Raw genomic sequence first — 53,680 nt, forward strand, 5'->3', positions numbered from 1 at the left:
ATAACTGGCAATCCAGGTGGTCCCATCACCCTGGCAAAAATCAGGTCACACTGGTCCCATCCTCATGGCAGGCGACACTTCCGCGACGAGTTCAGATGATCTGAAAACCCGTTCTGAGCTGCTGCAATACGCTATGTTTGCGTTTGCTGAAGCCTCGTGAAAGAACTGGGGGTCAAGTGGTCGCAGGTTCAAATCCTGTCAGCCCGACCAGATTTTTCGCAGGTCAGAGCTTCACCGGCGGACCACGACCGTCGATGGCGCGGCACTCCCTAGGGTAAGTAGCGCAACAGGTAGCGCTCGAAAGATTTTCGTGGACAGAAACTGGCGTGTACCCCAAGTGCGATCTTCCTGTCGAAAGCTCCCAGTTACGACGCGTTTCGTACAGCAACCGGTACAGCAACGCGGCGAGATTCGGCTGCGTTCGCGACCGTTCGCCGGTGCCTGGAAATTGGCGTGAACAGCTTGAAGAGGACGTTGGCGGACAGCAGCGGACACGCCCGTGGAGTCGTGGAATCAGACACTGCCAGCCAGACCAAATTTCGCAGGCGGAGGCGGTTTGGGAGTTTCCCGAATCGCCTTTCTTGGTTTCCGACGCCCCGGCGGTTAGCCAACCGCGATAGGTAACCTGCACGGGCGGCGGTCCTTGTTCCTCCTGTAGAAGTGTGCCTTTGATGTTAGCGTCAATTTGCTCAGGAAAGCAGTTTCGGACGCTGCCTTCAGACACTCCGGGAAATGAGGAGACTTCGTTGCGTCAAGGGTCGTTGTTCGTGCTTGGAGGAGTTTTCAGTGCAGGGGCGCTGTCCCTCAGCGTTTTAGCGCCTGTCTCGTTGCCTACGGCAGGTGCCTACACCGACGCCGAGAACCGCTATATCCAACAGGTGCAAGCCGCCGGAGTCGTCGGCGATCCGGCCAAGCTGGTCGAAACGGCGAACGCGGTCTGCCGACACACCGCCGAGGGCAGATCAGTGGATGAAATGGCGAACGCACTTGCCCAGGGTTCAACCAATGTCAACGGACCCGAAGCCATCACTATCGACCAGGCGTACGGCATGGTCAGGACTGCGCAGAACACTGTTTGTGCCCCGCAAGGCGAGACGTCCGCTGTTGATTGCACGAAGCTGAAGGCGGCTTACGATTCGCTCGGGCCGGTCATCGACACCGGGGATGCGGTCGCGAGGTTGAACAAGCTTCCGGGACTCAGTCAGGTGACCGGAACATCGCTCGCCTTATGCGCGATCGATGCCGTTCCCGCAGCAATCAACAACCCCACCCGAGAGAATCAGCAGCGGGTCGCCGACGGCACGTGCGGTTTCATCAGCAACTTCACGAGCGGCCTCATCGACCTGTGCGGTACACCCGTCGGGTCGCATTAGGTCGATTCGGCCCAAATCCTCTCCGCCCGAGAATCGTTGGCCGCTGAACTACCGCAACCCCTCCACCGGAGGCAGTTGTGCCGCCGGAGGTGTGGCGCAGGCGAGCGGTGTTTCGGCGTACCACGTCGCGTCGGTCGGCGCGGCCCTGCCTTCCTCACCCTTCGTGTGGCCGCCCTCGCTGGTGCGGCCCCAGAAGTTCCACTGGTTGTGTGGATTGTTCTCCCACCGGATCGTGAACTGGATGGTGTTGCCGACGACGCGGCCCGACACAACCTCGCCGGTAACCCGGCCGCCGTCGTCGAACCTGACCTCGGCGGGGCCCGACGCGTATTCGCCGTTGGAGTTGAACGACACCGTCCATCCGTTGCTGCCCCGGACCCGGTACTCCCCGTTGAACACGTACTTGTCACAGGGCTGGGGCGGCAGGAGCGGCTCGGCCTGGGCGACGGGCATAACGGGAAGAAAGCCGACGGCGGCGCCGGTTGCCGTTGCGACGGCCAGCGATTGGGACCGGGTCCTCGCGGCACAGTGAAACATCGGAACCTCCGTCGGTCGGTCTATTAAGTTAGCCGTGCTAGAGCGTTATTACGCTACAGCTGCGCCGACACTGCGTCGGGGATTTAACTATTTTGTCAATCCTTACCCGCGGGATAGGAAACTCTTCCTCGCCGTCGGCCCGAGTCTGGCTTCCAGGCGATTACGCGGGGCCCGCCAAACCTGGAGCATTTCCTCTCAACAGCTTCACCACATCCACTCCGAGAGGACCCGCCATGACGAAGTCGACCACCGACAAGCTGACCCGCATCAAGTACGCCGCAGTGCTCCTCGGGGCCGTCGGTGCGTTTGCCCTCGCCCCGGCCACCGCTCACGCGGTGGACAACGAGCCCGCCCCGGGTGGCGACAAGGGCTGTCATTACACCGACGCCGACGGCTACGACATCCCGATCGACGACGGTCAGGACGTCTTCGTCGACGGCAAGATCGTCAGCTGCCGCGGCGGCCAGGTCATCGTCACCAACCCGCCGAATCGCACTGGCGGGCTGCGCCCCTCGGTGCTGACCGGCGGCAAGCTGCCCGTGTTCAAGACAGCGCCCTGACAGCTCCCTGATCTCGACACCGCGATCGGCCCGTCACCCGACAAGGGTGGCGGGCCGACACCATGCTTCCTACCCTGCCGCGAAGTCGGGGCAGAGGTTCGTCGTCGCGGCGCTGACGAACAGAGTCCCCTGGCCGGGCTGCAGTTGGAAGTTGTTCTCCGCGTTGGTCATCTCATCGAGAACCGAAACGCCGCCGCGGAGCTCGTCGCACACCTGGTAGCCCGCGGCGACGGTGTCGGCCTGATTCGCGCTCGGTATCGATACGTTCAGCGTGGACAGTTCGTCGAGGAACGTGTCGCGGGGTTCGGCGGAGGCTGCGGGGGCGGCGGCCAGCGCGGCCACGGTCAGCGCAACAGCGGCGGGCCCGAGTGCCCGGTAGGTTCGTGACATCTGCCTGTCCCTTCGAGGCTGGCGGACGCGCCTGTCCGCGCGACACCAGCAACGTAAGGCCGCGACGGGCGCACAAGATATCCGGTGATTCCCTATTTATCCGGTCCTCGCGTAGTCCTACTCATCCGCGGTCGCCAACCGGCGGGCATCCTGAACGCATGCCGCTTCCCTCGTCTGTGCCCGACGCCGGCACCGTAGCCGCGAACACCAAGCCCGACCGCGACCGCGCCGTCGACGTCGCACGGCTCGCGGCGCTGGTCGTCGTGATGTTCGGGCACTGCGCCCTGCTGCTCGCCACGATCGACTCGACCGGCGTGCGCATCGGCAACCTGCTCGGCGCGGTGCCCGCCCTGGCGCCCATCACATGGGTCGTGCAGGTGATGCCGTTGTTCTTCCTAGCCGGCGGCGCTGCCGGCGCCTACGGCTGGCACGGAGCCTCATGGGGGACATGGCTGGTCGTGCGGGCGCAACGGCTGTGCCGTCCGGTGTTCTGGTATCTCGGGTTCTGGGTCGTCGCCCTCGCGGTGGCGGCCGCCATCCTCGGCGCTGACTCCGCGGCCGACATCGGCCGCGAATCCGTTGCGCTGCTGTGGTTTCTGGGTGTCTATCTGGTGGCGCTCGCGTTCGTTCCGGTGCTGACACGCATGCGGACGGGGCGCTCGCTGGCAGCGGTGGTGGCGCTGCTGTTGCTGGCGTCGGCCGGCCTCGACGGCGTTCGCCTCGCGACCGGTACGCCGATGTCGGCGGTGCTGAACTTCCTGATCGTCTGGCTGATCCCGGTCGCGATCGGTGTCGGCTATGCGCGCGGGCTGGTGCGCATGCCCTACGCCGTCGCGGCCGCCGCCGCCGCGTTCACCGCCCAGGTCCTGCTCGACGCGTTCGGCCCCTACGAGACCCCGCTCGTCGTCACAGGGACCGAACACTTCTCGAACGTCTCCCCGCCCACCCTGCTGTTGGCCCTGCACTGCACATGGGTGTCCGGTGCGTTCGTGGCCGCCGCCGGCCCGATCCGGCGCTGGGCGCAGCGGCCTCGGGTGTGGCACGTCGTCGCGGTCGGAAACGGGGGAGCGATGACGCTCTACCTGTGGCACATCCCAGCCATCGCGGTCGCCACACTGTTACTGCACGCGGTCGGTCTCGACGCGTATAACGTTGCCGCGCCGGGCTTTTGGGCGCGCCTCGGGCTGCGGGCGGCCGTCTTCGCGGTCGTCATGGCGGTGATGTTCGTCGCGCTGTCACCGCTCGAGCACCGCAGGCTGCCATGGTGGGACAACCCGGTCCACGCGACCGGCGCCAGGTCCACCCTCGCGGGGATCCTGGTCTGCCTCTCCGGGATCGCGCTGGTGCTGCTGGCGAAGAACGGCCTTGCCGGCGTCGACGGTTACACGATGCTCGGCGGCTTCACCCTCGCGGCGGTTGCCGCGCGGATGTGCGCTACAGGCGCTCGACGACAAACCTCGCCGCATCGCTCATCATCCCGTTGACCGGGTACAGCGCATGCGCCATGGTCGGGGGACCGCCGGGGGTGCCGTCGCAGATGGTGTCGCCTGGCGCGCACAACTCGATCGTCTTTCCCGCATAGGCCGGACCGATCACGATCGGCGGCGCTCCGTACTGCTGCATCCAGGCATCCGACGGCTTGCCGAAAAGCGCGACGGCCGCGACGTGGTCGGCGATTTCCACCGGCAGCGGCGAGGGGACCAGCTCGGGCGGCACGCCCGGCGGGATCTCAGCCGAGGTCACGAAACCGGCCACCGCGGCGCCCTGCGAATAGCCGCCCAGCACCACGCGGGTGTCGGGACAGTTGGCCGCGGTCGCCTCCAAATGCGCGCCGGCATCCCTGATGCCCTCGACGACGGTGAACGCGAACGCCATCAGGTCGCCGAAATCGCTGCTCGCGGGATAGTTGACGGGATAGACGTCGACGGACTTGCCCGCCGCTTGCGACCGGACCGCGTCGACGAACGTCTGGCCGACCCCTCCGACGCCGGGCGGCTCGGCGGTGCCGCGGGCGAAGATGATCTCGACGTCCGGGCACGGCTGGGCCGACGCCGATTGAACCGGCACCCCCAGCAACGCCGCGCCAACCGCCGCGATCGCGACACCCGCGATTCTGCTGATCTTCATGCCGCCCCCTCCCGTACCGACAAATTCGGCGTAGCTAGTTCAATCGGCTCCCATTATCCGGCTCGCGGCAAATGCGGCTGCCTCGCTGACCATCCCCGTTTGCACATAGGCACCGTGGGCGCGCATATCCCATCCGTTCTGGAAACAGATCGGATCGTTGGGCACGCACATCTCGATCGTCTTCGCCGTGTAGAGCGGTCCGATCGACGGCAGCGGTCCGGGAGACAGGCTGTCCGCGAACGAACTTCGCGGACCGCCGAAAACGGCTGCCGCAGCGACATTGTCGGCGACGTCGGGCGGCATCGAGGAGGTCGCCAGATCGACGACCGCCGCGCCCTGCGAGTACCCGCCGAGCACCATCTTGGTGTTCGGACAGTTGGCCGCCATTGCCTGCACGTGTGCGGCGAGGTCGGCGCTGCCTGCCGGTGCGCTCCTGGAGAAGTCGTTGCTGGCGGGGTAGTTGACGGCGTACACGCCGACCGAACGTCCACCGACCTGAGACCGCAGCGAGTCGACGAACGCTTGTCCGATGCCGCCGACGCCGGGCGGCTCGGTGGTGCCTCGAGCGAACACGACTTCGGCGTCGGGGCAGGGAGCGGCCGCGACTTCCGGCACGACAATCAACGACGAAACAACGGCGGCGGCGCTGGCCCCCAACGCGGCAACGCGGCGCCGACGCGGGCAGTGGCGATCTTGAGGCTCATGCTCTTATGTCGCCTCACGGCATCAGTTCGTGACAGGTTCGCTCTTGCTACGGTCCGCGACCGTCGCGGCGCCGGTCGCTGATGAACCGACGTACCCTGCCGGGCAAGTGCCGGTCACGTCCGCGGCCGCCGGACACCATCAGCACCCCGATCGCCACAACGGCGAGCAGAACTGTTAGACCGGCTAATGCGGTGAGCACTGTCGATACCGCCATGAGCGTGGGGTACCCGCCGACCGTGCGATCAGAGCAACATTTGTGCGCCAACTCACGGAATGTCGCGCCGCGCGTGACCCGGCCCGTCGCGTCGAAAAGGTCGCGAAGAAACCGACAACCACGAGAACTCAAGTAAGTCGAGGCGGCGCCCCGGTAATCTAACCGTCGACGTCGGGGACCGTAAGCGGAGGGGATGACAGATGAAGCTGATGGCAGCACTGGCCTTGGCCTGCGGGGTGGCCGCCTCACCGATGATGGTCGCAGGCACCGCGTCGGCGCTGCCCGCCACATGCGACGGCGTCGACTGCGTCCCGTATCTGGACCGCAACATCAACCCCGCCGACTACTGCTCGTTCTCGAGCCGTCATCCCTTCGGCCTGGACGCAGCGGGCAACACGTATGCATGCGCCGCCACCAATCAATGGGTGTCGGTTCCGCCACTGGTCGGCGTTCGGACGCTGCGGGCACCGTGCGACGACCAGGTGCCGGGATCGGCGCAGTCGCCTGGCGGGCAACCGCTGATCTGCCAGGGTCAGGCGTGGAGCACCAACTTCACGGTGCTCTACTACAGCTGAGTTACCGCTGTCGGCCGGTCACCAGTGGGCCGGATAATCCCAGATCGCCGGGTCGCTCGGATAGTCGGCGCACACGTCGGTGGTGTGCGCGGCGACGCCCTTGTTGTTGAAGAACAGCTTGGCGTGGTTCGGCCACGCGCCTGTCAGCGGATCGCCCAGGCTGGTGACCAGTTCCTCGGAGTACTGCCTGCGTCCGGCGTAGTCCATCGAGAAGAACCAGTGCATCTTGTCCTGGGTCGCCCGCTGCACGTCGGGGTTGTGGTTGTGGTAGTCGATCATGTACCGCTCGAAGTACACCGGGTCGGTGTCGCGGGCCGCGGCCATGATCTGCTCTGCCGAGCACGGCGTGCGCAAAATCCGGTTCGGAATCGGGTAGTCGTCGGTGGCGTCGGCCGCCGCCACAGCCGGAATGGACACGGCGGCAACGCTTATCGCGGCCGCCACCAGGCTCGCTTTACCCAACATCTTCGACTCCCTCGATCGCTATTGCTCTGCGGGCAACGCCGGTCCGGCCGGTGCAGCTGCCGGCGCCGCCTCCGGCGGCTGTGCGACGTTCTGCAGGAGAGGCAGCTGATCGGGGCAGTAGGTGCGCATCGCCGCCCCGAGGAACTGCCAGGCCTGCGCCGTGGTGCTCTCCCGGTCCAACTGCTTGAGGATCCACTCGCTGGACTTGTAGACGTCGGCATCGGTGTGCATGTGCAGCCGCTTGCAGGCGAGCTTGCCGATCCAGGCGTTGTAGTCCTTCTGCCCGTAGATGCCGTACGTGTGCAGTTCGTTGTAGAAGTCCGTGTCCGGGTCGGCGAGGGCCGGCGCCGCCAGTCCCAGGCCAGGCACCGTCACCGCGCAGACCGCCGCGACGGTCGAAATCAGCCGTTTCCCCCTCATGCGCACCTACCTTATCCGAATTGCTCGTCGGCCCCATGGGGCAATCGTTGCTTCTGGGCTTTTTGTTACCCATGGGACGTCGTTATCTGCTACCGAGTGGGTCCCCTTAACTTAGCCCATATAACTTGTTCTGGCACAACCCGGCCGGCGGGCAATTCGCTCGAAGGGCACCGCGAGCACGCGATTCCGCCGAATTCTGCGCTTCGTGGCCGTAATCTGCGGCTTGGGACGGGGATGGGGCGCAGGAGGGGTGCGATGGCCGTCGTCATTTCGGGGTTGGGGGCCGGACTTCGCCGGCTGATGCTCACAGCGTTCGCCGCGGCGTTGCTGCCGTGCGGCATCGGGCTTGTCGGACCGGTGCCTCACGCCGCAGCGTTCTCGTCGGTGCCGGTCGAACAACTCAGCGTGCCGTCGGCGGCCATGGGCCGCGACATCCGCGTCGAGTTCTCCGACGGCGGCGAGGGCGCACCCGCGCTGTATCTGCTCGACAGCATGGAGGCCGGCGACGACTTCAACGGCTGGGACATCAACACCGCCGCCTTCGACTGGTACAAGAACTCGGGCATCTCGGTGGTGATGCCGGTCGGTGGCAAGTCGAGTTTCTACAGCGACTGGTATGCGCCCGCCGCGGGCAACGGCGGCACCCACACCTATAAATGGGAGACGTTCCTTACCCAGGAACTGCCCGCCTACCTTGCCGCGAACAAGAACGTGCGCTCGACGGGCAACGCGATCGTGGGGTTCTCGATGGGCGGGTCGTCCGCGCTGGTGCTGGCCGCCTACCACCCGCAGCAGTTCATCTACGCCGGCTCCCTGTCCGGCTTCCTCAACCTGTCGAAGGAGCCCACGCAGGTGGGTGTCGCCATGATGTGGAACGGCGGGTTCAGCCCGGAGGCCATGTGGGGTGCGCCCGGCGACCCGGCGTGGGCGCGCAACGATCCCACGGTGCAGGCGCCCCGGCTGGCCGCCAACGGCACCCGGCTCTGGGTGTACTGCGGCAACGGCACGGCAACCGACCCGGCGTTGGCCAGCCCCGACGCACCGATCGCCGGACTCGGTTTCCTCGAGAGCTTCGCGATCGACTCGAACAAGGGATTCGCCGACGCCTACATCAAGGCGGGCGGCAACAACGCCGTCTTCAACTTCCCCGACGGCATCCACAGCTGGGGCTACGCGGGCCAACAACTGCAGCAGATGAAGCCCGACATGCAGCGCGTGCTGGGCGCCACGCCTACCGTCTGATCACGACAAGCGTTCTCGCAGTTCGCGTTTGAGCACCTTGCCGTAGCTGTTCTTCGGCAGCTCGTCGACGAACTCGTAGCGCTTGGGTCGTTTGAAGCGGGCGATGCGGTCCAGCAGGTGCGCGTCCAGTTCCTCGGGCGTGACGTCGCCGGCGATGAACGCCACCACGACCTCGCCCCACTCGTCGTCCCTGGCGCCGACGACGCCGGCCTCCACCACGGCCGGGTGTTCGAGCAGTGCCTCTTCCACCTCGCGGGGATAGATGTTGGAGCCGCCGCTGATCACCACGTCCTTCGACCGGTCGCGCAGCGTCAGGAAGCCACGCTCGTCGAACGAGCCCATGTCACCGGTGTGCAGCCAGCCGTTCTGCAGCGTGGCGGCGGTGGCCTCCGGATTCTTCCAGTACCCGGACATGACAACGTCGCCGCGGCAGACGATTTCACCGATCTCGCCGATCGCGGCCGCGCCGCCGTCGGCGCGCACCACCGCGACGTCGACCCCGGAGCGGGCATAGCCGACCGACCCGAGAACCGCGTCGTCGGCGTCGAGATGATCGGCGCGACGCAGTCCGGTGATCGTCATCGGCGCCTCGCCCTGCCCGTACAACTGAACGAAGATCGGCCCGAACGCCGCCAGAGCCTTCTTCAGGCTGTCCACATACATCGGCCCGCCGCCGTAGACCACGGTGCGCAGGTTGCGGGGGCAGGACCGGCCGGTCTGCACCAGCCGCGCGACCATCGTCGGCGCGAGGAACGCGCTGCAGCCGGGGTGGTGCTCGCACAGGTCGAGGAACTCTTCGGGGTCGAATGCGCACGACGCGGGGATCACCTGCCGCGCCCCGCGCAGCACATACGGCGGGATGTACAACCCAGACCCGTGCGACATCGGGGCGCCGTGCACCAGGCTGCAGTTTTGGTCGGGGGCATCGAAATCGGCGAGGTGCGCGACCGTCATCGCCATCAAATTGCGGTACGACAGCATGGCGCCCTTGGACCGGCCGGTGGTTCCGCTGGTGTAGAACAGCCAGGCCAACTCGGCGGGATCGGTGCAGGGCACCGCTGCGGGCTCGGCCGTGAACCGCGCGTGGTAGCCGTCGCTGTCCAGGACGACAAGCGGCACATCGGTGGCAGGGCCGAGGTCGGCGGCGATCATCGGTGAGGCGAAAACCAGTGCGGCGTCGGCATCTTCGAGGATCTGCTGCATCTCGCGGGGATGCAGCTTGTAGTTGAGCGGCAGGTAGACGCATTCGGCCGCCCACACGCCGAACATCAGCTCGACGATCTCCGGGCGGTTCTCGCTGGCCACCGCCACCCGTGCGCCAGGCCCCAGCGCACGCAACGAACCCGCCAGGCACAGCGCGCGCTCCCGCAGCTCGCCCCAGGTATGGGTCTGGCGTTCACCGTGATACACCGCGCCGCGGTCGCCGAAGCGGGCGGCCGCCTGATCGAGCAGGGCGAACAGATTCACTGCTTGTCCACCCATTCGCTGTTCAACGCGAAGTCCGACAGGTACTTCGTCGAACTCCAGCCGCCGTCGACGACGATGGTCTGGCCGTTGATGAAGGCGGCGCCGTCCGAGCACAAGAACGCGACAGTGCTGGCGATGTCGTCGACCTCGCCGAGGCGGGGATACGGCGTCATCTCGGTGTTGATCTTGCGGAACCGGGAGTCCTCCAGGCGCTGCGCGACCATCGGCGTCAACGTCACGCCCGGCGCCACGGCGTTGCACCGGATTCCCTGCGGGCCGTACTGACAGGCGATGTGCATGGTCAGCGACGTCAGCCCGCCCTTCGCCGCCGAGTAGGCGCCGCCGCGCAACCCTCCGACGACCGCGAACGTCGACGTGATGTTGATGATCGCCGAGCCGGGCTGCATGTGCGGTATCACGTCGCGGGCCAACCGGAACGGGGCGCGCAACATCAGGCCGAGGAAGTAGTCCAGCGACTCGTCGTCGGTTTCGTGCAACGGCTTGGGGCTGCCGACGCCGGCGTTGTTGATAAGAAAATCGATCTTGCCCCAGCGTGTTACGGCCAGATCGACGATGCGTGCCGGGGCGTCGTCGGCGGTCAGATCGACCGCGATCGTGGCGACCCGGTCGGCGTCGCCGATCGCGGCTTCCAGTTCGGCGAGCCGGTTCTCGTCTCGGCCCGCACCGACTACAGCCATGCCCGTCTCCGCGAGCTTGGTCGCGCAACCGAATCCGATGCCGCTGCTCGCGCCCGTAACGATCGCTACCTGCATCACCCATCCGCCTTCGTCAGTGCCGCCAAGATCTGATGTTTCACGACTTTGCCTGCATCGTTCTTCGGCAGGCTGTCGGCGATGACAACCTGTTCGGGTGCCTTGAATTTCGCCACGCCGTGCTCGGCGAGAAAAGCGCGCAGATCGTCGACGCCTGGCCCCGGCGCCGCCTTGGGAACGATGACCGCGCAGGCCCGTTCGCCGGTCCGCTCGTCGGGAAGCCCGACGATGGCGATCTCGACGATGTCCGGATGTCCGGCGAGGATGTCCTCGATCTCCTTCGGCGCGATGTTCTCGCCGCTGCGGATGATGATGTCCTTGGCCCTGCCGGTGACGACGAGATGGTCTTTGTCCACCCACTGCGCCAGATCGCCGGTGCGGAAATAGCCTTCGTCGTCGAAGCAGCCCTGTTCGTCCTCGGGGTGCCGGTAGCCGATCAGCATCTGAGGTCCGCGGGCGCAGATCTCACCGGATCCCGGTGGTGCGGCCTCGTGCGGGATCAGCTTGACGTCGGCGATGCCGGGCCGCCCGTCGGTGTCGGCCGCGCGGTCGGGATCGGTGGGGGAGCCGACGGTGGTGACGGGCACTTCCGTCGACCCGTACACCCTGGTGACCACGGCGCGCTCGAAATACGCTGCCGCCCTGCGGATCAACGACGGCGGAACGGACGCGCCACCGCAGATGAACACCTTGAGGTCGGGCAGTCGGGTATCGGCGCGTTCGGCCGCACCGAGCAGGCCCTCGAGAAACGGCGTCGCGCCCGCCATGTGGGTGCACCGCTCGGCCGACATCAGCGTCACCGCCGCGTCGGGATCCCAGCGTTCCATCAGCACGGCGGTGGTGCCCAGCAGCAGCGGGCACTCGAACGCGTAGATGGAACCGCCGATGTGGGCGATGGGCGAGGGCACCACGAACTTGTCACCGGGCTCGATGAACCAGTGGTCACGTAGCTGGCGGATCAGCGCGTGGATCGAATTATGGCTGTGTAGAACGCCTTTCGGCCGACCTGTGGTGCCCGAGGTGTAGAGGATCATCCGCACGTCGTCGGGATCGAGCGTCGGGAACTCATGATCGGCCGTCTGCGGTTCGAGCAGCACGTCATAGGCGGTGTGCGGACCCGGCTCTCCTCGCACGACGACGACCTCGGGCGGCGAGTCCAGCTGCGCGGCGACGCGCTCGAGCATGGCGCGGTAATCGTGGCCACGGAACCCGCTGGGCACGAAGATCATCCGGCTGTCGACGTCGTCGAGGATGTAGCGCAGTTCGCGGTCGCGCAGCGAGGGCAGTATCGGGTTGACCGCGACGCCTGCGAACGTCGCCGCCAGGTAGACCACCGCGGCCTCGTACCAGTTCGGCAGCATGAACGACAGCACGCCGCCGGACGGGATGCGCGCGAGGATCGCCTGGGCCATCGTCTGCGCCTGCGCACACAGCGTTTCGCAGTCCAGCCGGACCTCGCCGTCGATCAGCGCGACGCGTCGCGGCGTTTCGCGTGCGGCCTCGAGGAGCCAGCCGGCCAGCGTCGGCATGGCGCTAACCCCTGACCCGCCGCATGGTCATCGAGTGGCGAAACCGCGACCCCGGATGGGTGTTGACCGTCACCTGCGCGACCTCGCCGTCCGACGTTCGGTAGGTGCGCTGCACCTCCAGCGCAGGCGATGCCGGGTCGACCCGCAGCGCGTCGGCGAGCGCCGGCTCGACCAGCACCGCCGCGATCTCCTGGTGCACCTCGACGATCCGCACGCCGAACAGGTCCTCGAGCAACGGGAAGATCGGACCGGTATGGCGTTGCAGCAGCCTGCCGACCGCGGCGAACGCGCGGTTGATGTAGTACTCGGTGCGACACACCGGGTGATCGGCGCCCTCGGACCGCCGAAAACCGCGCACGGCCAACCACTCCTCACCCTCGCCCAGCCCGGTTTTGGCGGCGGTCTCGGCATCGAGGGTGACCATGTTCATCGACTCGATCGCCAGCCGCGCCTCGGTCGCGAACGCCACCAGATCATTGATCGACATGACGTCGTAGGCATCCGACGTCGATCGCGGCACGACGAGGGTGCCCGTGCGCGGTCGCGACGACACCAGGTTGTCCTCGCGCAGCCGGCGCAGCGCTTCGCGCACGGTGTAGCGGCTCACCGAAAAGCGTTCGCACAGCTCGTGTTCGGTGGGCAGCTGCGAGCCCACCGGGTAGACGCCGTCGATGATGTCTTTGCGCAGCGCCCGCGCCACTTGGATGTAGCGGTGCTCGGCTGAGGACGTCTCGGTCATCGGGGCCACCCCATCAAACGCTGCGCCGCAACGCCAGAACGCTGCCGTCGCCGTCGGCCGACAGGTACAGACACCCGTCGGGGCCGGCCGCGATTCCGGCGAAGGGGCCCTGCGGACCGGAGAACGGCGGCATGCCCTTGAGCGGCTTGGGCTCGACGCCGGGCGGCGGTCCGACGGGCAATCCCGCTGCGATCGTGGTGCGTGCCTTGCTGCTCAGGTCGACCGACACCACCTCCTTGGCACCGGCGTCGACGATGTAGAGGTGCCCGTCGCGGACCAGGATTCCCTGCGGTGCCTGCAGGCCGTCGACCACCACATCGGTGCCTGAGGCGCTCAACCGCACGACGCGGCCTGCGCCGGACTCCGCGACGAGCACCTGGCAGTCGTCGTCGAAGGCGACGCCGACCGGGGCGTGCAGCCCGGTGGCAACGGTCTCCACCGTGCCTGACCGCAGCGCATGCACGCGGCCGGTGCCCAGTTCGGCGAACACGATCACCCCGTCCGGGCCGATCGCCACGCCGTAGAGCTGATCGAAATCTGCTGCCAGATAGTCGGTTTCGTTCGCTGCGGGTCGGTAGCGGGCCACCTGTCCACCCGACGTCGTCACGACGAATTCGTCTGCACCCGCCACGGCGAGCCCGCGGAGGAACCCTGGGAAGCCGGGTGAGAACAGCATGCCGACGGTGCGCAGGGAGCCGTCCGGTTGCACCGTGTAGAAATAGGTGCCGTCGGCGACATACAGCTGACCGTCCGCGCCGACGGCCAGGTCGAGCGGCCAGTTCAGGCCTTTAGGCAGCACCGTCTTCGCGGTTCCGGCGCCGGCGATCTCGGTGATCTCGCCGGTGAAGTTGGAGACGAAGATGCGGCCGTTGGCGATTGCGAGGTTGTCCAGGCCGGGGTTGAGCTGGGCGAGCACCGTCTTCTCGCCGCTGCGCGGATCGATGCGCAACACCTGTCCGGTTGCCACCTGAGTCGAGACGATGAAGCCGTCGGCGTCGAACTTCACCGCGTCGGGCACCCCTAGCTCGGCGGCAACTCGTTGCGGTTCAACGGGTTCCGTCGCGTTTGGGTCGATCCGCCATATCTCGTTGGCGGTCATCAGCGGGTAGTAGAGCATTCCGTCGGGCCCCACCTCCATGGCATTGGGGGAGGGCAGGTCGGACGCCAAGATCCGCTGTGCGCCGGTGTCGCGGTCAAGTTCCATCAGCCGGCCCCCGTCGCGGCACTCGTTGATGAAGAGCCGTCCGCCGTGCACGGTGATGCCGTTCGCGCACGGCAGGTCGTCGCGCAGCACGCGGGCACGGCCGTCGGCGCCGAGCGCGCTGACCCGGCCGTCCATCACCTCCGTCGCGTAGATGGTGCCGTCGGGGGCGAATGCGACGTCGTCGGGAGCCACGATGTCGCCACCCTTGGGGCTGATCGTCTCGAGTGCGCCCGAGCCGAGGTCGAGCGCGCTGATCTGGCTGCCCGTCACCTGGGCGATGTAGATCCTGCCGTCGGGGCCGGCGCGCAGCCCGTTCGCGCCGAACAACCGGCTGGGTGCGGTGAGCCGTTCCAGCCGCCAGCCCTCGGCGGTGTCGGGGTCGGTTGCGGGGTGGCGGGCGTCGGTGCGCGACGTGCTCATGGCCTCGGAACTTATCAAGTCCGAATAGTCCAGACAATAGCTGTGATATGGCCCTTAGCGACCCTTGACGATCGCATAATTCCTGCGGAATAGTGTTCTGCAATATGCAGAGCACCATTCGTTGTCCGGACAAATACTAGATGCGTGATCTCCTGAAACTCGACGGCCGCGTCGTGGTGGTCTCCGGCGCAGGAGGTGGCGGCATCGGCACGACGGTGACCCGGATGGTCGCCGAGGCGGGCGCGACCGTCGTCGCCGTGAGCCGCCGCAAGGAGAACCTCGACGAACACGTGGCGCCGCTCGGCGCACGCGGCCTGTCGGTGATTCCGGTGGCCGCCGACGCATCCACCGAAGAGGGCATCGCCACCGTGATGGATCGGGTGCGCGACACCGACGGCGAGCTCTACGGTCTGGTCAACGTGGCGGGCGGCGCCGAACCAGCCACCTGGATGCCGTCGACGCGGGTGACCCGCAACGACTGGCGCGCACTGTTCACCGCGAACCTGGAAACCGCGTTCTTCATGAGCCAGGCCGTGGCGGGCGAGATCAGACGTCACGGCAATCCCGGTTCGATCGTGTCGATCTCGTCGATCAGCGGCATGAACACCGCCCCGTTCCATATCGCGTACGGCACCGCCAAGGCCGCGGTCGTGGCGATGACCCGGACGATGGCGGTCGAGTTGGCGCACGACAACATTCGGGTCAACGCGGTCGCCCCCGGCGTCACCGCCACTGCGGCGTCGCTCACCTACACCGCGGCGGACCCCGAACGCGACCGCAAGGCCATCGCGATGGGACGACGCGGGACCCCGGAGGAGCAGGCGGGCGCCATCCTGTTTCTGCTGTCCGATCTGTCGAGCTACATCACCGGCCAGACACTGTTGGTCGACGGCGGCCTGAACCTCAAGTGGACGCATCTCGGCGCAGACAACACCTCGCTGTTCCTCGCCGACGAATCCTTCCGCGCGGCAATCAAGGAGATGTGATGACCGATACCGACACTCCGATAAATTCCACTGCGGCAGAAGAGCTCTCCGAACCGATGACGATCGGCGTCGAGGCTTACATCTCGGAGGACTACGCGCGCGCCGAACGGGACAAGCTGTGGCGCAAGGTGTGGCAGCAGGTCGGCCGCGTCGAAGAGCTGCCCGACGTCGGCAGCTACCTGACCTACGACATCCTCGACGACTCGATCATCGTGGTCCGCACCGGAACCGGCTTCGGCGGCGACAATTTCGCCGCGCATCACAACGTGTGCATGCACCGCGGCAGGCGACTCGTCGACACCCCGGACGGCGCCAAGAACGCGTGCGGTCGGGCCCGCAAGTCCTTCGTCTGCGGATTCCACGGCTGGACCTACGCCCTCGACGGCACGTGCACCCACATCCGCGAGCAGGACGACTGGAAGGGCGCGCTGACGCCGCAGAACACCCACCTCGCGCCGGTGCAGGTCGACACGTGGGGCGGCTGGCTGTTCATCAACATGGACACCGACTGTGAACCGTTGGCGGACTATCTGTTTCCGGCCAACAAGATCCTCGAGCCGTTCGGGCTGGAGAACATGCGCTACAAGTGGCGCAAATGGCTGTACTTCGACTGCAACTGGAAAGTTGCGATGGAGGCCTTCAACGAGACCTACCACGTCTTCACCACCCACCCCGAGTTCAACCGATTCGGTGAGTTCAAGGGCTGGGCCAAGGCGCAGGGCAAGCACAGCAACATCGGCTACGACGCGCCGGATGACTTGGAGGAGACCAAGTCCAAGATCCGGCTCGGCACCGGCGACCCGCGCATCTCCACCGCAGAGATGCAGGTGTACACGATGGAGGAGACCAACGCGACCACCACCGAGACGTTGGTCAACGCCGCGAAGCGGTTGGTCGACGAACTGCCGGAGGGGACACCGGCCGACAAGGTGCTCGAACACTGGCTGGCCTCCGCGCGCCGCGACGACGAGGCACGCGGCGTGATCTGGCCGACGATCCCGCCCGACATCCTCGGCCAGAGCGGAACGGCGTGGCAGATCTTCCCGAACTTCCAGATCGGCCAGGGACTGACCAGCGCTCTGTGCTACAGCGCCCGACCGCACCCCAGCTACGACCCGAACAAGTGCATCTTCGAGGTGTCGGTCTTCGAGCTGTTCCCGAAAGGTCAAGAGCCGCAGACCGAATGGCAGTACACACCGGTCGGAGACCCGCGGTGGCTTTCGGTGCTGCCGCAGGACTTCTCCAATATGGCCGCCGTCCAGCAGGGAATGAAGTCGCTCGGCTTCCCGGGAACCATGCCCAACCCCTACCGCGAGCGCAGCACCGTCAACCTGCACCACCAGCTGTCGAAGTACATGGGCACCGGAGAACCAAAGGAGATTCGATGACGCTCTTCGACACCTGTGGACCCACCGAAACCCCGACCGACATCGACATCGAGGCCCTGCGCGAGAAGTACCGCCAGGAACGCGAGAAGCGGCTCCGGCCAGAAGGCGCTACGCAATACCTAGAATTGACCGGGGAATTCGCCGAGTTCGCCGAAGTCGACCCCTACACGCCGGTGACCCCGCGCACGCCCATCAAAGAGGACATCGACGTCGCCGTCCTCGGCGGGGGTATCTCCGGGCTGCTGGCCGGTGCCTACCTGAAGAAGGCGGGCGTCGACGATGTGCACATCATCGAGATGGGCGGCGACTTCGGCGGCGTGTGGTACTGGAACCGGTTCCCTGGAATCCAGTGCGACAACGACGCCTACTGCTACATCCCCATGCTCGAAGAACTCGACTTCATGCCGAGCAAGAAGTACGCCGACGGCGCCGAGATCTTCGAACACTGCCGCAACATCGGAAAGCACTTCGGGCTCTACGACGGCGCGATCTTCTCCACGCAGGTGCGCACGGTCCGCTGGGACGACACGATCAACCGCTGGCATCTGGAGACCAACCGCGGCGACGACATCCGCGCGCGCTTCGTCGTCATGACGCAAGGCTCCTACAACCGGCCGAAGCTCCCCGGTATCCCCGGCATCAAGGAATTCAAGGGCCACGTCTTCCACTCCGCGCGCTGGGATTACGAGTACACCGGCGGCGACTCCAACGGCAACCTGCACAAGCTGGCCGACAAACGAGTCGCGCTGGTCGGCACCGGCGCCACCGGCGTGCAACTCGTTCCGCACCTGGGTCGAGACTCCAAGCATCTCTATGTGTTTCAACGGACCCCGTCGTCGGTCGACATGCGCGGCAATGCGCCGACCGACCCGCAGTGGGTGGCGTCGCTGAAGCCGGGCTGGCAGGAGGAACGCAAGCGCAACTTCCACCGCTGGTCCCCGTTCGAAGGTGTGGTGTTCGACGCCGCCGACCAGGTGTGTGACTTCTGGACCGAGTTGGGCCGCAACACGACCGCGCGGATCGCGGCCAGCCCCGACCCGGCGTCGCTGACCCTCGAAGAGGTGATGGCGATCCGCGAGGAAGAGGATTTCAAGGTCATGGAGCGGCTGCGTCGCCGCGTGGAAGCCCTCGTCGAGGACCCGGAAACCGCCGAGGCGCTCAAGCCTTACTACCGGTTCATGTGCAAGCGGCCGTGCAGCAGCGACGAATACCTGCCGACCTTCAACCGGCCCAACGTCACACTCGTCGACGTGTCCGAATGCAAGGGCGTGCAGCGGCTCACCGAGAACGGCATCGTCGCCAACGACGTCGAATACGAGGTCGACTGCGTGATCTTCGCCAGCGGCTTCGAGATCTCCACCGAGATCAGCCGACGCTACGCCATCGACACCATCGAAGGCCGCGACGGTTTGTCGCTGTTCGACCACTGGCGCAACGGCTACAAAACCCTGCACGGCATGACGACCCGCGGGTTCCCGAACCAGTTCCACACGGGATTCATTCAGGGCGGCGTGTCTGCCAACACCACGGCGATGTTCGAGCAGCAGGCCGAGCACATCGCCTACATCGTCGCCGAGGCCATCAAGCGCAACGCCACCGTCGTCGAGCCCAGCCAGCAGGCCCAGGACGCCTGGGTGAACACCATCCGCGAGCAGGCGATCGACACCTCGGCGTTCGACCTGTCGTGCACGCCGGGCTACTACAACAACGAGGGCAACGGCTTCGGCGAAGGCGTCCGCTCGTTCCTCGGCGACTACTTCATGGGTGGCTTCTACGTGTTCGACGATCTGCTCAAAGAGTGGCGCAGCAAGGGCGATCTCGACGGTCTGATGCTGGAAACTGAATGACCGGACTGCGTTTCGATGACCGCGTCGCCGTCGTCACCGGCGGCGGTCGCGGGCTGGGGCGCGCCTACGCCCTGCTGCTGGCCGGTCGCGGGGCCAAGGTCGTCGTCAACGACCCCGGCTCCAGCCTGGCCGGGGACGGGGCCGACGCCCGCCCGGCCGACCAGGTGGTCGCCGAGATCACCGCTGCGGGCGGGGAGGCGGTGGCGTGCACGGAGTCGGTTGCCACACCCGAGGGCGGAGCGGCCATCGTCGCTGCGGCGCTTGACCGCTACGGGCGCATCGACGTTCTGGTGCACAACGCCGGAATCGTGCGCCGCGCCCCGCTGCGGGAGATGAGCGTCGACGACTTCGACGCCGTCCTCGACGTCCACCTGCGCGGCGCGTTTCACGTTGTGCGGCAGGCCTTCCCGACCATGTGCGACGCCGGCTACGGCCGCATCGTGCTGACCTCGTCGATCGGCGGCTTATACGGCAACCACGGCGTGGCCAACTACGCCGCCGCCAAGGCGGGCATCATCGGCCTGTCCAACGTCGCCGCGCTGGAGGGCGCCGCCAACGGCGTGACGTGCAACGTGATCGTGCCCGGTGCGGTGACGCGGATGGCGGATGGACTCGACACCTCGGCGTACCCGCCGATGGACCCGGAGCTGGTGGCACCCGCGGTGACGTGGCTGGCCCACGAATCCTGTTCGCTCACCGGCGAAATCCTGATCGCCATCGCCGGCCGGATCGCCAGGGCGGTGATCGCCGAATCGCCGGGCGTGCACAGGCCGTCCTGGACGGTGGAAGACGTCGGCGAACACCTCGACGCCATCCGCGACACCGCCGATCCGCTGATCTTTCCCGTCGTGCCGGACGCGCACGCCCAGCACATCGGCTACAGCTTCGCAATGGCCGAACAGACCGCGAAGGGAGTGCGGCATGCCTAGGTCGGGCCCGTTGACCGGGGTCCGGGTCGTCGACCTCACCGCGATGGTGATGGGCCCGTACTGCACCCAGATCATGGCCGACATGGGTGCCGACGTGATCAAGGTGGAGCCACCCGCGGGTGACAACACCCGCTACATCTCCGTCGGGCCCGCGCCCGGCATGAGCGGCGTCTACATCAACGTCAACCGAGGCAAGCGGGCGATCGTGCTGGACCTGCGCACGGATGCGGGAAAGACCGTGCTGCGCAGGCTGATCGAGACCGCCGACGTGTTCATCCACTCGATGCGGGCGAAGGCGGTCACCAAGCTGGGTTTCGGCTACGACGACGTTGCGGCGATCAACCCGTCCATCGTCTACACGAACTGTTACGGCTACGGCAGGCGCGGCCCCGGTCGGGACCGGCCCGCCTACGACGACACCATCCAGGCCGAATGCGGACTGCCCGCCGTGCAGGAACAGCTCACCGGAGAAGCGAACTACGTCGGCACGATCATGGCCGACAAGGTCGCGGGCCTGACCGCTCTTTATGCCACGATGATGGCGTTGTTCCACCGGGAGCGCACCGGTGAGGGCCAAGAGGTCGAGGTCAGCATGTTCGAGACGATGGCGTCGTTCATGCTCGTCGAACACGCCAACGGCGCGATGTTCGACCCGCCGCTGGGGCCCGCGGTGTATCCGCGTACCGTTGCGCCGAACCGAAAGCCGTACCGCACCAAGGACGGCCACATCGCCGCGCTCATCTACAACGACAAGCATTGGAACGCGTTCATCGCCGCTGTGCAACCCGCGTGGGCGGATGAGCGCTTCGCCACTTTAGAGCTGCGGGCCAGACAGATCGACACCGTGTACAGCCTGGTGGCCCAGACCATGAGCGAACGCACCACCGACGAGTGGATCACACTGTTCGCCGAGTTGGAGATCCCCGCGGCGCCGCTGAACACGCCCGACGCGTTGTTCGACCATCCCCACCTCAACGCGGTCGGCTTGTTCGAGACCGTGGACACACCGCACGGGCCGGTGCGGATGCCGGGTGTGCCGACATGGTTCTCACGCACGCCGGGCCGGATCGCGGGACCGACGCGTGAACTCGGCGCCGACACCGATGAAGTGCTACGCGAACTGGGACTCGACAGGGACGCCTGTGGACTTTGACATGGGACCGAAGGCCACCGAGCTGCGCAGCCAGCTGCGTGACCTGGTGAAAACGCATGTACCAGAAGGCTTTTTGGGGGCGTTCACCGACGATCCGGCCGACCTCGAAACCGCCCAGCGGTTCTGCCGCGCGCTGGCCGAGCGCAACCTGCTGTGCCTGGCCTGGCCCGAGGAGTTCGGCGGCGGCGGAGCATCGATCTGGGAACAGACCGTCGTGCGCGAGGAGATGTGGGCGCATCACGAGCCCCGCGGGGCCCAGTACATGGGTGTCAACTGGGTGGGGCCCATCATCATGCGGCACGGCACGGAAACCCAGCAGCGCAAGCACCTTCCACCGATCGCGCGGGGCGAGGTCATCTGGTGTCAGGGGTTCTCCGAGCCGGAGGCCGGCTCGGATCTCGCGTCGCTGCGCACCACCGCGCGGCCCGACGGGGACGGCTGGCTGGTCAGCGGCCAGAAGATCTGGACGTCGTACGCCACCATGGCGCAGTGGTGCTTTCTCCTCGCCCGCACGCACAAGGTTGGGGCAGGCGCAACGCGAAAACAAGAAGGCCTGACGATCTTCCTGGTGCCGATGGACGATCCGGCGATCCAGGTCCGCCCGCTGCGCACCATGCTGGGTCCGCATCACCTCAACGAGGTGTTCTTCGACGATCTGCGGGTCACCCGCGACGACGTGCTCGGCGAGGTCGACAAGGGCTGGTCGATCGTGCAGGACGTGATGTCGTTCGAACGGGTCGGCATCGCCCGGTATGCCCGCTGCGAACGGCTGCTGGCCGCCGCGGCGTCGGTGCTCGGCGACCGGTGGGAGGATCTACCCGCCGAACTGCGGGTCCGGTGGATGCGGATGCTCACGCATTGTCGCCGTGCCCGCCTGCTGGCGTATCGCGTTGTGTCGCTGCAGGACAGCGGTCGGATCCAGCCCGGCGACGCGGCCGCGTACCGGATCGCGGTGACGAAGTTGGATCAGGACAGCGCCGAGGTGCTGGTCGACATCGCCGCCGAGGTGTCGCCGGACGACCCCGGCGGTCGGTGGTTCATCGACGAGGTCGAGGACCACTGGCGGTATTCGCAGGCGTCGACGGTGTCGTCGGGCAGCATCGAAATACAGCGGATCTTGCTGTCACGAGCCATGTTGGCGCGCACATGAGGCGCGGGAAGGGATCTGCGGCGAAATGATTCTCGACCTCGGCGACGGCGCCAAAGAATATGGTCGTCAGGCGCTTCGGGCCTTCGAGGCGGCCGGCGGAGACCAGTTGGTGCAGCAAGCCGAAGCCAAACCCGAGACCAGAGACGCGCTCGTCGGTTCGGTGCTGAGCGAGTTGGGAGCGTGGGACCTCGACGCCCGCACCGACAGCGACGGGTTGGAGGCCGCCGCGGCGCTGTGCCGCAGCGCGGGCTACTGGGCACTGCCGTATCCGGTCGCCGAACGGCTGGCCCGACCGCTTGACCTTGACGCCGAAGGCCTGGTCGTGGTGGCGGCGAGCAGGCCCGCCGCTGCGCTCGGTGGTGTCGACTTGCGTTGGACAGCAGTTACTTTGGACGGTGTCCGCAGCCAGATCGTCGGGCGCGGCGACACCGGTCCCGCGTTCGTCACCTCGCTCGAGCTCACCGAAATCGACCGCGCCGGCGCCGGTGACGTCGCGCTGGGGCTGGTGCTGCCGTGCTGGACGCTGCTCGGCATGCTCGACCGCGCCATCGAGCTCACCGTCGCCCATGTGAGCCTGCGCAAGCAGTTCGGGCAGACGCTGTCGTCGTTCCAGGGCGTGCAGTTCCAGCTCACCGACGCCGAGGTCGAACGCTCCGGGCTGGACATCCTGGCCAAGTACGCACTGTGGAGCGTGGCGACCGGCAAGCCTGAAGCCCTCGACGATGCGCTGGCGCTGCGGGTGTCGGCGATCGAGGCCGCCGAAGTGGTGTTCCGGGTGTGCCACCAGCTGCACGGCGCCGTCGGCTTCTGCGACGAGACCACGCTGTCGTGGCTGTCGCGCTACAGCCTTCCGCTGCGGCGGCTGCCGCTGGGCTTGTCGGCGACCCGCGACGAACTGACCCGGCGGGCGGGCAGGGCCGGTCTTACGGGGTTGTACGCATGACCGGCGAACGGTCCGACCTCGACGGGTTCCGCGATCACGTCCGGTCGTGGTGTGCCGAACACATCCCGGTCGACTGGCGGGCCGCCCAAACCGGAGTCAGCGACCAGGAATTCGTGCGCTTCCAGAAGCAGTGGTTCGCCGAACTGCGCGAGGCCGGCTTCGCCGTGCCGCATTGGCCGCGGGAATGGGGCGGCGGGCTCTCGGTGGCCGAACAGATCGTGCTGTACCAGGAACTCGCCGCCCACGACGCACCCCGGTTGGTGCTGGCGTTCGTCGGCATCCACCATGCCGCGTCGACGCTGCTGGCCGCAGGAACCGACGAGCAGCGGCGGCGGCACCTGCCGGCCATTCTCGACGGGGAGATCTGGGTGCAGGGGTTCTCCGAGCCCGAGGCCGGATCGGATCTGGCCAGTCTGCGGACCACGGCGCGGCGGGTGGGCGACCGCTACGTCGCCAACGGCCAGAAGCTGTGGGCCAGCGGCGCAGAACACGCCGACTGGTGCCTGCTGCTCGCCCGGACCGACCCCGAAGCCCCGAAACGCAAAGGCATTTCGTATTTCCTGTTGGACATGACCAGCCCCGGCGTCGAAGTGCGACCGATTCGCAACGCGGTCGGCGACTCGCACTTCTGCGAGATCTTCCTCAGCGACGTCACGATCCCGGCCGCCAACCTCGTCGGCGCGGAGAACGCCGGCTGGCAGGTCGCCCAGGCGACGCTCGGCGCCGAGCGCGGCATGACCATGCTCGAACTGGCCGAGCGACTCGGCAATGCGGGGTTCCGCTGGCTGGTGGAGGCCTGTCCGACCGACGATCCGGTGGTGGCCGACCGGCTGGCGCAGTTCGAGATCGAGATCACCGGGCTGCGCAGCCTGTGCCGGCAGCTTGTGGAGAACACCGAGGCCGGTCGTGCGGGCCCGGCCGACGCCTCGGTCGTCAAGCTGTATTACAGCGAACTGTTACAGCGCATGACCGACTTCGGCGCGCAGGTCGCCGGTCTGCCTGCGCACACCCAACTGGTCAAGTCCGCGTCGAGCGGTTGGGAATCCGGTTCGTGGATGCTGGATTTCATCGGCTCGTGGGAGTGGACCATCCCGGGCGGGACCAGTGAGATCCAGCGCACGATCATCGCCGAACGCGGACTGGGGTTGCCGCGGGAACCGAGCGTGGCCTGATGGATTTCGCGGAATATCACGCAGAACTCCGGTCGGTGGCCGCCGACCTGTTGGCCAAGGACCGCGCCGTCGAGTGGCGCTCGCTCGTCGACGCCGGCTGGGTGGGCCTCGAAGTCGCCGAGGAGTTCGGCGGAGCGGGTGCGACGTTCCGTGAGGTCGGCATTGTCTGCGAGGAGATGGGGCGCGCCGCCAGCGCGACCAGCTATCTCGGCGGCGCGGTGCTCGCGGTCGGTGTCTTGAATACATTGCAGCCCAACGGAACCCGTGACCAGTTGTTGGCCGACGTGGCGTCGGGCGCGGCCCGATTGGGCGTCGCGGTGGACTCGCGGGAGTTCGTGCCCGACGCCGACGGTGCCGACGCAGTGCTGATCGTCGGCGACGACGGAGTCACCTACGCCCACGTCGCCGTGACACCGCAACCCGTCCTGGACGAGACCCGCAGGCTCGCGACGGTGTCACCGCTCGACCAAGGCGCGCAGGTGCTCCGGTTCGCAGACGACTCTGGCCGCGCGGTTCGGCGGCTGCGTGAGCGTGCCGCCGTCGCGGTCGCGTGTGACAGCCTCGGTCTGTCGGAGGCGATGCTGTCGGCGACCGTCGCCTACGCGAAGGTGCGCCATCAGTTCGGCCGCCCGATCGGGTCGTTCCAGGCGGTCCAGCACGCCTGCGCCGACATGCTGACCACGATTTCCGTGTCGCGCCAACTCGTCGATGCGGCCGTCGAAGCTGTCGCCGAGGACCGACCGGACGCCGGTGTCGCGGCCGCCATGGCGAAGTCGTATGCCTGCAGCAGCGCGGTCGACATCGCCGGTAAGGCAATGCAATTGCACGGCGGCATCGGATACACGTGGGAAAGCGGCATCCACGTCTATCTCAAACGCGCCGCGCTCAATCGTTCGTTGTTCGGTTCACCGGCAGCTCACCGCCAAGAGCTGGCCAAGCGCTACCTATAAAGAGGAGTTCCCATGGGTGTCCCCGTCTACAAGCGCATTCTCGACCTCTTCGAGGCCGAGGGTGTCAACACGCTGTTCGGCATCCCCGACCCCAACTTCGTGCACATGTTCGCCGAGGCCGACGCGCGGGGCTGGTCGGTGGTGGCGCCGCACCACGAGTTGAGCGCGGGGTTTATGGCGGAGGCGGTGTCGCGCATGACGGGCGGACCGGGGCTGTGCATCGGCACGCTCGGGCCCGGCATGGCCAACATCGCCGGGGCGATCCAGTGCGCCAAGGTGGAGAACTCGCCGGTGATCTTCCTCGGCGGCCAACGTGCGCGGATCACCGAGCGCCGGGTGCGCCGCGGCCGCATCCAGTTCGTGCGCCAGGAGCCGCTTTTCGCGCCCTCGGTGAAGTACAGCGCCTCGATCGAATACCCCGATCAGACCGACGAGATCATCCACGAGGCGATCCGCCGGGCGATGTCGGGCACGCCGGGCCCCAGCTATGTGGAGTATCCGGCGCATGTGCTGCTCGAAGAGCTTGACGTGCCGGACCCGTTGCCACCGCATCGCTACCGGCTGGTGAACCAGGGCGCCGGTGCGCCGGAGGTGGCCGAGGCGGTCAGGCTGATCCGCGAGGCCGAGAGCCCGATCCTGTTGGTGGGCCACGGTGTTCACACCTCGCGCACGCAGCAGCCGGTGAAGGAACTCGCCGACCTGATGGCCTGCCCGGTGATCCAAACGTCCGGCGGCACGTCGTTCATCCCGGGGCTTCAGGACCGCACGTTTGCCTACGGGTTCTCGCCGTCGGCGGTCGAGGCGGTGGTCAACTCCGACCTGTGCGTGGCGTTGGGCACGGAACTGGGGGAGCCGGTGCACTACGGTAGGACGCGACACTGGGCGCAGCGCAATGACATCCGCAAATGGGTTCTGGTGGAACAGGATCCGACGGCGATCGGGGTGAACCGGCCGATCGACGTGCCGCTGGTCGGCGATCTGCGCGGAGTGGTGCCCCAGCTAGTCGAGGCGCTGCGCGACACGCCCCGCCAGCCGTCGGCCAACCTCGACGTGCTGATCAAGAAGGACGCCGAGGAGCTGGCCCAGCTTGCCGAGAACGCGCCCAGCGGCAGAACGCCGATCCACCCGGCGCGCTTCATCGTCGAGGCCACCAAGGCGTTCCCGGAAGACGGCATCATGGTGCGCGACGGCGGCGCGACGGTCATCTTCGGCTGGACCTACTCGCAGGCCAAGCCGCGCGACGTGATCTGGAACCAGAACTTCGGCCACCTCGGCACCGGGCTGCCCTACGCGGTGGGCGCATCGGTCGCCGACAGGGGCAAGCGGCCGGTGATGCTGCTGACCAGCGATTCGGCGTTCCTGTTCCACATCGCCGAACTCGAGACCGCCGCGCGGGAGAACCTGCCGCTGGTGTGCGTGGTCGGCGTCGACCACCAGTGGGGACTCGAGGTGGGCGTCTACAAGCGCACCTTCGAACAGCCCTCGCCGCAGCCGGGTGTGCACTGGAGCAAGGACGTCCGCTTCGACAAGATCGCCGAAGGGTTTGGCTGCCACGGCGAATACGTGGAGAAGGAGGACGATCTCGGGCCTGCCATCGAGCGCAGTTTCGCCAGCGGCAAGGCCGCGGTGGTGCACGTCTGCATCGACCCGAAGGCGAACTCCGAGGAGATGCCCAAGTACGACGAATTCCGGACCTGGTATGCAGAAGGCACCCAGTAGGGCGCCTGTGTGAGAGAGGGTGGAGCCATGCGCGAATATCTGAAGTTCTACATCGACGGCCAGTGGGTCGACCCGATCGAGCCCAAGACGCTTGATGTCGACAACCCGACGACCGAGACCGCTTCGGGCAAGATCTCGGTGGGCACGGCCACCGACGTCGACAAGGCCGTGCAGGCGGCGCGTAAGGCGTTCGCCAGCTACTCGCAGACCAGCAGAGAGCAACGGCTTGATCTGTTGCAGGCGATCCAGGCGGAGTACCTCAAGCGCAAGGGCGATCTGGCCGACGCGGTGCACGAGGAGATGGGCGCGCCGCCGTCGCTGGCCGCAGGCCCACAGGTGAACATGGGGCTCGGGCACCTCACCACGGCCATCGATGTGTTGAAGAACTTCCCGTTCGAGGAGCAGCACGGCTCGACGCTGGTGATCAAGGAGCCGATCGGGGTGTGCGGGTTGATCACGCCGTGGAACTGGCCGATCAACCAGATCGCCTGCAAGGTGTTCCCAGCGCTGGCCACCGGCTGCACGATGGTGCTCAAGCCGTCGGAGGTGGCGCCGTACTCGGGGTACATCTTCACTGAGATCCTCGACGCCGCAGGCGTTCCCGCCGGGGTCTACAACATGGTCAACGGCGACGGTCCCGGTGTGGGCGCGGCCATCTCCAGCCACCCCGACATCGACATGGTGTCGTTCACCGGGTCGACACGGGCCGGGGTGGATGTCGCCAAGAACGCCGCCCCGACCGTCAAGCGGGTCACCCAGGAGCTCGGCGGCAAGAGCCCCAACATCGTTCTCGACGACGACGCATTCGCCCAGAGTGTCACCAGCGGTGTCAGTGTCATGATGCTCAACACGGGGCAGAGCTGCAACTCGCCGTCACGGATGCTGGTGCCCAATTCCCGTATGGAGGAAGCGGTTTCGATCGCCCGCGAGGTAGCGTCGCAGGTCGTCGTCGGCGACCCGAACAACAAGGCCGCGATCGGCCCGCTGGCCAGCAAGGTGCAGTTTGACAAGGTGCAAGGCCTGATACAGAAGGGCATCGACGAGGGCGCGAGGCTGGTCGTCGGCGGGTTGGGCCGGCCCGACGGGCTCGATACCGGCTACTACGTCAAGCCGACGGTGTTCGCCGACGTCACGAACGACATGACGATCGCGCGTCAGGAGATCTTCGGGCCGGTGCTGTGCATCATCGGCTACGACGATCTCGATCAGGCCGTCGAGATCGCCAACGACACCGACTACGGGCTGTCCGGCTACGTCTCGGCGGGTGATATAGACAAGGCCCGCGAGGTCGCGCGCCGAATCCGCGCAGGCAACGTGGTGATCAACCACGCGTTCGACATCAACGCGCCGTTCGGCGGCTACAAGCAGAGCGGCAACGGCAGGGAGTGGAGCGAGTTCGGCTTCAACGAGTACCTGGAGATCAAAGGCGCGCTGGGCTACGCCCCCGAAAGCGCCTGACCCTGGGGGCGGTCACCGCGTTGTCGTCTGGGCGGCGCGGAGTACCGCGTTGATGATGCCCTGATAGCCGGTGCACCGGCAGAAGTTGCCGGACAGGCCTTCGCGGATCTCCTCATCGGTGGGCTGCGGGTTGTCGCGCAACAGTGCGGTGATCGAGGTGACGAAACCCGGTGTGCAGAAACCGCATTGCAGCCCGTGGCACTCCCGCAGCGCCGACTGCACCGGCGACAGTTCGCCGTCCTCGCCTGCGATGCCTTCGACGGTGGTGACCTCCTGGCCGTCGACCTGCACGGCGAAGAGCAGGCACGCCCGCACGGCCTGCCCGTCGAGCAACACCGTGCATGCACCGCATGCGCCGTGCTCGCAGCCGAGGTGGGTTCCGGTCAGGCCGCACTTCTCGCGCAGGTAGTCGGCGAGGGTGAGACGAGGTTCCACCACGTGCCGGTGCGTGCGGCCGTTCACGATCACTTCGACCGGCAGCTCATGCATGGATCGCCTCCGTCTCCGATGTCTGTACCGCCGCGACGGCGGCGGTCCACGCCCGCGCGACCATCGTGGCCCCGACGCGTGACCGGTACTCCGCCGATCCCTGGAGGTCGGCGGGGATGTCGGTGAGCCCGCCCATGGCCAGCTTGCCGATTTCGGCGGCGGTGACGGCGTCGACGTTCTGGCCGACGACCGCGTTCTCGGCGACCACGCCGCGCAGCGGAGTCGACCCGAGCCCGAGAAGGCCGATACCGCAACGGCTCACCCGGTCGTCGTCGTCGAGTTGGAGCGCGATGGTCGCTCCTGCGATCGCGAAATCGCCGTGCCTGCGGGCGAATTCCTCGACCGCGAACCCGGATCGCCTGCCCCACACTGGAAACCGGACGGCGGTCAGGATCTCGTCGGGGGCCAGCGAGGTCTCCCACAGCCCGGTGAAAAAGCCGGCGGCAGGTATCTCGCGGCGGCCCCGCGCGGACGTCGCCTCGATGGTGGCGTCCAGCGCCAGCGCCGCGGCCGCGTACTCGGCGGCCGGGTCCGCGTGTGCGATGGCTCCGCCGAGGGTGCCCCTGGTCCTGATCTGGAAGTGCCCGATGTAGGGCGTCGCCAAGGTGAGCAGCGGAACGGATTCGGCCACCTCGTCGTCCATGCCGACCAGCGCGTGCGGCGTTCCCGCCGCCACCCGCAACTCATCGCCGCAGCGTTCGATGTCCTTCAACTCGTCGATGCGGGAGATGTCGATCAGGTTGTCGAAGTGCGTCAACCGCATCGCCAGCATCGGCACCAGGCTCTGCCCCCCGGCCAGAATCTTGGCGTCCTCACCGAACTCGCCGAGCATCTGCACGGCCTCGGCGACGGTGTCGGGGCGGTGGTAGGCGAACGGGGCGGCCTTCACGGCAACAACCTCGCGAGTGCGGCCTGCACTTCGTCGGCGAGGTCGGCGGCCGGGTGGGCACGCTTGCGGCGGCCGATCAGGAAGCCGACCACCGCGCCGGCGGCCACCGCCGCGAGCACCGGACCGAACCGCTTGGCTATCGGCGCCGCAACGACTTTCAGCAGATCGACGCTATCGCCCGCCTCCGCCGTTGCCGACGTCGGTGCCGCGCTGATCGATGCGGCGGCGGGGGAGTCGCCGAGCAGATCGGCTTCCAGGTTCTTGGCGAACTGGTCGATCAGGTTGGTCGATACGTCGGCCAGCACGCCGCGCCCGAACTGCGCGGCCTTGCCGGAAATGGTCAGGTCGGTGCTGAGCGAGACCAGGGTGGCGTCGCCCTCATCCTTCAGTTGCGCGGTGACCATTGCCGCGGCGTTGCCGCTGCCGCGGGTCTCCTTGCCGCTGGCCTTGATCACGACGCGGTGGGCGGGCTCGTCCTTCTCCTGAAAAGACGCTTCACCCTGATAGGCGACCGTGATCGGGCCGACCTTCACCTTCACCGCGCCGGTGAAGTCGTCGCCGTCGACCGAAAGCAGCCGCGCGCCAGGGATACACGGTGCGACCCGCTCGACGTCGGTGAGCACCTGCCAGGTGGTGGCCACGGGCACGGCGACTCGGAATTCGTTGTTCAACTCCACCTTCAGCGGTCCTTTCCGGATGCGCCTGACTCCTGCTCGGCTTTGGCCTTCTCGATGAGGTCGACGATGGCCACGGGGCTGGCGGGGAGGCGCGTCAGCGTGACACCGAGCGGCGCCAGCGCGTCGTTGATGGCGTTGATCACCGCGGGCGTAGATCCGATCGCGCCGCCCTCGCCGCAGCCCTTGTAGCCGCCGACACCTGGTCCAGGGATCTCGACATGGCCGTACTCGATCGCGGGCACCTCGGTGGCCGTCGGCAGGAGATAGTCGACGAAGGTCGACGACAGCGGGTTGCCGCTCTCGTCGTAAACCATGTTCTCCAGCAGCGCCCCGCCGATGCCCTGCACCGTTCCGCCGGCGATCTGCCCCTCCACGACGTTCGGATTGATCATCGGGCCGACGTCCTCGCTGACGATGTAGCGCGTCAGCGTCACATGCCCGGTCTCGATGTCCACCTCACACGTGCAGGCGTGAGTTGCGTTGGCCCAGTGGATCATTGCCTGCGAGGTGAACCGCGCGGTCGCCTCGAGCGTGGCCGCCATGCCCGGCGGCAGCTGCCCGGGTTCGTAGTAGCTGCGGTACGCCAGATCGGCGAAGCTGACGCTCTTCTCGGGATCGGTGCGGACCGTGGCGCGCGAGTTGGCAAGCTCGATGTCGGACTCGTCGGCCTCCAGCAGGTGCGCCGCCATGGCGATGATCTGCTTGCGCAGGATCGCGCCCGCCTCGTTGACGGCGCCCGCGGTCATCGGCCCGCTTCGGCTGCCCTGCGTGCCTGCGCCGTAGGGCGTGACGGCGGTGTCGCCCTGGATCGTTGAGACGTCGTCGATGTTGGCGCCGAGCGCGTCGGCGGTCAGTTGCACCACCGTCGTCTCGAGGCTGTTGCCGGTCGATCCGCCGTTGACGTAGACGTTGATCCTGCCGGTCGGCTCCATGCGGATCGTCGCGCCTTCGGTGGCCAGATGCCCGGTGGCGGCGCCCGTCGGCTCGATGTAGGCCGAGAAGCCGAGGCCGAGGTAGCGGCCCTGTTCCAGCGCGTCCTTCTGCTCCTTGCGGAAACCCTCGTGGTCGAGGATCTTGACTGCCTGCTCGAACGTGTCGGCCGGCGCGACGTGTTCGTAGGGCATGCCGTTGGGGTTGAAGTAGGGCATCTCGTCGCCGCGCAGGATGTTTCGGCGGCGCAGTTCCACCGGGTCCATGCCCATCTCGCGCGCAGCGATGTCGAGAAGTATTTCGCGCGTGAGGGTTTCGTACTGCCACGGCCCGCGATATGCAGCCAGGCCCGCGGTGTTGGAGAACACCGTCTTGTAGTTGAAGCTGGCCTTGGGCACCCGATACGGGCCGGGGAAGAACATGCCGATCGCGGCGGTGGTCAGCACCGGGTACGGCGTCGGATACGCGCCGACGTCCTGCATGAAGTCGATGTCGGCGGCCAGGATGTTGCCGTCTGCGTCGAACGCCATCCGCACGTCGCCGTCGACATGGCGGGCCTGACCGGCGGCCATCAGATTCTCGCGGCGGTCCTCGATCCACTTCAACGCGCCGCGCACCTTGCGGGCCGCCAGCATGATGCACATGTCCTCGCGCATCGGCACGACCTTCTGGCCGAACCCACCGCCGGTGTCGCGCATGATGACTCGGACGTTCTGGGACGGGATGCCGAGCAGGCGGGCGGCGAACGCGCGCAACTCGTGCGGCGTCTGCGTCGACGCCCACATCGTCAGCTCGCGCGATGCCGCCTCCCACTCCGCGACAAGGCCGCGCGTCTCGATCGGCACCGGCGCGTAGATCTGCTGATACACGTGTGCCGACGTGACGTGCGCGGCCGACGAGAACGTCTCCTCGTCGGGCGGCGCCCCGCCCATTCCGCCCGCGACGTTGTCGGGGTAGGCCTCGTGCACGACGACGTCCGAGTTGACCGCCTTGGTGAAGTCGGCGACGGCGGGCAGCGGTTCGTAGTCGACATCGACCAGTTCGACGGCGTCCTCGGCGATGTAGCGCGAATCGGCGACGACCAGCGCGACGGGGTCGCCGACGAACTTGGCTTCGTCCTCGGCCAGCGGTGGGCGCGGCGTGTCGGGCACGTCCTTGCCTGCGACGGCGTGCCAGGCCTCCCGCACATCGGGGTTGAGGTCGGCGGCGACGAACACCGCCTGCACGCCCGGCAACGCCAGTGCGGCGGTGGCGTCGATGCGTTTGATGCGGGCCCTTGCAAACGGGCTGCGCACGAAGCAGGCGTGCAGCATGCCTGGGCGGGTGACGTCGTCGACGAACGTGCCGTGGCCCGTGAGCAGGCGATTGTCCTCCACTCGGGGCAAGCGCGCCCCCGCGTACCGGGTCGCGACGGCCGCAGCTGATGAGGTCAAGGCGAACGCTCCAATCCGTCGTCGTCGGGCCGCTGCCAGAGCCTGTTGAGCAGTCGCTCAGCGAGCCTACCGGATACGCGATTCTCGCTTCTGAGCATATGACATTCTCGTAGCGACTTTCGCCAGGATCAACCGTCTAGATTGATCGGGATGGGCCGCTGGATCAGGCGCGTGGAGCGATGTGCAGACCTACCGGGTCATCGACCGGATCCCGGTGGGCCCGCTGCGGCTGCGCACGAGTTATATTGCCCGGCTTGAGGTTCCGGCCGAGGGCGAGGTGTCGTCGAGCGACTGGTCATCGCGGCACCGTGGCCGCTGGCGTCGATGACGGTCCGCACGGCACTCGACGCGCATGCCGAGATGCTGGCGGCGATCCGCAGGCGTTTCAGCGACTAGAGGCAGGGACTGGAGGCTAGGCCGGCCAGAAGCCGCTGCCGGTGAGGAAGCCGGGCTGCCAGCCCTTCTCGCCGAGGCACAGCATCGGGCGGCCGTCGGGCGCCTGAGCGGCGGCCTGGTCCTGCGGGCACGGCGTGCCGGGCTCTTGCACACCGAACAGTTCCGGCGAAGGCTGCCAGAACCCGGTGTAGACCGGCGGCCACTGGTTGGGGATCCAATGGCACTGCAGGGGCTCGCCGCCGCGGCCCCGGCCGAAGGTGAACAGCTGGAAGTTGTCGCAGGGCGCGTACATGCGCGCCTCGTAGTTCATCCCGGGCACATCGGTGTCGTAGCGGCCCGGCTTGTCGAAGTACAGGTTGTCGTTCGGCTCGGCCATGGCGGCCGGCGCGCCGCCGAGAGCAGCACAGGCCGCAGCGGCGGCGATGACCATTCTGCGAAGCATGTCCCCACCTTTCTGGGCAGAGCCTAACCGGCACCGGCTGGCCAGGTAAGAGTTTGGGGTCCACCGACCCGGGTAAACGTGGCGGCATGGCCCCCGGCGACGACGATAAAAGCGAACACGACGTCCAGTCCGACGACAAGCAGGCGACGGAGCGACCCGGCAAGAGCGGCTCGGGCAGCTATGTCGGCGAGAGTTCGTCGGACGACGCGATCGACGCCGGTCAAACCGGCGCCGAGGCACGCAGCGAGCAGGAAAACAACTGAGCCACCCGCGCTTTGCGGGCGCTCGTCGCCCTCTTACCCGCGTCCTGCGGCTCACGCAGACGGCCGACGTGAGACTGTAAGCGCTATGGATGGCTACGAGTACACCTCCTACGAGGACTTCGGCCGCAGGTTCTTCGAAGTTGCCGTGACCGAAAAGCGTGTCGGCGACGCCATCGGGGCCATCGCCGGCGACGAGTTCGAGATGGGCCCGATGGGGCAGGGGCCCGGCAAGATCGCCAAGGTGACCGCGAAGGTGCGGATTCAGGAGCCCCGCGTCACCCGCTCGCTCGGCGAGCTGATCACCTTCGCCATCCGCATCCCGCTGGAGATCGACATGGTCATCGATCTGCGGATCGACAAGCCGAAGTTCATGGTGTACGGCGAGATCGAGCTGTCGGCGACCGCGCGCGCCGCCGAACCGCTGCTGCTCATCCTCGACGTGCAGAAGCCCCGGCCGTCCGACATCGCCATCCACGTCACGTCGAAATCGCTGCGCGGCGAACTGCTGCGCATCGTCGCCGGCGTCGACGCCGAGATCCGCCGGTTCATCGCCGCGCACGTGGCAGGGGAGATCGACAGCCCCGAGTCGGTCAAGGCGAAGGTGATCGACGTAGCCGACCGTCTCGACGCCGCCTGGACGGGCGTCTAGGCGATTCGCTCGCGCCCCCGCGGTCCTCTACGATGCTGCAGGTGCGCAGACTTACCAGGCCGATCGGCCTGATTGCCGTGTCCGCCGGCCTTGCCGCAACGGCGTCGCTGTTGGCGGCCCCGGCACAGGCCGACCCCACCACCGACGCGTTCCTGAACGCGGTGAGCGGCGCCGGCCTCGGCGGCACCACCGACCCGGCCAGCCTGGTGGCCGTCGGCCAGTCCGTCTGCCCGATGCTGTCGGATCCCGGCCAGAACGCCGCCGACGTCGCGGCCAAGGTCGCCGACTCAACGGGGATGTCGCTGGGCGGGGCGAACATGTTCACCGGCCTGGCGATCTCGTTCCTGTGCCCGCGCGTGGTGGACTCGATCGCAGGCGGGCAATCGCCGATCCCGCTGAACCTGCTCGGCATTTAGCCGGCCACGGCGCCCAACCGCGGGCGCTTCGGCTGCCTGCCGTCGCCTGCCGACCTGCCGCGCGCCTGATTCCACAGCCACGGCGTCAGCATGTTCTTGGTCCACTGCAGTTGCGACCACGTTCGCGACAGCGGTGTCGACTGTGTGGCCGACGGATCCGCCTGCGCCCAATCATGGCTGCTGCCAGGAAGATCGAGCGCCTCTGCGGCCGCGGCGGCGAACAGGATGTGCCCCGTGGTCGATCCGTGCACCCGATCGTCGCTCCAGGTGTCCGGCTGGACCATCGACGGCGCGCTGTAGAGGTCGACGAGCCGGAACCCGTGGCGGTCGACCGCGGTGACGATGGCCTCGTTCATGCGCAGCATCCGCGACTGCAAGACCCGCCCGATGGGCACGATGCGCGCGATGTCGGGGAATGTCGTCGTCACGACCGTGGCGTCGGTTTCTGCGAGCCGCCGGTACAGCACGGCCAGGTCGGCCAGCGCCTTGTCGAAGCCGAATCCCGGTCGGGTGATGTCGTTCATCCCGATGCAGACGGTGATCAGGTCGGGCTGCATGGCCACCGCATACGGCAGTTGGTCGGCGAGCACATCGCGGACGCGCCTGCCGCGCACTGCGAGGTTGGCGTACTGCAGGCCGGGATGAAGCTCGTCGAGCATCGCGGCCAGCCGGTCGGCGAAACCGACGACTCCGGCGGAATCGTCTCCGTCCCAGAGCCCCTCGGTCTGGCTGTCGCCGAGCGCGACATAGCGGGTGTGGCGGCCGTTGGACATGTGCGCGACTCTAATGCCTTGGGCAGTGGGCTATCCGCGGGCGAAGCGGGTCAGGTTCAGCGGCCGGCCCACCACGCTGAGTTGGGCGATGACGTCCTCCAATCGGCTGCGCGGCACGGTGATCCGCCACTCCGGCAGTGTGCCGGTCAGCCGCAGCAGGCCCGGCGCGAAGTCGATGTCGGTCAGGTGTAGGCCATGTGGCAGTTCGGGCAGATGCACCGGGTATGCCGGGGTGCGCTGCGGCAGCCGCATGCGGGTACGACGCACTTCCAGCACGGTCGGTTTCAGCCACAGCGTCGACCCGTCCAGCTGCGCGTCCACCTCGAGATGCCCCAGCGCGGGCCGTCGCGCCAGCCGCAGTCGCGCGATGCCGTCGTGGCCGATTTCACCGGTCAGCCGCGAAGTAGCCAACCGCAGCACCTCGTCGAGGGTGTCGGCCGGCAGCTCGAGGAACAGCTCGACCGGCGCGGCGACCAGCACGGGCGGCGCCGTCGGCCGGAAGTGCACGTTGCGCAGGACCGCGGTGGCTTGATCCAAAGTGTTGGTTTCCCAACGGATGTCACGCGCGGCGAGCCGCACGTCGTTGAGTTGGCCGACGGACAGGTTGCGGACGTCGAGGCGCGAGTCGAACTCGGTGACCGTCAGCGTGATGTCGCCCTCGTCGAGCCGCACGGTCAGCTCGCGGCCCACCACCAGCCGACGCAGCGTCACGAACAACGTGCGGTAGGCGGCGGCCGCACCGGTGTTGACCGGTGCGACAGCGGCCGTCGACCACAACGAGGCCAACATGTCGAGCGGCCGGAACGGGTCGAACCGGCTCACGGGCTGAAGCTGCTCAACAACGACCGCATCGACTTGGCTACCGCGTGCCGGGTCGACAGCGGATCGGACGAATTGGCGATGAGCATCGCGCCGCGGGTCAGTGCGCCGAGCAGCAGCCGGGTCGCCGTCTCCGGGTCATCGATCTGGATCGTTCCCGCCTTCGCGGCCGCCTTCAGCGATCCGACGATCACGGCGTAGGCATACCGCTCGTCGAGCTCGGTGTAGCGGGCCAGCCCCAGCACCGCGGGCCCGTCGAGCACCAGGATCCGCTGCACGTCGGGCTGCAGCACGCCGTCGAGGAACGCATCGAAACCGCGGGCCAGCTCGTCGAGCCCGTCGGTCGCACCCTTGGCGGCCTCGGCCGAGGCCACCATCAACTCGCTGTGCGCGGCCACGAACACCGCCTCGAAAAGGGCTGTCTTGGTGGGGAAGTGGTGATACAGGGCCCCGGTGGTCAGCCGCGCCTCACGGGCCAGATCCTCCACCGACGTCGCGCGGAAGCCCTTCTCACCGAACAGCCTGCGTCCCGCGGCGACCAGCGCCGCGCGGGTCTGGGCGACCTGCTCGGAACGCAGCGATGCGGGCTGCTCAGACGACGACGACATCACCTCTCCGATGTGAATGAACCAGGCCCACCCTATTGACATAGTAACAATATGTGAAATAGTTCCTCTATGACCGCCGCATCTATTCCGTTCACCGGTCCCGCCGACGACACCCGCCGCCTGCACCGGGACACCCGCGAAGCCCTGCGCGCCGCCGCAGGCAGAACCGCCGACCTGCTGCGCCGCAGCGACGAGCCCGCGGCGCCGGTGCCCGGCCTGATCTGGACCACCGCCGAGACGGCCGCGCATATGGTCGGCGAACTGCGCGACTACGCCCAGGGCCTGACCCGGCACACCGCCGGCTATATGACCCACCCCAACAGTCCGACGGAGTCGCCGTCGCGGATGGGCGCGGCGGTCAACGCTCGCCAGCTGGTCGAGGTGCCGGAGCGCGATGTGCGCCGCCTGGCCGACCTGCTGGAAGAGGCCGCGGAGGGCTACCTCGCGGCGGCCGCTGCGGCCGATGAGTCCGCGGCGATCCAGGTCGCCAACGGCCTGGTGTTGAGCCCGCCGGAGATGACCAGCCTGCTGTTGGGCGAACAGGTCGTGCACGGCCTGGACATCGCGCGGGCGGTCGGGGCGAAGTGGCACATCGACCCGCACGATGCCCTGCTGGTCATTCCCGGGGCGTTGTCCGTCGCGCCGCAGTACCTTCGCCGATCCGCGGCGCTCACCCGGGTGAGTTTCGAACTGCGCATCCGCGGCGGCAACGCCTATCGGATGGCGGTGGACCACGGGTCCGCGACCGTCACCACCGTCACCGCCGCGTGCGAGAAGTCGGACTGCGTCATCACGGCCGATCCGGTCGCGTTCCTGCTCCTCGGCTACGGCCGTATCTCGCAGTGGTCGCCGATATTGCGCGGCAGACTGCGGGCCGGCGGCAGGAAACCGTGGAAGGCAATGAAGTTCGCGACGATGATGTCGAGCCCATAACCCGGCCCGTAATGGGTAGCCCCGTACAGTGGGTGCGATGACGTCTGTGGCAATCGTCGGTAGCGGCTTCACCGGTTTCGAATGCGCGCGCCGACTCTCCCGGCTGGCGCGCAAGCACAACGCCCCAGTCGACATCTCGATCATCTCGCCGGTCGACTACATGCTCTACACGCCGCTGCTGCCCGACGTGGCCGGCGGCCTCGTCGACGCCCGCTTCGTCACCGTGCCGTTGGCCAACACGTTGAATGGAGTGCGCACGGTGCGGGGGCGGGTGGACGGTGTGGACTTCGACGGCCACACCTTGACCTACACGGATCCGGAGAATCGCACCCGCGAGCTGTCGTGGGACAGGCTGGTGCTGACGCCCGGCTCGGTCACCCGGCTGTTCGACATTCCCGGGCTGGCCGAATGCGCGCGCGGCCTGAAGTCGACGGCGGAAGCGGTATACCTACGCGACCACCTGCTTGAACAACTCGAGCTGGCCAACATCGACGACGACGAGAAGCGCATCCGCGGGCGGCGCACCGTCGTGGTGGTCGGCGCATCGTATTCGGGCACCGAACTCGTCGTTCAATTGCAGGCGCTGGCCGAGACCGCGGGCAAGCAGATGGGATTCGACCCGGCCGAGGTGAAGTTCATCCTGCTGGACCTGGCCGAACAGGTGATGCCGGAGGTGGGGGAGAAGCTCGGCGAGGCCGTGCAGCGGGTGCTGCGCAAACGCGGCGTCGACGTCCGCCTCGGTGTGACGCTCAAGGAAGTTCACCCCGATCACGTTGTGCTGAGCGATGATTCATGCATCGACACCCGCACCGTCGCCTGGGTCACCGGCGTCACCGGCGCCCCGTTGATCGAAAAGCTGGGCCTGCCGACCGAGCGGGGGCGGCTGAAGGTGCAGCCGGACCTGCAGGTGCCAGGTCACCCGGACGTGTTCTCCGCCGGTGACGCCGCCGCTGTTCCCGACCTGACTCAACCGGGCAAGATCACGCCGCCGACGGCCCAACACGCGATCCGGCAGGGCAAGGTGCTCGCGCGCAATGTCGCCGCCAGCCTCGGCTACGGCAAGCCGAAGCAGTACAAGCACCGCAACATGGGGTTGGTCGTCGACCTCGGCCCGCATTACGCCGTCGCCAACCCGCTGAACGTCCAACTGTCCGGCTACGCCGCGAAGTTCGTCACCCGGATGTATCACCTGTATGCGATGCCGCGCTTCGTCAACCGGTGGGCGGTGTCGCTGGCGTATCTGACCGACGTGTTCTTCGACCGCTCGGTGGTCTCCGTCGGGCTGTCCACCCAAGACGACGCCCGGTTCTCCACCAGCGAAGGAATTCCGCTGCCCAAGGCCGACTAACTCGGCGCCACCCGCACTGCCGCTGAGCGCTCAACCCTGTACGGCGTCAGCGCCAGAATCTGTACAAGGACGAGCGCTCGCGGATACCAAGAGTGTGAAATCCCGCGGACGGGGAAACCCCCACCGCATGGCTACATATCGCGTGCTGAATCCGAAGGGCGACGTCGTGGACACCAAGGACATCGAAAGCGCGGGCGACGCGCACGCCTGGTTCGTCGACGCGAAAACCGAAAACGCCGAGCTCGGTTGGCGGATGGAGGTCAAGGCCGACGACGGCCACTGGGCGTTCTTCGACTCCTCCGAAGGCGACCGCAAGTACTAGTCACTCTTCGCCGGTGACGTACCACTTCCCGATCGGCGGGGCGTGGCTGCTGCGCACGCGCAGGCAGCCCGGTTCCTCGACGGCGAACGACGGGTAGTCGCCCAGATAGCAGCTCTCGCCCGTGCTGATCTTGGTCAGCGTCTGCGTGTCCGGGTCGAACCGCACCGTGGCGTCGTCGTCGAGGTCGAGTCGCCAGCGCGGCTCGAAGTTGTTGTCGCCCATATCAACCCGCCACCGTGAGCGTGACGTTGTTTAGCGACACCGCGACGTCGGTGGGCAGAATATCGACGAATGTGCTTTGGTCTCGCATGGCATCCCCCCTGGCGATGATGTGGCCGGGAAAGTTTCCGGCGCATGGAAAGTTGTTGCACCGCAACCAAAACCCCGGCGGGCTCAGGTACGGATACATGCTCGGTGATTGATCGACACGGTACCTGCCGGGCGGGATGCTCGCAGTGGCCCACCCCGGAGGCCCGTCGCCGACGGCGAACACCCCGTTGCTGCCATAGCTGACGGGATCGGCGTGGGCGGTGCCGACGCAGACACCAGCCAGCAGCGCGCCGATCAGCACTGCCGCGCCGGCGCCCTTCATCGCCTACCAGACCCGCACGTAGTCGACGAGCATCGGCGGCGAGACCGGGCCGAAGTTCGGGTCGCCGCCGCCGGGCCCGCCGACCGCCACGTTGAAGTGCGTGTACAGCAGATATCCGGGCGCGTTGAACGGCCACGCGCCCTCGATGGGCTCTGCGGGCACGGAGAAGTACGGCGGACCGGAGAAGTCGTCCCTCCAGAACTTGAAGCCGTCCTCATCCCACCGGCACCGATAGGTGTGCCACGCGTCGTCCACCGGCCAGCGATGCTCCCTCCACGTCTTGCCGTCGGACCGGGCGTGCACCGCGGTGCCTGGCGCCCACTTGCCGTTGCCGTACCACTCGACGATGTCGATCTCGCCGTCCGGCAGTGGACCCCGGCCGTCCGGAGTGTCCTCGATGTTCACCAGCCAGTACGCCGGCCACAGACCGGGCGCCATCGGCAGCTTGATCCGCGCCTCCCAGGTGTGGTTGATGCCGATCTTCATCTTGCTCTCGATGCGGCCGCTGAAGTACGTGTTGCCTTCCTGGGTGGCCCGGATCGCGAGGTTGCCGTTGCCGTCGAGTGAGACGTTGCGGGGGTCGTCTCGGTAGAGACCCAGAATCGGCGGGGTGACGGGCTCGTTCCAGCTGACCACCGTCCACTTCGACCGATCCGGTGACGCCCCCGCCGGTCCGTCGAAATCATCGGCGAAGATGATGTCCCCCGGAGCGGGATTGGAGGCCGGAACGATGGGCTGATCTGGCGGTAAAGGATCCGCTGCGGCTCGAGGCAGCGGCACTGCGGCCGCCATCGCTGCCAATCCGGTCATCAACATCATGTCGCGTCGATTGATCTCTGGCACAAGCAAACCTTAGCGTCGGTTGCTCCAGGGATCTGGTTAGGCTCGACAACGATGCCGAAATTGAGTGCGGGAGTCCTGCTCTACCGGTTCAACGACGGCGCCATCGAAGTGCTGATCGGCCACCCCGGCGGCCCGTTCTGGGCGAAGAGGGACGAGGGCGCGTGGTCGATCCCGAAGGGCGAGTACGACGAGGGCGAGGACCCGTGGGCCGCCGCCTGCCGGGAGTTCACCGAGGAAATCGGCAAGCCACCCCCCGACGGCCCCCGCATCGAGTTCCCACCGCTGAAGCAGCCCAGCGGCAAGATCGTCAAGGCCTTCGCGGTGCACGCCGACCTCGACCTGGACGGCGCCGTCAGCAACACGTTCACGATGGAGTGGCCGAAGGGCTCGGGCAATTTCAGGGAGTATCCGGAGATCGACCGGGTGGGTTGGTTCCCGCTGGACGAGGCGCGGTCGAAGCTCGTGACGGGTCAGCGCCCGCTTCTCGACCAGTTGGTGGCTGCGGTCGAAGCTGCCGAACCGGACGTGTCTCAACAGCATTGATGGTCAGCGCCCGGCCGTGAATCCGCCAGCCCGATCGGGTGCGCAGATACTCGTCGTCGTAGCGCAGGTGCCAGATGAGGTCGGTGGGGTGCCCGTCGCCGACGCTCCAGTGGTGCGCGACGCAGGTGATGCGGCCCAACGCGTAATCGGCGTCGGTGCCTGGGGCGTACACCTCGCCCACGATCGCGTGTTCGGTGCGGGCGAGTGTAAACAGCGCGGCCATCGCCGCCCGCACGCCGTCACGCCCGTAGTGGCGGCGGACCGGATCGAGTGCTCGCGGTGGATCCGGCAGCCGCAATTCCGCTGTGTCGGTGAACAATTCGACGACGTCGTCGAAACGCCGGTCGTCAACCGCGGCGGCGTAGATGTGGACCAGGTCGGCGATCTCCAACCTGTCGGCGACGGCCAGCCGCATGCCGCTCAGCTGCCCGCCTCGTTGCTGGCCCGGATGGCCTCGCGGCATTCCCGCCGCGTCTTGTCCGTCTCCTGCATGCAGACCCGCACCGGAGATTCCAGCTCGACGGGAAGCGGTTCGTCGGTGGCGTCGGGGGTCACCGTGACGGTCGGGGCGGGCACCTCGCCCTGCACCGTCGACCAGATGGAGGCGCCGGTGGTCTGCAGCGTCGAGCAGTAGACCGTATTGCCGTTGGCGGTGGTCGCGGTGGAGCCGACGGGCGAGCAGTCGGCGCCGACGACCGCGGCGGCTGGGGCCGCCGTCACCGTTGTCGTCGTCGTCGCGGGTGGCGGCGGCGGTGCCGGCGGCGGCGCCTCCGCTCGCGGAGAGGTCGCGGGCGGCGACGGCGACGGTGGCGGGGTGTACTCGTCGTTCAGCAGCTTCTCGATCTCCCGGAACTGGATGAGCACCAGCGCGATCGCGACCAGCAGCAGCACCGCAAGAATCCCCGGGATGAGGATCGTCGGCCGCAGGAACCTGCGCTTCAACGGTTCACGCGACGAGGGTGCCTCGTGCTTGCCGCCGCCGTGGTTGCGGCGGATCGGTATCGACGGCGCGGTCTGTTCGGTGTCAGCATACGGCTCAACGCCGAGCCGGTGACACAGCGCACGCGCGAAGTCCACGCAGTTGACGAACCGGTCCTTCGGGTCCTTCGACAACGCCTTTCTCAGCACCGGGTCGAGCGCCGACAGCTCAGGGCGCCGTTCGGCCAGCGTCGGCGGCGCGGCGGTGAGGTGCTGACTGATGACCACAGTGGGATTGGAATGGTGAAACGGCGGTGATCCGGTCAGCAGATGAAAAGCCGTGGCCGCCAACGCGTATTGATCGGCGCGGCCGTCGATGTCTTCGCCCATCAGCTGTTCCGGTGCGGCGTAGAACACCGTGCCGACCGTCATGTTGGTCGCGGTCAGGTTGCTGTTGTCGTCCATGCGGCGGGCGATACCGAAGTCGCCCAACAGAACTCGCTGTTCGCCTGCGTCGGCGGGGTCGGTCAGCATGATGTTGGCCGGCTTCACATCACGGTGCAGCAGCCCCTGCTGGTGGGCGTAGTCGAGCGCCTCGGCGACGCCCGTGACGATCCGCACCACTTCGTCTTTCGGCATCCCGTTCGGGTAGCGCTCACGCAGCAACTCGGCGGCGTCGGTGCCGTCGACGTAGTCCATCGAGATCCAGATCTGGCCGTCGACGTCGCCGCGGTCATGGACGCCGATGATGTGCGGGTGCCACAGCGTCGCGGCCAGATCGGCCTCCCGGTTGAACCGCTGCCGGTATTCGCTGTCGGCGCAGACATCTGTTGGCAGCACCTTCAGTGCGTCCCGCCGGGGCAGGCGGGGATGCTCGGCCAGGTAGACCTCACCCATGCCGCCCGTACCCAGGAGCCGCACGATGGTGTAGCCCGCGAAGGTTTCACCAGCGGCTATCGGCATGGGCGAATCCTACAGACCAGGCTACAAATCGAGGACCAGTTGCTGACCGTCGACCGATCGGGAGGCGCAGATCAGCATCGTGCCTGCGGCGCGTTCGGGTTCGGTCAGCAACGTGTCGCGGTGGTCCACCGCGCCGGCGACCACCCGGGTGCGGCAGGTGCCGCAGAAACCCTGCTGGCAGGAGTACGGAGCCGCGACGTCGGCCCGCCGTAACGCCGTCAGCAGTGTCTCGTCCGCGCCGACGAGCACCTGCAGGCCCGTCGAACGGATCGAGACGGTGAATTCCTTGCCGTCGACGACCGGCGGTGCGGCGAAGCGCTCGAAGTGCAGTTCGACGTCGTCGCGGCCGACGAGGGCGGCCCGGATCGCGGTCAGCATCGGCGCGGGCCCGCACGCGTAAACCGTTGTGCCGTCCGGGCAGTCGCCGAGCAGTTCGACGGCGCTCGGCACGCCGCTGACGTCATCGGTGCGGATCTCGACGCGGTCGCCGAAGCGGCTCACTTCGTCGATGAACGGCAGGCTGTCGCGGCTGCGGCCGGTGTAGATCATCGACCAGTCCACGCCGAGGCGCTGCGCGCAGGCCAACATCGGCAGTATCGGCGTGATGCCGATGCCACCGGCGATGAACCGCAGACGACGGGTGGGGGAGCCGTACCCGGGAACCGTCAGCGGGAACGCGTTGCGCGGGCCGTGCGTCGTCACGGTCGTGCCGACGGGCAACGCGTCGTGCACTTCGATCGACCCGCCGCCGCCGTCGACGATGCGCCGCACCGCGATCCGGTAGCGGGCGGTGTCGGCGGGGTCCCCGCACAGCGAGTACTGGCGCAGCCTGCCGCTGGGCAGCCCGATGTCGAGATGCGCGCCGGGATGCCAGCGCGGCAGCGGGCGGCCGTCGGCCGCGGCCAGCCACACCGCGACCACATCCTGGTCGTGGGCCACGACTTCGCGGTCCACCACCGTCAACTCGATGGTGCGGTTCGGTTCGGGTGGGGGCTTCATCCGCCGCAGGGCGCCCGAGAGCGTCCACAGCGCGGTGATGGACGCGTCGACGGCGCCGAGCACCAGGTCGTGGCGCTGGCGGCCGAAAATGCTCGGCGGCGTCTGGCGGTAGCGCTGAAGCAGGCCCATCACATGTGTGCGGCGCGGGCCGCGGGCGAACTGGCGAGGTAGGCGACGGCCTGCGCGGTGGACCCCATCTGCTCGGGCGTGAACCCGGGCCGGAAGTAGATGGCGGTGTTCGACCCGAACAGCTTGCGGTACTTCGGAAGCAGGCCGAGCTTCGAGTCTTTCATGCGCAGCCGGTTGAACTGCCACCAGCCGATGTCAGTGGTCGGGTCGTTCTTGACCAGGAACCAGGCCGTGCGTTGGAAGAACACGAAGATGGCCAGCACCGCCATCGTCATCGCGCGGATCCGGTCGAAGTAGCTGTCGTGAAAGTAGACCGCGACGTCGTGGGCGACGTTGCGATGCTCGACCTCCTCGCTGCCGTGCCAGCGGAACAGGTCGACCATCGTCGGATCGGCGTCGTAATCGTCCCAGTTGCAGTTGAGCGCGAAGTCGCCGAGCACCGCGGTGTAATGCTCGATGGCCGCGATCAGCCACAGCCGGTCGCAGAGATTGTTCAGCCGGCGCTTGGGGTCGGTCGACGTCGTCGGTGCGAGCACCTTGGAGAACAGGTAGTCGATCTGGTCCAACATCGGCTTGGGATCGATGCCGTTGACCTCCATGTACTCGTGCAGCATTTGTTCGTGCACATCGGCGTGGGTGGCTTCCTGGCCGATGAAGCCGCGCATGTCCTCGGCCAGCTGCGGGTCCTTGACCAGCGGCAACGCTTCGTTGAAGGTTGCGACGAACCACCGCTCGGCGGCGGGCAGGACGACGTTGAGCAGGCTGACGACGTTGGAGGCGACGGGATGTCCCGGGATCCAGTGCAGCGGGATGCCGGTCGCGTCGAAGTGCACTTTGCGGGCCTGTATCGCCACCGGGCCGGGATCGACCTCCCGCTCGAAACGGCGTGGACGCAACATCGCGGCTCCCTTGTCCGGAAGTGTGCTGGGAGTGTGCTCGGCCGAAGTTTACGACCCGAGGCCGCCGACGAGCCCGATAGGCGGGAACGCAGGTTTCGGATTTCTGGGCAACGTCAATATCACCGATATGGCGTTGGGCGACGTTGTGGAATGGGCCAAGCACCAGGTCAGCGCGCGGGTGCCCAAGGCCGACCTGGATCAACGCGACCCCGACTACATCCGCGAGCAGTTGCCGGGGCTGTGGCTGCTGGCCTCGCTGTACTTCCGCGCCGACGTCCGCGGCCTCGACCGCATCCCCACGGACGGGCCGGTGCTGCTGGTGGGCAACCACAGCGGCGGCAACCTCCCGCCGGACACCTTCGTGTTCACGCTGGCGTTCAGTTCCTACTTCGGCGTCGAGCGCCCGTTCTACCAACTCGCGCACAACCTGGTCGTGTCGATGCCCGGCCTCGGTTCGCTGCGCAAGTTCGGTACCGTCGCCGCCAATCACGAAAACGCTCGGCTCGCATTGGAATCCGGTGGTGCGCTGCTCGTCTATCCCGGCGGCGACTACGAGGTGTTCCGGCCGTCGTGGGAGCGGCACAAGGTGGACTTCGGCGGCCGCAAGGGCTACGTCAAGCTGGCCCGCGACGCTGGCGTGCCGATCGTGCCGATCGCCAGCGTCGGCGGCCAGGAAGCGGCGCTGTTCCTCGACCGCGGGCAATGGTTGGCCAGGCTGTTGATGGTCGACAGGCTGGCCCGGCTGAAGAGCGTGCCCATCCTGCTGGCGCCGCCGTGGGGCCTTGCCGTCAGCGACTTCGTGCCCCGCCTGCCGCTGCCGACCAAGATCACGATCGAGGTGCAGGAAGCCATCGACGCCGACGACATCAAGACCGCCGACGACGATGTCATTCACGAAAAGGTCACTGCCGCACTGCAATCCGGCGTGGATCGGATGGCGGCGCAACGACGATTCCCGGTGATCGGCTGATGAGCGCTCGCGCGAAGAAGAGACGGCACTGATGAGACTGCAGCAGCGCGTGATCATCGACGCCGACCGCGAGTCGGTGTGGAAACGGGTCAGCGATCCGGCGTGCTACCCGGAGTTCATGACCAGCCTCGAGCGCTGGGACGCCGTCACCGACGAGCCGCCCAGCGCCGGGGCGCGCTACACCGGGCACTGGAAGATCGGTTCGGTGCCGGTCGGCGGCGTCATCGAAGTCGTGGAGTTCGACGAGGGCCGCGACTTGGCCTGGATCGGCATCACCGGCATCACCCAGCGCGGGCGGTTCCGGCTGCGAGACTGCCCCGACGGCAAGACCAAGGTCATCTTCCGGTTGGCCTACGAGGCGCCGGGCGGCATTCTCGGCGTGATCGCCGACTGGGTGGCCTCACGCCAGGTCGGCGGCACGATGAAGCAGACGCTGGAGAACCTGCGCAAGCTCGTCGAGGGCTGACCCACACACGCCTCATCTCGCCGCGAGACGGAATCGGCGCAGCGAAAGTGCGAGTGACCCCCTGCTGGAATGCCGTTTCGCGGGGGCTTGAGGCGACTTAGGCCGGCGGGCCGGGCGGCGGTGGCATCGGCATCGGCGGCGGCGCGGGTGCGGGCGCCGGTGCGGGCTGCTGGCCGATGGGCACCTGCTCGGGGCGCAGCGTACCGTCGTTGACGCCGCGCGGACCGGAGGTGGTGGCCTGGCGCTCGGCCAACTCCTCCGCGGCCGCTTCGGTGCAGTCGAGGTTGAGAAGCATCTTGCCGCTGCTGAGCATTTTCTGGCTGGACACCATGCACTGGGCCTGCGGCAATGCGCTGCCGACCGCGCCGCCGAAGCCGGTGGCCATGCCCATGCCCTTGAGGATTCGCACGGCTTTGTAGTAGGGCTCACCGATTACGTTGAGCTGGCTGGGGTTCGCCGGTTGGGCGGTGGCCAGTCCCGCGTTGAGCAGGCCAAGCGTGCCCGCGGCGACCGCGCTTGCTCCCAGGACGACGAGCTTGTTCACGAAACTCTCCCTACGTCGGTGCGGTGCGAACATATCGCAGCGGTGACGATTGTGAAACCGGTGACGAGGCGCTGAGTGTTACACCTGGGGTTTCACCGCGGCCCGCATGGCGTCGGCCAGGGCGTGCGCGCGGGGGTCGTCGAACACGTTCTCGAGCAGCATCCGCCGCCCGTCGGGACCGGCCAGCGGGATGCGCCAGTTCGGGTACTCGTCGCTGGTCCCGGGCTGGTTCTGGGTGCGCAGATCGCCCACCGCGTCGACGAGCGCGAGGCAGAGCAGCCGCGACGGGGTGCGGCCGAGGTACCGGTACAGCGCGAGCACGATCTCGTCGACGGTGGGGTGCTCGCCGAGCAGGCCGACGCGGCGCAGCTCGTCGAGCCAGGCGGCCTGTTGGGCGCGGTCGTCGGCGAGTTCGTCCGCGACGGGCCGGGTCAGCAGGCCGAGTTGTTCGCGCAGCCGCACATGTTCGCCGGCCAGATAGCCGGCCGTCGGCGGCAGGTCGTGGGTGGTGACCGAGGACAGGCAGAACTCGCGCCACCGCTCGGCCTGCAGTGGCCCGCCGCTGGCGTCGGGGCCGTCGCGGTCGGCCTCGAACCACAGGATGGAGGTACCGAACAGGCCGCGCTCGGCGAGGTAGTCGCGCACCCACGGCTCCACGGTGCCGAGGTCCTCGCCCACCAGCACCGCCTCGGCGCGGTGCGCCTCCAGCGCCAGGATGCCGATCATCGCCTCGTGGTCGTATCGCACATACGTGCCCTCTGTCGGCGGTGCACCCTTCGGTATCCACCACAGTCGGAACAGCCCGATGATGTGGTCGATGCGCACGCCGCCCGCGTGCCGCAGTACGGCGTTGACCATCGCGCGGAACGGTTCGTAGCCGCGTTCGACGAGCTGGTCGGGCCGCCAGGGAGGTTGCGACCAGTCCTGGCCGAGCTGGTTGAACTCGTCGGGCGGAGCGCCCGCGGTGACGCCGAGCGCGAGCACATCCTGCATCGCCCACGCGTCGGCGCCGTTCGGGTCCACACCGACGGCGAGGTCGTGCATGATGCCGAGTTCCATGCCCGACCGCACGGCGGTCGACTGCGCCGAGGCCAGCTGGTCGTCGAGTTGCCACTGCAGCCAGCGGTGGAAGTCGACCTCGCGGGCGTGTTGGGCGGCGAACTCGGCGACCGCGGAACTGGCCGGGTGTGCGAACTGTTCGGGCCATTGATGCCAGTCGGGGCCGTGGATTTCGGCCAGTGCGCACCAGACCGCGAAATCGTCGAGGCTGCGCCCCTCGCGCTGCCGGTAGGCCTCATACGCCAACTCGCGGCCGGCTGAACGCTCGACGCGGTAGATGCTTTTCAGCGCTGCGCGCTTTGCCCTCCACGCGGCGTCCCGGTCGATGAGAGCGTTGCGCCTGCTGTGTTCGCGAAGTGCGGCCCGCGCCTTGCGGATTCGGCGGCGATGGCGAACGTCGGCGAATTCGAAGATGGCCTCCGGCCGCAGGTACAGCGGGTTGACGTAGCGGCGCGAGGTCGGCAGGTACGGCGACGGCTCCATCGGCGCGGTAGGCGCGGCCGCATGCAACGGGTTGACCAGGATGTAGCCGGCGTCGTATTTCGCCGCCGACCACACCGCCAGATCGGTCAGGTCGGTCAAATCGCCTGCGCCCCATGATCTTTTGGACTGTACGCTGTAGAGCTGGGTGGCCAACCCCCACGTCCGCTTGCCGTCGAGTCGCGGCGGCACCCCCAGCCTGGGCGGGACGACGATCAACGGCGTGTCCGCCTCCAGCGATCCGGTCCGGATGTGCAGCCGGTGATAGCCCAGCGGCAGGTCGTCGGGCAACTCGAAGCTGGCCTCTCCCACCAGTCGACCGTCCAAATCATATGGGGGAGTGTGGTTTTCCAGCTGACGCAGCCCGGAGCGAGCGCCGCCGTCCTCCAACCGGATCCACACCTCGACGCCGTCGCCGTGGGTGACGTGCACGGCGAACGACGATGTCGAGCCCGCCCTTGTCACGATGGTCGGCGGCAGCGCGCGACTCCAGTACTGGCGGTCATGGGCGGCCAGCGCCGCCGCGCGTTCCGCTTCCGTCGTCGCCGCCACCCCGAGCGCCGCCAGCACGGCAACCAACGTGGTCTCCGGCACGCCCACCTGCCGGCCCGACCAGTCCTCGTATTCGGTGGCGACTCCGTAGCGGCGGGCCAGTTCGGCTAACGACGGCGGGGTGTCGACCATGCGGTTAATCTTGCCCACTGCGGCGCCGCTCTAATCGACATCGCGGCTCACCAGGTCCTGCCACGTGTCGCGGCGCACCACCAACCGCGCGGCGCCGTCGCGCGCGAGCACCACCGGAACCCGCCGCGCGCCGTTGTACTGGTTGGCCATCGTGTAGCAATACGCGCCGGTGACGGGCACCGCCAACAGATCGCCGACCGCGGGATCGCGCAGGGCGACGCCGTCGACGAGTTGGTCGCCGGACTCGCAGTGCCGTCCGACTACGGTCACGGTCTCCCCGCCGCCGACACGCGCGACGAGCGTGGCCTCGAACCGCTGCCCGGTCAGCGACACCTCGAGGTTGTCGCCCATGCCGCCGTCGACCGCGACATGGGTGAGGACGCCACGCTTGACCGTCGTGACGCGATACAGCGTGCATGCGTTCCTGGCCACCAGGCTGCGGCCCGGTTCGACGATGAGGCGGCTGTCGGCGGGCAGCAGGGCGCGCGCCTGCGCGATCATCGCGTCGGCGTAGTCGTCGACCCTCGGCGGGTGCTCGTCGTAGGTGTAGCGAGCGCCGAGACCGCCGCCGAGGTCGTAGGTCTCGAAGGTGCCGAGCGCGGCGATCGGCGCGACGGCGGCGGCCAGCTGGTCGACGTCGAGCAGCTGAGACCCGACGTGGGTGTGTACGCCCTCCAGGTGCAGCAGCGGGCTGTGCTCGACGCGGGCGATCGCCTCGCGGGCGGCGTCGGGCAGCAGTCCGAACTTCGACCGCGCGTGCCCGGTGGCCTGCGACGCGTGGGTGGCCGCCTCCACGCCGGGGATGACGCGTACCAGGCAGCGCTGCCGCGACCCACGGGGGAGCAGGCGTTCGAGCCGGTCGATGTCGTCGAAGTTGTCGATGACGACCAGCCCGAGGCCGTGTTCGATGGCCAGTTCCAGTTCCTCGTCGGTCTTGGCGTTGCCGTGCAGCAGCAGCCGGTCCGGGTCGGCGCCCGCCTTGATCGCGGTGACGATCTCACCGCCGCCCGCCACGTCGAGGTGTAGGCCCTCTTCGACCATTACGCGCTGAATCGCGGTGCACGGGAACGATTTCGAGGCGAACGCGACGTCGCTGCGGAGCCACCGGGAGCGGAACGCGTTGAGGTACTCGCGGGCCCGGCGGCGCAGCGCGTACTCGTCGACGACGATTGCCGGGGTGCCGAACTCGTCGGCGACGTCGTCGAGCCGGCAGCCGCCAACCACGAGCGTGCCGTCGTCGTCGGTGTGCGTGCCGGGCGGAAACAGGCTCAGCAGGTCGTCGACCCCCGGCTCGGTGCGCATGGCCTCAGCGTGGCATGCCGGGGCGCCTGCGGTCACCCGCTCGTCGGTAGCGTCGACGTTATGGCGCTTGAACGACTCGACCCCGTCGGCGCCACGGTGGAAAACCGGCGGGCCAGGGTGGCGGTCGCCGCGCTGTTTCTGACCAACGGCGCGCTGTTCGCCAACCTGCTGCCGCGGTACCCCGAAATCAAGACCGATCTGGCGTTGTCGAATGCGGCCTACGGCATCGCGATCGCGGCGTTCTCCGCAGGCGCGCTGGTCGCCGGGGTGGCCGCGGCCACGCTCATCCGCCGCTTCCAGTCGGCGCGGGTCGCCGTCATCGGCAGCATCGGCCTGGCGATCTTCGTGTTTGCCGCCGCGATCGCGCCGTCGGCGGTGGCGGTGGGCGCCGCGCTGTTCGTCGCGGGCGCATGCGACTCGATCACCGACGTCGCGCAGAACGCCCACGGGCTGCGCGTGCAACGTAACTACGGGCGCTCGATCATCAACTCCTTCCACGCGGTGTGGTCGGCCGGTGCCGTGCTCGGCGGCGCGATGGGCGCGGCGGCGATCGCGCTGAACATCCCGCGCGGAACCCATCTCGGCGTTTCGGCGGTGCTGTTCAGCGTGGTCGTGCTGGTCGCCTACCCGTTCCTGTTGCCGGGACGCGACCAGGAGGACCATCCGGCCGCACATGCCGAGCGCACAGGGCGGGCGAGTTTCGGCGTCTATGCGACACTGCTCGCGCTGGTGCTGCTGGCGATCTCCGGCGCGCTGGTTGAAGACGCCGGAAGTTCTTGGGCCACAGTGTATTTGCGCGATGGCCTCGGCGCCCCCGGAGCGATCGCCGTGTCCGGCTACGTCGCGATGGTCGGCTTCCAGTTCGTCGGCCGACTGGTGGGCGACCGGCTCGTCGACCGGTTCGGCGAGCGCACGGTGGTCAGGGCGGGCGGCTTCATCACCGCCGTCGGCATGGGCGCGGCGTTGGCGCTGCCATCGGTTCCCGGCACCATCGCGGGTTTCGCGGCCGCCGGTTTCGGTGTCGCGACGCTGATTCCCGCGACGATGCACGGCGCCGATCAGCTGCCGGGGCTGCGCACCGGGACGGGGCTGACCGCCGTCACATGGCTGATGCGGGTCGGCTTCGTGTCGTCGCCGCCGATCGTCGGGCTGATCGCCGACGCGACCAGCCTGCGGGTCGGGCTGTTGGTCGTGCCGCTCGCAGGGGCGATGGTGATGGTGCTTGCGGTCGCGCTCAGCCCGCGGCGCCGGTCATCTCGATCGTGAGCACGCCAGCCACGATCAAAGCGATACCCAAGCCCATCAGCCAGGTCAGGGGCTCGCGGAAGAGGAACCGCGCGGCGATCGCGACCATGGCCACCCCGCACGCGGTCCACACGCCGTAGGCGACGCCGACGTGCATGCCCAGCCGTAGCGTCAGCCACAGGAGGTAGAACGACGCCAGGTAGCCGATGGTGACGGGGATGATCCAGATCCGTTTGCGAAACCCCTCTGAGGCGCGCAGCGAGAGCGTCGCGGCCACCTCGAACAGAATGGCGGCGACCAGCGCGGTCCACATCACGGCGTGACCTTCTCGCCGTGCCGGGAACCCAACTCGACCAGCAGAACGCCCGCGATGATGAGCCCGATGCCCAGCGCGATCGGCCACGTGAAGGGCTCGCCGAAGATCGCAGCGGCCATCACGGCCGTGCCCGCCGTGCCGAGCGCGCCCCAGATGCCGTATGCCACACCGATGGACAGGCCGGCGCGCAGCACCAACGTCAGCAACACGAAGGCGCCGATGTAACCGATCGCGACCACGACGAGCCAGGCCGAATGATCCTGGGAGGCCCGCAACGACAACGTCCCCGCGACCTCGACGATGATGGCCGCACCGAGCAGCACCCATTTCCGCACAGCAACAAACTATCCGAGCGCACGCCGATGGCTTCGACACCGTCTCGGGCGTGGCGAACCTCACGGCCGGCGCCGCTACTCACGGGTAATCTGGTAGCTGATGAAACGCGAGAACACGCTGGTAGAGACCGTCTACGGCGCTGTGCGTGGCGCCGATGACGGCCGCGTGATCGCGTGGAAGGGGGTGCGGTTCGCCGCGCCTCCGGTCGGCGATCTGAGGTGGCGGGCACCGGAGCCGCCGCAACGCTGGAGTTCCGTCGCCGACGCCACCCGCTACGGGTTTGCCTGTCCGCAGCCGGTGGACCCGCGCGTTCCGATGGATCTCGGTGCGCCGCGCGGCGAGGACTGCCTGACCCTCAACGTGTGGGCGCCGTCGGGCACGGCCGCGGGCGACGGCAAACCGGTGCTGGTGTGGGTGCACGGCGGGGCCTACGTCATCGGCGCCGGGAGCCAGCCGCTGTTCGACGGGCGGGTGTTGGCCGGCGAAGGCGACGTGGTCGTCGTCACCGTGAACTACCGGCTCGGGGCGCTGGGCTTCATGGACATGTCCGAATTCGACGGCCCCGGACAC

The 53,680-nt window shown here is 67.7% G+C and carries 58 protein-coding genes and 2 pseudogenes (1 of these 60 cut by a window edge); 28 read left to right on the forward strand and 32 right to left on the reverse strand.

Annotated features, from left to right (window positions below; all coding sequences use genetic code 11):
- Positions 1-746 precede the first annotated feature (746 nt).
- Positions 747-1,373 carry a DUF732 domain-containing protein gene (locus tag CQY20_RS13925; protein ID WP_163700250.1) on the forward strand — a complete coding sequence of 209 codons (627 nt, stop codon included), beginning with the start codon at positions 747-749 and terminating at the stop codon, positions 1,371-1,373.
- A 48-nt stretch (positions 1,374-1,421) separates the two neighbouring features.
- Here the strand turns inward: CQY20_RS13925 and CQY20_RS13930 are convergent, their stop codons facing one another.
- The gene (locus CQY20_RS13930) at positions 1,422-1,826 is read right to left on the reverse strand and encodes a hypothetical protein (protein ID WP_097940681.1); all 405 of its coding nucleotides are present in this window, start codon (positions 1,824-1,826) and stop codon (positions 1,422-1,424) included.
- A 317-nt stretch (positions 1,827-2,143) separates the two neighbouring features.
- Here CQY20_RS13930 and CQY20_RS13935 point away from each other — a divergent pair, with 317 nt between their 5' ends.
- A complete protein-coding gene (locus tag CQY20_RS13935; protein WP_097940682.1) occupies positions 2,144-2,470 on the forward strand; it encodes a hypothetical protein in 327 nt (108 codons plus the stop codon).
- 69 nt (positions 2,471-2,539) lie between these two features.
- Here the strand turns inward: CQY20_RS13935 and CQY20_RS13940 are convergent, their stop codons facing one another.
- Positions 2,540-2,860: a DUF732 domain-containing protein gene (locus CQY20_RS13940; protein ID WP_097940683.1), complete on the reverse strand. Its 321-nt coding sequence runs from the start codon at positions 2,858-2,860 to the stop codon at positions 2,540-2,542.
- A 158-nt stretch (positions 2,861-3,018) separates the two neighbouring features.
- Between CQY20_RS13940 and CQY20_RS13945 the strand changes: the two genes are divergently transcribed.
- A complete protein-coding gene (locus tag CQY20_RS13945) occupies positions 3,019-4,344 on the forward strand; it encodes an acyltransferase family protein (RefSeq protein ID WP_097940684.1) in 1,326 nt (441 codons plus the stop codon).
- Here the strand turns inward: CQY20_RS13945 and CQY20_RS13950 are convergent.
- The 3 genes from CQY20_RS13950 to CQY20_RS34850 form a co-directional block, all read right to left on the reverse strand.
- Positions 4,295-4,987, reverse strand: coding sequence for a cutinase family protein (locus tag CQY20_RS13950; RefSeq protein ID WP_097940685.1), 693 nt, complete (start codon positions 4,985-4,987; stop codon positions 4,295-4,297). The two genes, CQY20_RS13945 and CQY20_RS13950, sit on opposite strands and share 50 nt — an antisense overlap.
- A 39-nt stretch (positions 4,988-5,026) precedes the next feature.
- Entirely contained in the window at positions 5,027-5,611 is a 585-nt protein-coding gene (locus CQY20_RS13955) for a cutinase family protein (protein ID WP_371871074.1), read from the reverse strand.
- Between the two features lie 127 nt (positions 5,612-5,738).
- On the reverse strand, positions 5,739-5,906 hold the full coding sequence (locus CQY20_RS34850) for a hypothetical protein (RefSeq protein WP_163700247.1): 168 nt from the start codon (positions 5,904-5,906) through the stop codon (positions 5,739-5,741).
- Between the two features lie 200 nt (positions 5,907-6,106).
- Here CQY20_RS34850 and CQY20_RS13960 point away from each other — a divergent pair, with 200 nt between their 5' ends.
- Positions 6,107-6,481: a hypothetical protein gene (locus CQY20_RS13960; RefSeq protein WP_097940687.1), complete on the forward strand. Its 375-nt coding sequence runs from the start codon at positions 6,107-6,109 to the stop codon at positions 6,479-6,481.
- An 18-nt stretch (positions 6,482-6,499) separates the two neighbouring features.
- Here the strand turns inward: CQY20_RS13960 and CQY20_RS13965 are convergent, their stop codons facing one another.
- A complete protein-coding gene (locus tag CQY20_RS13965) occupies positions 6,500-6,946 on the reverse strand; it encodes a DUF5078 domain-containing protein (protein ID WP_097940688.1) in 447 nt (148 codons plus the stop codon).
- 18 nt (positions 6,947-6,964) lie between these two features.
- Positions 6,965-7,366: a DUF732 domain-containing protein gene (locus CQY20_RS13970; RefSeq protein WP_097940689.1), complete on the reverse strand. Its 402-nt coding sequence runs from the start codon at positions 7,364-7,366 to the stop codon at positions 6,965-6,967.
- Between the two features lie 255 nt (positions 7,367-7,621).
- Here CQY20_RS13970 and CQY20_RS13975 point away from each other — a divergent pair, with 255 nt between their 5' ends.
- Positions 7,622-8,608, forward strand: coding sequence for an esterase family protein (locus CQY20_RS13975; protein WP_097940690.1), 987 nt, complete (start codon positions 7,622-7,624; stop codon positions 8,606-8,608).
- Here CQY20_RS13975 and CQY20_RS13980 read toward each other — a convergent pair whose 3' ends face one another.
- Genes CQY20_RS13980 through CQY20_RS14000 form a run of 5 tightly spaced genes read right to left on the reverse strand, consistent with a single transcriptional unit; the run spans position 8,609 to position 14,740 of the window.
- The gene (locus CQY20_RS13980) at positions 8,609-10,075 is read right to left on the reverse strand and encodes an acyl-CoA synthetase (RefSeq protein ID WP_097940691.1); all 1,467 of its coding nucleotides are present in this window, start codon (positions 10,073-10,075) and stop codon (positions 8,609-8,611) included. It lies immediately after the preceding gene.
- Complete coding sequence (locus CQY20_RS13985; protein ID WP_097940692.1) at positions 10,072-10,848, reverse strand: SDR family NAD(P)-dependent oxidoreductase; 777 nt, start codon at positions 10,846-10,848, stop codon at positions 10,072-10,074. Before CQY20_RS13985 ends, CQY20_RS13980 begins: the two co-directional genes overlap by 4 nt.
- Complete coding sequence (locus CQY20_RS13990) at positions 10,848-12,377, reverse strand: AMP-binding protein (RefSeq protein ID WP_097940693.1); 1,530 nt, start codon at positions 12,375-12,377, stop codon at positions 10,848-10,850. Before CQY20_RS13990 ends, CQY20_RS13985 begins: the two co-directional genes overlap by 1 nt.
- Positions 12,378-12,381: 4 nt before the next feature.
- Positions 12,382-13,116, reverse strand: coding sequence for a GntR family transcriptional regulator (locus CQY20_RS13995; protein WP_097940694.1), 735 nt, complete (start codon positions 13,114-13,116; stop codon positions 12,382-12,384).
- A 13-nt stretch (positions 13,117-13,129) separates the two neighbouring features.
- The gene (locus CQY20_RS14000) at positions 13,130-14,740 is read right to left on the reverse strand and encodes an SMP-30/gluconolactonase/LRE family protein (protein ID WP_097940695.1); all 1,611 of its coding nucleotides are present in this window, start codon (positions 14,738-14,740) and stop codon (positions 13,130-13,132) included.
- A gap of 140 nt (positions 14,741-14,880) precedes the next feature.
- Here CQY20_RS14000 and CQY20_RS14005 point away from each other — a divergent pair, with 140 nt between their 5' ends.
- From CQY20_RS14005 to CQY20_RS14055, 11 genes are read left to right on the forward strand one after another with little or no spacing between them, the layout of a single operon-like run.
- The gene (locus CQY20_RS14005; protein WP_097940696.1) at positions 14,881-15,726 is read left to right on the forward strand and encodes an SDR family NAD(P)-dependent oxidoreductase; all 846 of its coding nucleotides are present in this window, start codon (positions 14,881-14,883) and stop codon (positions 15,724-15,726) included.
- The gene (locus CQY20_RS14010; protein ID WP_097940697.1) at positions 15,726-17,114 is read left to right on the forward strand and encodes an aromatic ring-hydroxylating oxygenase subunit alpha; all 1,389 of its coding nucleotides are present in this window, start codon (positions 15,726-15,728) and stop codon (positions 17,112-17,114) included. Before CQY20_RS14005 ends, CQY20_RS14010 begins: the two co-directional genes overlap by 1 nt.
- Positions 17,111-18,961, forward strand: coding sequence for a flavin-containing monooxygenase (locus CQY20_RS14015; protein WP_097940698.1), 1,851 nt, complete (start codon positions 17,111-17,113; stop codon positions 18,959-18,961). The genes CQY20_RS14010 and CQY20_RS14015 overlap by 4 nt, the downstream gene beginning before the upstream one ends.
- Positions 18,958-19,890 carry an SDR family NAD(P)-dependent oxidoreductase gene (locus CQY20_RS14020; RefSeq protein WP_097940699.1) on the forward strand — a complete coding sequence of 311 codons (933 nt, stop codon included), beginning with the start codon at positions 18,958-18,960 and terminating at the stop codon, positions 19,888-19,890. The genes CQY20_RS14015 and CQY20_RS14020 overlap by 4 nt, the downstream gene beginning before the upstream one ends.
- Positions 19,883-21,043: a CaiB/BaiF CoA transferase family protein gene (locus CQY20_RS14025; protein ID WP_097940700.1), complete on the forward strand. Its 1,161-nt coding sequence runs from the start codon at positions 19,883-19,885 to the stop codon at positions 21,041-21,043. The genes CQY20_RS14020 and CQY20_RS14025 overlap by 8 nt, the downstream gene beginning before the upstream one ends.
- Position 21,044: 1 nt before the next feature.
- Positions 21,045-22,193, forward strand: a complete 1,149-nt coding sequence (locus CQY20_RS14030) for an acyl-CoA dehydrogenase family protein (protein WP_174814628.1) — start codon at positions 21,045-21,047, stop codon at positions 22,191-22,193.
- A gap of 25 nt (positions 22,194-22,218) precedes the next feature.
- A complete protein-coding gene (locus CQY20_RS14035; RefSeq protein WP_097940702.1) occupies positions 22,219-23,136 on the forward strand; it encodes an acyl-CoA dehydrogenase family protein in 918 nt (305 codons plus the stop codon).
- Positions 23,133-24,308, forward strand: coding sequence for an acyl-CoA dehydrogenase family protein (locus CQY20_RS14040; protein ID WP_097940703.1), 1,176 nt, complete (start codon positions 23,133-23,135; stop codon positions 24,306-24,308). Before CQY20_RS14035 ends, CQY20_RS14040 begins: the two co-directional genes overlap by 4 nt.
- Positions 24,308-25,258, forward strand: coding sequence for an acyl-CoA dehydrogenase family protein (locus CQY20_RS14045; protein ID WP_097940704.1), 951 nt, complete (start codon positions 24,308-24,310; stop codon positions 25,256-25,258). The genes CQY20_RS14040 and CQY20_RS14045 overlap by 1 nt, the downstream gene beginning before the upstream one ends.
- 12 nt (positions 25,259-25,270) lie before the next feature.
- A complete protein-coding gene (locus tag CQY20_RS14050) occupies positions 25,271-26,977 on the forward strand; it encodes a thiamine pyrophosphate-binding protein (protein ID WP_097940705.1) in 1,707 nt (568 codons plus the stop codon).
- Between the two features lie 27 nt (positions 26,978-27,004).
- Complete coding sequence (locus tag CQY20_RS14055) at positions 27,005-28,435, forward strand: aldehyde dehydrogenase family protein (RefSeq protein WP_097940706.1); 1,431 nt, start codon at positions 27,005-27,007, stop codon at positions 28,433-28,435.
- A 12-nt stretch (positions 28,436-28,447) separates the two neighbouring features.
- Here CQY20_RS14055 and CQY20_RS14060 read toward each other — a convergent pair whose 3' ends face one another.
- From CQY20_RS14060 to CQY20_RS14075, 4 genes are read right to left on the reverse strand one after another with little or no spacing between them, the layout of a single operon-like run.
- A complete protein-coding gene (locus CQY20_RS14060; protein WP_097940707.1) occupies positions 28,448-28,924 on the reverse strand; it encodes a (2Fe-2S)-binding protein in 477 nt (158 codons plus the stop codon).
- Positions 28,917-29,813, reverse strand: a complete 897-nt coding sequence (locus CQY20_RS14065) for an FAD binding domain-containing protein (protein ID WP_097940708.1) — start codon at positions 29,811-29,813, stop codon at positions 28,917-28,919. Before CQY20_RS14065 ends, CQY20_RS14060 begins: the two co-directional genes overlap by 8 nt.
- Entirely contained in the window at positions 29,810-30,490 is a 681-nt protein-coding gene (locus tag CQY20_RS14070; RefSeq protein WP_097940709.1) for an SRPBCC family protein, read from the reverse strand. The genes CQY20_RS14065 and CQY20_RS14070 overlap by 4 nt, the downstream gene beginning before the upstream one ends.
- Positions 30,491-30,492: 2 nt before the next feature.
- Positions 30,493-32,796 (reverse strand): xanthine dehydrogenase family protein molybdopterin-binding subunit, encoded by a 2,304-nt coding sequence (locus CQY20_RS14075; protein ID WP_474630421.1) that lies wholly within the window; start codon positions 32,794-32,796, stop codon positions 30,493-30,495.
- A gap of 241 nt (positions 32,797-33,037) precedes the next feature.
- Here CQY20_RS14075 and CQY20_RS35460 point away from each other — a divergent pair.
- Positions 33,038-33,249 (forward strand): annotated as a pseudogene (locus CQY20_RS35460) (SRPBCC family protein); the annotation flags it as partial.
- A gap of 16 nt (positions 33,250-33,265) precedes the next feature.
- Here the strand turns inward: CQY20_RS35460 and CQY20_RS14080 are convergent.
- Positions 33,266-33,691 carry a hypothetical protein gene (locus CQY20_RS14080; protein WP_097940711.1) on the reverse strand — a complete coding sequence of 142 codons (426 nt, stop codon included), beginning with the start codon at positions 33,689-33,691 and terminating at the stop codon, positions 33,266-33,268.
- An 86-nt stretch (positions 33,692-33,777) separates the two neighbouring features.
- Between CQY20_RS14080 and CQY20_RS34855 the strand changes: the two genes are divergently transcribed.
- The 3 genes from CQY20_RS34855 to CQY20_RS14095 all read left to right on the forward strand — a co-directional run bounded on the left by CQY20_RS34855 (position 33,778) and on the right by CQY20_RS14095 (position 35,019).
- A complete protein-coding gene (locus tag CQY20_RS34855) occupies positions 33,778-33,954 on the forward strand; it encodes a hypothetical protein (RefSeq protein WP_097940712.1) in 177 nt (58 codons plus the stop codon).
- 85 nt (positions 33,955-34,039) lie between these two features.
- Positions 34,040-34,603 (forward strand): hypothetical protein, encoded by a 564-nt coding sequence (locus tag CQY20_RS14090; protein ID WP_097940713.1) that lies wholly within the window; start codon positions 34,040-34,042, stop codon positions 34,601-34,603.
- Positions 34,604-34,644: 41 nt separating this feature from the next.
- Positions 34,645-35,019 (forward strand): DUF732 domain-containing protein, encoded by a 375-nt coding sequence (locus CQY20_RS14095; protein ID WP_234816237.1) that lies wholly within the window; start codon positions 34,645-34,647, stop codon positions 35,017-35,019.
- Here CQY20_RS14095 and CQY20_RS14100 read toward each other — a convergent pair.
- From CQY20_RS14100 to CQY20_RS14110, 3 genes are read right to left on the reverse strand one after another with little or no spacing between them, the layout of a single operon-like run.
- On the reverse strand, positions 35,016-35,792 hold the full coding sequence (locus CQY20_RS14100) for an SGNH/GDSL hydrolase family protein (protein WP_097940715.1): 777 nt from the start codon (positions 35,790-35,792) through the stop codon (positions 35,016-35,018). The genes CQY20_RS14095 and CQY20_RS14100 overlap by 4 nt on opposite strands.
- Positions 35,793-35,822: 30 nt before the next feature.
- Positions 35,823-36,581, reverse strand: coding sequence for a hypothetical protein (locus CQY20_RS14105; RefSeq protein ID WP_097940757.1), 759 nt, complete (start codon positions 36,579-36,581; stop codon positions 35,823-35,825).
- 29 nt (positions 36,582-36,610) lie between these two features.
- Positions 36,611-37,261, reverse strand: coding sequence for a TetR/AcrR family transcriptional regulator (locus tag CQY20_RS14110; protein WP_234816238.1), 651 nt, complete (start codon positions 37,259-37,261; stop codon positions 36,611-36,613).
- A 27-nt stretch (positions 37,262-37,288) separates the two neighbouring features.
- Between CQY20_RS14110 and CQY20_RS14115 the strand changes: the two genes are divergently transcribed.
- The 3 genes from CQY20_RS14115 (at position 37,289) to CQY20_RS14125 (ending at position 39,822) form a co-directional block, all read left to right on the forward strand.
- Complete coding sequence (locus tag CQY20_RS14115) at positions 37,289-38,152, forward strand: maleylpyruvate isomerase N-terminal domain-containing protein (protein ID WP_097940716.1); 864 nt, start codon at positions 37,289-37,291, stop codon at positions 38,150-38,152.
- Between the two features lie 37 nt (positions 38,153-38,189).
- Entirely contained in the window at positions 38,190-39,500 is a 1,311-nt protein-coding gene (locus CQY20_RS14120; protein WP_097940717.1) for an NAD(P)/FAD-dependent oxidoreductase, read from the forward strand.
- A 127-nt stretch (positions 39,501-39,627) separates the two neighbouring features.
- The gene (locus CQY20_RS14125) at positions 39,628-39,822 is read left to right on the forward strand and encodes a hypothetical protein (RefSeq protein WP_097940718.1); all 195 of its coding nucleotides are present in this window, start codon (positions 39,628-39,630) and stop codon (positions 39,820-39,822) included.
- Here the strand turns inward: CQY20_RS14125 and CQY20_RS14130 are convergent, their stop codons facing one another.
- Genes CQY20_RS14130 through CQY20_RS14140 form a run of 3 tightly spaced genes read right to left on the reverse strand, consistent with a single transcriptional unit; the run spans position 39,823 to position 41,257 of the window.
- Positions 39,823-40,044: a hypothetical protein gene (locus CQY20_RS14130; RefSeq protein WP_097940719.1), complete on the reverse strand. Its 222-nt coding sequence runs from the start codon at positions 40,042-40,044 to the stop codon at positions 39,823-39,825. It lies immediately after the preceding gene.
- A gap of 1 nt (position 40,045) precedes the next feature.
- On the reverse strand, positions 40,046-40,414 hold the full coding sequence (locus CQY20_RS14135) for a hypothetical protein (protein WP_234816239.1): 369 nt from the start codon (positions 40,412-40,414) through the stop codon (positions 40,046-40,048).
- Between the two features lie 3 nt (positions 40,415-40,417).
- Positions 40,418-41,257, reverse strand: a complete 840-nt coding sequence (locus CQY20_RS14140; RefSeq protein ID WP_165789259.1) for a glycoside hydrolase family 16 protein — start codon at positions 41,255-41,257, stop codon at positions 40,418-40,420.
- A 51-nt stretch (positions 41,258-41,308) separates the two neighbouring features.
- Here CQY20_RS14140 and CQY20_RS14145 point away from each other — a divergent pair, with 51 nt between their 5' ends.
- Positions 41,309-41,800: an NUDIX hydrolase gene (locus CQY20_RS14145; RefSeq protein ID WP_163700244.1), complete on the forward strand. Its 492-nt coding sequence runs from the start codon at positions 41,309-41,311 to the stop codon at positions 41,798-41,800.
- A gap of 22 nt (positions 41,801-41,822) precedes the next feature.
- Here CQY20_RS14145 and CQY20_RS14150 read toward each other — a convergent pair.
- The 4 genes and pseudogenes from CQY20_RS14150 to CQY20_RS14165 all read right to left on the reverse strand — a co-directional run.
- Positions 41,823-42,263 (reverse strand): annotated as a pseudogene (locus CQY20_RS14150) (nuclear transport factor 2 family protein); the annotation flags it as partial.
- A complete protein-coding gene (locus CQY20_RS14155) occupies positions 42,221-43,681 on the reverse strand; it encodes a serine/threonine-protein kinase (RefSeq protein WP_097940722.1) in 1,461 nt (486 codons plus the stop codon). The pseudogene CQY20_RS14150 and the gene CQY20_RS14155, both read right to left, overlap by 43 nt.
- Positions 43,682-43,702: 21 nt before the next feature.
- The gene (locus CQY20_RS14160; RefSeq protein WP_097940723.1) at positions 43,703-44,809 is read right to left on the reverse strand and encodes a PDR/VanB family oxidoreductase; all 1,107 of its coding nucleotides are present in this window, start codon (positions 44,807-44,809) and stop codon (positions 43,703-43,705) included.
- The gene (locus CQY20_RS14165; protein ID WP_097940724.1) at positions 44,809-45,708 is read right to left on the reverse strand and encodes a metal-dependent hydrolase; all 900 of its coding nucleotides are present in this window, start codon (positions 45,706-45,708) and stop codon (positions 44,809-44,811) included. The genes CQY20_RS14160 and CQY20_RS14165 overlap by 1 nt, the downstream gene beginning before the upstream one ends.
- A gap of 127 nt (positions 45,709-45,835) precedes the next feature.
- On the opposite strand from CQY20_RS14165, the gene CQY20_RS14170 reads away from it, so the two are divergent.
- Together CQY20_RS14170 and CQY20_RS14175 are read left to right on the forward strand one after the other, a co-directional pair.
- Positions 45,836-46,678 carry a lysophospholipid acyltransferase family protein gene (locus tag CQY20_RS14170; RefSeq protein ID WP_097940725.1) on the forward strand — a complete coding sequence of 281 codons (843 nt, stop codon included), beginning with the start codon at positions 45,836-45,838 and terminating at the stop codon, positions 46,676-46,678.
- A 31-nt stretch (positions 46,679-46,709) separates the two neighbouring features.
- A complete protein-coding gene (locus tag CQY20_RS14175; protein ID WP_097940726.1) occupies positions 46,710-47,144 on the forward strand; it encodes an SRPBCC family protein in 435 nt (144 codons plus the stop codon).
- Between the two features lie 97 nt (positions 47,145-47,241).
- Here CQY20_RS14175 and CQY20_RS14180 read toward each other — a convergent pair whose 3' ends face one another.
- The 3 genes from CQY20_RS14180 to lysA form a co-directional block, all read right to left on the reverse strand.
- A complete protein-coding gene (locus CQY20_RS14180; RefSeq protein ID WP_174814627.1) occupies positions 47,242-47,688 on the reverse strand; it encodes a hypothetical protein in 447 nt (148 codons plus the stop codon).
- Between the two features lie 78 nt (positions 47,689-47,766).
- Entirely contained in the window at positions 47,767-49,911 is a 2,145-nt protein-coding gene (malQ, locus tag CQY20_RS14185) for a 4-alpha-glucanotransferase (RefSeq protein WP_097940727.1), read from the reverse strand.
- Positions 49,912-49,941: 30 nt separating this feature from the next.
- Positions 49,942-51,213: a diaminopimelate decarboxylase gene (lysA, locus tag CQY20_RS14190; protein ID WP_097940759.1), complete on the reverse strand. Its 1,272-nt coding sequence runs from the start codon at positions 51,211-51,213 to the stop codon at positions 49,942-49,944.
- A 60-nt stretch (positions 51,214-51,273) separates the two neighbouring features.
- Here lysA and CQY20_RS14195 point away from each other — a divergent pair, with 60 nt between their 5' ends.
- Positions 51,274-52,479: an MFS transporter gene (locus CQY20_RS14195; protein WP_097940728.1), complete on the forward strand. Its 1,206-nt coding sequence runs from the start codon at positions 51,274-51,276 to the stop codon at positions 52,477-52,479.
- On the opposite strand, the gene CQY20_RS14200 is transcribed toward CQY20_RS14195, so the two are convergent.
- Together CQY20_RS14200 and CQY20_RS14205 are read right to left on the reverse strand one after the other, a co-directional pair.
- Positions 52,448-52,771: a DMT family transporter gene (locus CQY20_RS14200; protein WP_097940760.1), complete on the reverse strand. Its 324-nt coding sequence runs from the start codon at positions 52,769-52,771 to the stop codon at positions 52,448-52,450. The genes CQY20_RS14195 and CQY20_RS14200 overlap by 32 nt on opposite strands.
- A complete protein-coding gene (locus CQY20_RS14205; protein ID WP_097940729.1) occupies positions 52,771-53,109 on the reverse strand; it encodes a DMT family transporter in 339 nt (112 codons plus the stop codon). Before CQY20_RS14205 ends, CQY20_RS14200 begins: the two co-directional genes overlap by 1 nt.
- Before the next feature lie 100 nt (positions 53,110-53,209).
- On the opposite strand from CQY20_RS14205, the gene CQY20_RS14210 reads away from it, so the two are divergent.
- Positions 53,210-53,680 carry the beginning of a carboxylesterase/lipase family protein gene (locus CQY20_RS14210; protein ID WP_097940730.1) on the forward strand. Its footprint extends 1,077 nt past the window's final position, so only the first 471 of its 1,548 coding nucleotides appear in the window; the start codon lies at positions 53,210-53,212; its stop codon lies off the right edge, out of view.

Origin of the sequence: Mycolicibacterium agri, assembly GCF_002553505.1 — a bacterium.
Taxonomy (GTDB): Bacteria; Actinomycetota; Actinomycetes; order Mycobacteriales; family Mycobacteriaceae; genus Mycobacterium; species Mycobacterium agri.

What these genes read in the sequence shown, in the direction of transcription:
- CQY20_RS13940 (WP_097940683.1), bottom strand. Translation starts at nt 2,860, where the DNA reads ATGTCACGAACCTACCGGGCACTCGGGCCCGCCGCTGTTGCGCTGACC.
- CQY20_RS14045 (WP_097940704.1), top strand. Translation starts at nt 24,308, where the DNA reads ATGGATTTCGCGGAATATCACGCAGAACTCCGGTCGGTGGCCGCCGAC.
- CQY20_RS14160 (WP_097940723.1), bottom strand. Translation starts at nt 44,809, where the DNA reads ATGGGCCTGCTTCAGCGCTACCGCCAGACGCCGCCGAGCATTTTCGGC.
- CQY20_RS14005 (WP_097940696.1), top strand. Translation starts at nt 14,881, where the DNA reads ATGCGTGATCTCCTGAAACTCGACGGCCGCGTCGTGGTGGTCTCCGGC.
- CQY20_RS14125 (WP_097940718.1), top strand. Translation starts at nt 39,628, where the DNA reads ATGGCTACATATCGCGTGCTGAATCCGAAGGGCGACGTCGTGGACACC.
- CQY20_RS13990 (WP_097940693.1), bottom strand. Translation starts at nt 12,377, where the DNA reads ATGCCGACGCTGGCCGGCTGGCTCCTCGAGGCCGCACGCGAAACGCCG.
- CQY20_RS13945 (WP_097940684.1), top strand. Translation starts at nt 3,019, where the DNA reads ATGCCGCTTCCCTCGTCTGTGCCCGACGCCGGCACCGTAGCCGCGAAC.
- CQY20_RS13995 (WP_097940694.1), bottom strand. Translation starts at nt 13,116, where the DNA reads ATGACCGAGACGTCCTCAGCCGAGCACCGCTACATCCAAGTGGCGCGG.
- CQY20_RS14145 (WP_163700244.1), top strand. Translation starts at nt 41,309, where the DNA reads ATGCCGAAATTGAGTGCGGGAGTCCTGCTCTACCGGTTCAACGACGGC.
- CQY20_RS13935 (WP_097940682.1), top strand. Translation starts at nt 2,144, where the DNA reads ATGACGAAGTCGACCACCGACAAGCTGACCCGCATCAAGTACGCCGCA.
- CQY20_RS13960 (WP_097940687.1), top strand. Translation starts at nt 6,107, where the DNA reads ATGAAGCTGATGGCAGCACTGGCCTTGGCCTGCGGGGTGGCCGCCTCA.
- CQY20_RS13965 (WP_097940688.1), bottom strand. Translation starts at nt 6,946, where the DNA reads ATGTTGGGTAAAGCGAGCCTGGTGGCGGCCGCGATAAGCGTTGCCGCC.
- CQY20_RS14055 (WP_097940706.1), top strand. Translation starts at nt 27,005, where the DNA reads ATGCGCGAATATCTGAAGTTCTACATCGACGGCCAGTGGGTCGACCCG.
- CQY20_RS14040 (WP_097940703.1), top strand. Translation starts at nt 23,133, where the DNA reads ATGACCGGCGAACGGTCCGACCTCGACGGGTTCCGCGATCACGTCCGG.
- CQY20_RS14175 (WP_097940726.1), top strand. Translation starts at nt 46,710, where the DNA reads ATGAGACTGCAGCAGCGCGTGATCATCGACGCCGACCGCGAGTCGGTG.
- CQY20_RS14010 (WP_097940697.1), top strand. Translation starts at nt 15,726, where the DNA reads ATGACCGATACCGACACTCCGATAAATTCCACTGCGGCAGAAGAGCTC.
- CQY20_RS13930 (WP_097940681.1), bottom strand. Translation starts at nt 1,826, where the DNA reads ATGCCCGTCGCCCAGGCCGAGCCGCTCCTGCCGCCCCAGCCCTGTGAC.
- CQY20_RS14200 (WP_097940760.1), bottom strand. Translation starts at nt 52,771, where the DNA reads ATGTGGACCGCGCTGGTCGCCGCCATTCTGTTCGAGGTGGCCGCGACG.
- CQY20_RS14115 (WP_097940716.1), top strand. Translation starts at nt 37,289, where the DNA reads ATGACCGCCGCATCTATTCCGTTCACCGGTCCCGCCGACGACACCCGC.
- CQY20_RS14155 (WP_097940722.1), bottom strand. Translation starts at nt 43,681, where the DNA reads ATGCCGATAGCCGCTGGTGAAACCTTCGCGGGCTACACCATCGTGCGG.
- CQY20_RS14015 (WP_097940698.1), top strand. Translation starts at nt 17,111, where the DNA reads ATGACGCTCTTCGACACCTGTGGACCCACCGAAACCCCGACCGACATC.
- CQY20_RS14110 (WP_234816238.1), bottom strand. Translation starts at nt 37,261, where the DNA reads ATGTCAATAGGGTGGGCCTGGTTCATTCACATCGGAGAGGTGATGTCG.
- CQY20_RS14090 (WP_097940713.1), top strand. Translation starts at nt 34,040, where the DNA reads ATGGATGGCTACGAGTACACCTCCTACGAGGACTTCGGCCGCAGGTTC.
- CQY20_RS13985 (WP_097940692.1), bottom strand. Translation starts at nt 10,848, where the DNA reads ATGCAGGTAGCGATCGTTACGGGCGCGAGCAGCGGCATCGGATTCGGT.
- CQY20_RS34850 (WP_163700247.1), bottom strand. Translation starts at nt 5,906, where the DNA reads ATGGCGGTATCGACAGTGCTCACCGCATTAGCCGGTCTAACAGTTCTG.
- CQY20_RS13970 (WP_097940689.1), bottom strand. Translation starts at nt 7,366, where the DNA reads ATGAGGGGGAAACGGCTGATTTCGACCGTCGCGGCGGTCTGCGCGGTG.
- CQY20_RS14120 (WP_097940717.1), top strand. Translation starts at nt 38,190, where the DNA reads ATGACGTCTGTGGCAATCGTCGGTAGCGGCTTCACCGGTTTCGAATGC.
- CQY20_RS14080 (WP_097940711.1), bottom strand. Translation starts at nt 33,691, where the DNA reads ATGCTTCGCAGAATGGTCATCGCCGCCGCTGCGGCCTGTGCTGCTCTC.
- CQY20_RS14000 (WP_097940695.1), bottom strand. Translation starts at nt 14,740, where the DNA reads ATGAGCACGTCGCGCACCGACGCCCGCCACCCCGCAACCGACCCCGAC.
- malQ (WP_097940727.1), bottom strand. Translation starts at nt 49,911, where the DNA reads ATGGTCGACACCCCGCCGTCGTTAGCCGAACTGGCCCGCCGCTACGGA.
- CQY20_RS14135 (WP_234816239.1), bottom strand. Translation starts at nt 40,414, where the DNA reads ATGAAGGGCGCCGGCGCGGCAGTGCTGATCGGCGCGCTGCTGGCTGGT.
- lysA (WP_097940759.1), bottom strand. Translation starts at nt 51,213, where the DNA reads ATGCGCACCGAGCCGGGGGTCGACGACCTGCTGAGCCTGTTTCCGCCC.
- CQY20_RS14020 (WP_097940699.1), top strand. Translation starts at nt 18,958, where the DNA reads ATGACCGGACTGCGTTTCGATGACCGCGTCGCCGTCGTCACCGGCGGC.
- CQY20_RS14105 (WP_097940757.1), bottom strand. Translation starts at nt 36,581, where the DNA reads ATGTTGGCCTCGTTGTGGTCGACGGCCGCTGTCGCACCGGTCAACACC.
- CQY20_RS14025 (WP_097940700.1), top strand. Translation starts at nt 19,883, where the DNA reads ATGCCTAGGTCGGGCCCGTTGACCGGGGTCCGGGTCGTCGACCTCACC.
- CQY20_RS14060 (WP_097940707.1), bottom strand. Translation starts at nt 28,924, where the DNA reads ATGCATGAGCTGCCGGTCGAAGTGATCGTGAACGGCCGCACGCACCGG.
- CQY20_RS14165 (WP_097940724.1), bottom strand. Translation starts at nt 45,708, where the DNA reads ATGTTGCGTCCACGCCGTTTCGAGCGGGAGGTCGATCCCGGCCCGGTG.
- CQY20_RS14195 (WP_097940728.1), top strand. Translation starts at nt 51,274, where the DNA reads ATGGCGCTTGAACGACTCGACCCCGTCGGCGCCACGGTGGAAAACCGG.
- CQY20_RS34855 (WP_097940712.1), top strand. Translation starts at nt 33,778, where the DNA reads ATGGCCCCCGGCGACGACGATAAAAGCGAACACGACGTCCAGTCCGAC.
- CQY20_RS14100 (WP_097940715.1), bottom strand. Translation starts at nt 35,792, where the DNA reads ATGTCCAACGGCCGCCACACCCGCTATGTCGCGCTCGGCGACAGCCAG.
- CQY20_RS14030 (WP_174814628.1), top strand. Translation starts at nt 21,045, where the DNA reads ATGGGACCGAAGGCCACCGAGCTGCGCAGCCAGCTGCGTGACCTGGTG.
- CQY20_RS14130 (WP_097940719.1), bottom strand. Translation starts at nt 40,044, where the DNA reads ATGGGCGACAACAACTTCGAGCCGCGCTGGCGACTCGACCTCGACGAC.
- CQY20_RS14170 (WP_097940725.1), top strand. Translation starts at nt 45,836, where the DNA reads ATGGCGTTGGGCGACGTTGTGGAATGGGCCAAGCACCAGGTCAGCGCG.
- CQY20_RS13950 (WP_097940685.1), bottom strand. Translation starts at nt 4,987, where the DNA reads ATGAAGATCAGCAGAATCGCGGGTGTCGCGATCGCGGCGGTTGGCGCG.
- CQY20_RS14050 (WP_097940705.1), top strand. Translation starts at nt 25,271, where the DNA reads ATGGGTGTCCCCGTCTACAAGCGCATTCTCGACCTCTTCGAGGCCGAG.
- CQY20_RS13975 (WP_097940690.1), top strand. Translation starts at nt 7,622, where the DNA reads ATGGCCGTCGTCATTTCGGGGTTGGGGGCCGGACTTCGCCGGCTGATG.
- CQY20_RS14035 (WP_097940702.1), top strand. Translation starts at nt 22,219, where the DNA reads ATGATTCTCGACCTCGGCGACGGCGCCAAAGAATATGGTCGTCAGGCG.